General features: G+C 68.1%; 42 protein-coding genes and 1 pseudogene. 18 read left to right on the forward strand and 25 right to left on the reverse strand.

Annotation, left to right across the window (positions count from 1 at the left end; genetic code table 11):
• Positions 1-252 precede the first annotated feature (252 nt).
• The 5 genes from AB0F10_RS17475 to AB0F10_RS17495 all read right to left on the reverse strand — a co-directional run bounded on the left by AB0F10_RS17475 (position 253) and on the right by AB0F10_RS17495 (position 3,515).
• The gene (locus AB0F10_RS17475) at positions 253-477 is read right to left on the reverse strand and encodes a hypothetical protein (protein ID WP_360625315.1); all 225 of its coding nucleotides are present in this window, start codon (positions 475-477) and stop codon (positions 253-255) included.
• Between the two features lie 221 nt (positions 478-698).
• Complete coding sequence (locus AB0F10_RS17480) at positions 699-1,091, reverse strand: hypothetical protein (RefSeq protein WP_360625318.1); 393 nt, start codon at positions 1,089-1,091, stop codon at positions 699-701.
• Between the two features lie 13 nt (positions 1,092-1,104).
• A complete protein-coding gene (locus AB0F10_RS17485; RefSeq protein WP_360625321.1) occupies positions 1,105-1,440 on the reverse strand; it encodes a hypothetical protein in 336 nt (111 codons plus the stop codon).
• Positions 1,441-1,613: 173 nt separating this feature from the next.
• Positions 1,614-2,438: a transposase family protein gene (locus AB0F10_RS17490; RefSeq protein ID WP_360625324.1), complete on the reverse strand. Its 825-nt coding sequence runs from the start codon at positions 2,436-2,438 to the stop codon at positions 1,614-1,616.
• Positions 2,439-2,681: 243 nt separating this feature from the next.
• On the reverse strand, positions 2,682-3,515 hold the full coding sequence (locus AB0F10_RS17495; protein ID WP_360625327.1) for a hypothetical protein: 834 nt from the start codon (positions 3,513-3,515) through the stop codon (positions 2,682-2,684).
• A 93-nt stretch (positions 3,516-3,608) separates the two neighbouring features.
• On the opposite strand from AB0F10_RS17495, the gene AB0F10_RS17500 reads away from it, so the two are divergent.
• Together AB0F10_RS17500 and AB0F10_RS17505 are read left to right on the forward strand one after the other, a co-directional pair.
• Entirely contained in the window at positions 3,609-4,691 is a 1,083-nt protein-coding gene (locus tag AB0F10_RS17500) for a hypothetical protein (protein ID WP_360625330.1), read from the forward strand.
• A gap of 1,096 nt (positions 4,692-5,787) precedes the next feature.
• Positions 5,788-6,240, forward strand: coding sequence for a hypothetical protein (locus tag AB0F10_RS17505; RefSeq protein WP_360625438.1), 453 nt, complete (start codon positions 5,788-5,790; stop codon positions 6,238-6,240).
• 246 nt (positions 6,241-6,486) lie between these two features.
• Here AB0F10_RS17505 and AB0F10_RS17510 read toward each other — a convergent pair whose 3' ends face one another.
• Complete coding sequence (locus tag AB0F10_RS17510; protein WP_360625333.1) at positions 6,487-7,572, reverse strand: IS110 family transposase; 1,086 nt, start codon at positions 7,570-7,572, stop codon at positions 6,487-6,489.
• A 166-nt stretch (positions 7,573-7,738) separates the two neighbouring features.
• On the opposite strand from AB0F10_RS17510, the pseudogene AB0F10_RS17515 reads away from it, so the two are divergent.
• Positions 7,739-7,944 (forward strand): annotated as a pseudogene (locus AB0F10_RS17515) (IS630 family transposase); the annotation flags it as partial.
• Positions 7,945-8,328: 384 nt separating this feature from the next.
• On the opposite strand, the gene AB0F10_RS17520 reads toward AB0F10_RS17515, so the two are convergent.
• Both AB0F10_RS17520 and AB0F10_RS17525 read right to left on the reverse strand, forming a co-directional pair.
• The gene (locus AB0F10_RS17520; RefSeq protein WP_360625336.1) at positions 8,329-15,447 is read right to left on the reverse strand and encodes an RHS repeat-associated core domain-containing protein; all 7,119 of its coding nucleotides are present in this window, start codon (positions 15,445-15,447) and stop codon (positions 8,329-8,331) included.
• Between the two features lie 188 nt (positions 15,448-15,635).
• Positions 15,636-18,773 carry a hypothetical protein gene (locus tag AB0F10_RS17525; RefSeq protein WP_360625339.1) on the reverse strand — a complete coding sequence of 1,046 codons (3,138 nt, stop codon included), beginning with the start codon at positions 18,771-18,773 and terminating at the stop codon, positions 15,636-15,638.
• 365 nt (positions 18,774-19,138) lie between these two features.
• On the opposite strand from AB0F10_RS17525, the gene AB0F10_RS17530 reads away from it, so the two are divergent.
• The gene (locus AB0F10_RS17530) at positions 19,139-20,329 is read left to right on the forward strand and encodes an Ig-like domain-containing protein (RefSeq protein ID WP_360625342.1); all 1,191 of its coding nucleotides are present in this window, start codon (positions 19,139-19,141) and stop codon (positions 20,327-20,329) included.
• On the opposite strand, the gene AB0F10_RS17535 is transcribed toward AB0F10_RS17530, so the two are convergent.
• Positions 20,326-20,589 carry a DUF3375 family protein gene (locus AB0F10_RS17535; RefSeq protein WP_360625345.1) on the reverse strand — a complete coding sequence of 88 codons (264 nt, stop codon included), beginning with the start codon at positions 20,587-20,589 and terminating at the stop codon, positions 20,326-20,328. The two genes, AB0F10_RS17530 and AB0F10_RS17535, sit on opposite strands and share 4 nt — an antisense overlap.
• 694 nt (positions 20,590-21,283) lie before the next feature.
• Here AB0F10_RS17535 and AB0F10_RS17540 point away from each other — a divergent pair.
• A complete protein-coding gene (locus tag AB0F10_RS17540; protein ID WP_360625348.1) occupies positions 21,284-21,469 on the forward strand; it encodes a hypothetical protein in 186 nt (61 codons plus the stop codon).
• 58 nt (positions 21,470-21,527) lie between these two features.
• Here AB0F10_RS17540 and AB0F10_RS17545 read toward each other — a convergent pair whose 3' ends face one another.
• The 3 genes from AB0F10_RS17545 to AB0F10_RS17555 form a co-directional block, all read right to left on the reverse strand.
• Positions 21,528-22,280: an A24 family peptidase gene (locus AB0F10_RS17545; RefSeq protein ID WP_360625351.1), complete on the reverse strand. Its 753-nt coding sequence runs from the start codon at positions 22,278-22,280 to the stop codon at positions 21,528-21,530.
• Between the two features lie 16 nt (positions 22,281-22,296).
• The gene (locus tag AB0F10_RS17550; RefSeq protein WP_360625354.1) at positions 22,297-22,737 is read right to left on the reverse strand and encodes a winged helix-turn-helix transcriptional regulator; all 441 of its coding nucleotides are present in this window, start codon (positions 22,735-22,737) and stop codon (positions 22,297-22,299) included.
• A gap of 242 nt (positions 22,738-22,979) precedes the next feature.
• Entirely contained in the window at positions 22,980-23,252 is a 273-nt protein-coding gene (locus AB0F10_RS17555; protein WP_360625357.1) for a hypothetical protein, read from the reverse strand.
• Between the two features lie 289 nt (positions 23,253-23,541).
• On the opposite strand from AB0F10_RS17555, the gene AB0F10_RS17560 reads away from it, so the two are divergent.
• From AB0F10_RS17560 to AB0F10_RS17620, 13 genes are all read left to right on the forward strand, one after another.
• Positions 23,542-24,192, forward strand: coding sequence for a hypothetical protein (locus AB0F10_RS17560; protein ID WP_360625360.1), 651 nt, complete (start codon positions 23,542-23,544; stop codon positions 24,190-24,192).
• On the forward strand, positions 24,186-25,055 hold the full coding sequence (locus AB0F10_RS17565; protein WP_360625363.1) for a hypothetical protein: 870 nt from the start codon (positions 24,186-24,188) through the stop codon (positions 25,053-25,055). The genes AB0F10_RS17560 and AB0F10_RS17565 overlap by 7 nt, the downstream gene beginning before the upstream one ends.
• A gap of 50 nt (positions 25,056-25,105) precedes the next feature.
• Complete coding sequence (locus AB0F10_RS17570) at positions 25,106-25,744, forward strand: SAF domain-containing protein (protein ID WP_360625366.1); 639 nt, start codon at positions 25,106-25,108, stop codon at positions 25,742-25,744.
• A gap of 7 nt (positions 25,745-25,751) precedes the next feature.
• Positions 25,752-26,552: a hypothetical protein gene (locus AB0F10_RS17575; protein WP_360625369.1), complete on the forward strand. Its 801-nt coding sequence runs from the start codon at positions 25,752-25,754 to the stop codon at positions 26,550-26,552.
• Positions 26,549-27,838 carry an ATPase, T2SS/T4P/T4SS family gene (locus tag AB0F10_RS17580; protein ID WP_360625372.1) on the forward strand — a complete coding sequence of 430 codons (1,290 nt, stop codon included), beginning with the start codon at positions 26,549-26,551 and terminating at the stop codon, positions 27,836-27,838. The genes AB0F10_RS17575 and AB0F10_RS17580 overlap by 4 nt, the downstream gene beginning before the upstream one ends.
• Before the next feature lie 4 nt (positions 27,839-27,842).
• A complete protein-coding gene (locus AB0F10_RS17585) occupies positions 27,843-28,697 on the forward strand; it encodes a type II secretion protein F (protein ID WP_360625375.1) in 855 nt (284 codons plus the stop codon).
• Between the two features lie 7 nt (positions 28,698-28,704).
• Positions 28,705-29,577 (forward strand): type II secretion system F family protein, encoded by an 873-nt coding sequence (locus AB0F10_RS17590; RefSeq protein ID WP_360625378.1) that lies wholly within the window; start codon positions 28,705-28,707, stop codon positions 29,575-29,577.
• Positions 29,578-29,611: 34 nt separating this feature from the next.
• On the forward strand, positions 29,612-29,818 hold the full coding sequence (locus AB0F10_RS17595; RefSeq protein WP_360625381.1) for a hypothetical protein: 207 nt from the start codon (positions 29,612-29,614) through the stop codon (positions 29,816-29,818).
• 30 nt (positions 29,819-29,848) lie between these two features.
• Positions 29,849-30,268, forward strand: coding sequence for a TadE/TadG family type IV pilus assembly protein (locus tag AB0F10_RS17600; protein WP_360625384.1), 420 nt, complete (start codon positions 29,849-29,851; stop codon positions 30,266-30,268).
• Complete coding sequence (locus AB0F10_RS17605; protein WP_360625387.1) at positions 30,265-30,783, forward strand: hypothetical protein; 519 nt, start codon at positions 30,265-30,267, stop codon at positions 30,781-30,783. Before AB0F10_RS17600 ends, AB0F10_RS17605 begins: the two co-directional genes overlap by 4 nt.
• Entirely contained in the window at positions 30,776-31,237 is a 462-nt protein-coding gene (locus tag AB0F10_RS17610; protein WP_360625390.1) for a hypothetical protein, read from the forward strand. Before AB0F10_RS17605 ends, AB0F10_RS17610 begins: the two co-directional genes overlap by 8 nt.
• Before the next feature lie 34 nt (positions 31,238-31,271).
• On the forward strand, positions 31,272-34,745 hold the full coding sequence (locus tag AB0F10_RS17615; protein ID WP_360625393.1) for a BTAD domain-containing putative transcriptional regulator: 3,474 nt from the start codon (positions 31,272-31,274) through the stop codon (positions 34,743-34,745).
• A gap of 844 nt (positions 34,746-35,589) precedes the next feature.
• Positions 35,590-36,345, forward strand: a complete 756-nt coding sequence (locus AB0F10_RS17620; RefSeq protein WP_360625396.1) for a hypothetical protein — start codon at positions 35,590-35,592, stop codon at positions 36,343-36,345.
• Positions 36,346-36,734: 389 nt separating this feature from the next.
• On the opposite strand, the gene AB0F10_RS17625 is transcribed toward AB0F10_RS17620, so the two are convergent.
• The 13 genes from AB0F10_RS17625 to AB0F10_RS17685 form a co-directional block, all read right to left on the reverse strand.
• Entirely contained in the window at positions 36,735-38,339 is a 1,605-nt protein-coding gene (locus tag AB0F10_RS17625) for a VWA domain-containing protein (RefSeq protein ID WP_360625399.1), read from the reverse strand.
• A 27-nt stretch (positions 38,340-38,366) separates the two neighbouring features.
• Complete coding sequence (locus tag AB0F10_RS17630; protein ID WP_360625402.1) at positions 38,367-39,467, reverse strand: AAA family ATPase; 1,101 nt, start codon at positions 39,465-39,467, stop codon at positions 38,367-38,369.
• A gap of 674 nt (positions 39,468-40,141) precedes the next feature.
• Positions 40,142-40,495 (reverse strand): hypothetical protein, encoded by a 354-nt coding sequence (locus tag AB0F10_RS17635; protein WP_360625405.1) that lies wholly within the window; start codon positions 40,493-40,495, stop codon positions 40,142-40,144.
• Positions 40,492-40,881 carry a hypothetical protein gene (locus AB0F10_RS17640; RefSeq protein ID WP_360625408.1) on the reverse strand — a complete coding sequence of 130 codons (390 nt, stop codon included), beginning with the start codon at positions 40,879-40,881 and terminating at the stop codon, positions 40,492-40,494. Before AB0F10_RS17640 ends, AB0F10_RS17635 begins: the two co-directional genes overlap by 4 nt.
• An 8-nt stretch (positions 40,882-40,889) precedes the next feature.
• Positions 40,890-41,474, reverse strand: a complete 585-nt coding sequence (locus tag AB0F10_RS17645) for a hypothetical protein (protein WP_360625411.1) — start codon at positions 41,472-41,474, stop codon at positions 40,890-40,892.
• Positions 41,475-41,619: 145 nt separating this feature from the next.
• A complete protein-coding gene (locus AB0F10_RS17650; protein ID WP_360625414.1) occupies positions 41,620-42,156 on the reverse strand; it encodes a hypothetical protein in 537 nt (178 codons plus the stop codon).
• Positions 42,116-42,907, reverse strand: a complete 792-nt coding sequence (locus tag AB0F10_RS17655) for a hypothetical protein (protein WP_360625417.1) — start codon at positions 42,905-42,907, stop codon at positions 42,116-42,118. The genes AB0F10_RS17650 and AB0F10_RS17655 overlap by 41 nt, the downstream gene beginning before the upstream one ends.
• 194 nt (positions 42,908-43,101) lie before the next feature.
• Positions 43,102-44,157 carry a DUF4314 domain-containing protein gene (locus tag AB0F10_RS17660; protein ID WP_360625420.1) on the reverse strand — a complete coding sequence of 352 codons (1,056 nt, stop codon included), beginning with the start codon at positions 44,155-44,157 and terminating at the stop codon, positions 43,102-43,104.
• Between the two features lie 387 nt (positions 44,158-44,544).
• Positions 44,545-45,075 carry a DUF4314 domain-containing protein gene (locus AB0F10_RS17665; protein WP_360625423.1) on the reverse strand — a complete coding sequence of 177 codons (531 nt, stop codon included), beginning with the start codon at positions 45,073-45,075 and terminating at the stop codon, positions 44,545-44,547.
• Entirely contained in the window at positions 45,072-45,293 is a 222-nt protein-coding gene (locus AB0F10_RS17670) for a hypothetical protein (RefSeq protein ID WP_360625426.1), read from the reverse strand. The genes AB0F10_RS17665 and AB0F10_RS17670 overlap by 4 nt, the downstream gene beginning before the upstream one ends.
• Before the next feature lie 141 nt (positions 45,294-45,434).
• Positions 45,435-46,406 (reverse strand): hypothetical protein, encoded by a 972-nt coding sequence (locus tag AB0F10_RS17675; RefSeq protein WP_360625429.1) that lies wholly within the window; start codon positions 46,404-46,406, stop codon positions 45,435-45,437.
• Complete coding sequence (locus AB0F10_RS17680; RefSeq protein ID WP_360625432.1) at positions 46,403-47,482, reverse strand: hypothetical protein; 1,080 nt, start codon at positions 47,480-47,482, stop codon at positions 46,403-46,405. The genes AB0F10_RS17675 and AB0F10_RS17680 overlap by 4 nt, the downstream gene beginning before the upstream one ends.
• Before the next feature lie 204 nt (positions 47,483-47,686).
• The gene (locus AB0F10_RS17685; RefSeq protein ID WP_360625435.1) at positions 47,687-47,977 is read right to left on the reverse strand and encodes a hypothetical protein; all 291 of its coding nucleotides are present in this window, start codon (positions 47,975-47,977) and stop codon (positions 47,687-47,689) included.
• Positions 47,978-48,274: the final 297 nt, after the last annotated feature.

Consider the following 48,274-nt stretch of genomic DNA (forward strand, 5'->3'; position numbering starts at 1 on the left):
GATGTTGTGTCCACAACGCACAGACGATCATGCGGTGGCCGTCCCAATTCCTGCGGGATCCGAGGTCACCTCACGAACGGCGGCTGCCGTACTAGGGCTCATGCATAACCATGCAAGCGGAGTCGGTTGAAGGCGTGACCGTAGTGAGCCGGTGAGCAGTCAAAGATGTGTTGGCTGCGGCGTGACATACCGGGCCTTTCTCACCGTAAGTGTGCGTGTACACCTACCGGGGTTCTTGGTAGGCGCCAACCATCATGGCTTGGCTGGCCCACCGCCGGCCACCTCGTCGAGTTGTTGGCGTAACTCGGCGGCCTCCTCGGCTCGGCCAAGACCGTCGAGCACGTCCGTCAGGGTCCGGTATGCCGAGAAGAGCTGTCCGGCGAACATTTGCGGAAACTGCCGCACGAGTGGCTCATAGAGCTCCACCGCCTCGGTGACCGCTTCCAGGGCCTGGGTGTAGTTGACCTTCACCTTCACGCACACCCACCCGTAAGCCCACAACGACATGGCGAGGTCGGGCAGGGATCCCCGCCCCGTCGGCCAAGAGCTCGGCGGGGAGATGCGCGGTTCCACTCGTACGCGGGCGCGCTTCGCGTGTTGCATACGGTCAGAAGCAGCCGACAATCGGCAAACCCCTCTTCGACCCGACGGCCTGAGCCGTACAGACCGGCCTCACTACCGGAGGAGCTATTGGGTCGTCACCGGTACTGACGCAGCTGAGCGGCTCGTACCCCGTCGCGTACCTCGGAAGGGAGGTCGACCACCGCGATCGTGACGCCGAGATCCCGCAACGCGTAGGCCGCCCACGACTTCGACGTCGGCAGAAACGGCTTGGCCGCGAGGGGATCGGCGAGACACAGATACAGCCGGGGCCTCGGTTCTATCTTCGTCGCGATCCACGTCAGCTTCAGCGTGTCGGCAAGAACCTTGTGCTTCTGCGCGACCTTCGGCGGCCCTTGGTGGGCCCAGCACTCCACCAGCACTGTGCGTTCGGCGTCAACCCCGTCGACCTCGACACGCGTGCCGTCGGCCACGTCGATACGGGTGGGCTCGAGCGCGACTCCGAGCTGAAGGCCGAGAAGATCGAGCATGACCCGTTCGGCGTCACGCTGCTCGCGAGAGTGCCCCGGGCGCGGAAACCAACGCCGGGTCACCGGTCATGGCGATCGGCTCCGGCGCGGCATCACCCTCGTGCCCCACCGGCCCATCCGTCTTCGCCGGGATCAGCGTGATGGCGTTGCCTGTCAGCTCGTTCACGAGCTTCTGATCAGGCCCCGAGTAGCGACGGACGACGCCCTCACGTTCCAGCGCCCGGCAGATCTGGTTGACCTGCTGCCTCGGATAGACCTGGGCGAGAGCGGAGAGCCGGTCATCGTCCAGCGGACGCCCACCACGGCGCAGCGCTTCCAGGATCCGATGGCGATTCGAGGCGACTGACATCCAGTAAGTATCAGTCTGGCTATGGCCAGAACCTATTTCCCCGCGCCGCGGGGCTCTCCGCCCACCGGGCACGCCCAAACGCGGTGCAGGCCGAAGCTTGCACCGCGCTTTGTCAGCGGCATGAGAGTGAGGCTTTCCGAGTAACGGCCGTTGACGTTGGGTGATGGTCTTCTTCAGGTGGTCCGGCCGTGCTCGATGTGCAGGATTACCAGGGCTGCTGCAGTGATCCGGCTGATGGTCCAGGGGCAGAGGCTGACGTTGCGGAGAGCTTTGAAGGTGGTCTTGAGCAGGGAGTTCCCGCGTTCGCCGATGGCGCGGACGGCGTTGTGGGCTCGGTTGAACTGCTGCTCGATGGTGGTGCAGGACCGGTTTTTCGGTTTCTTGAACGCGACGGTGATGGTGGCCTGTTCGCCTTCGTAGCCCAGGTCGCCGAGCACACGTAGGTCGTCGTCGGTCCACGTGGTCAGTAGCGGCAGGATTTCGCTGTGGCGGCGCAGGGCGGTGGTGTCGTGTTCGCGGCCGGGTCGCACGGGTGAGGTCCAGAGCGGCCAGCCGTCCGGTGCGGTGATGACCTGCACGTTCCCGCCGTGGTTGTCGTGCTTTCCCGACCACCAGAGATCCACTCCTGGGGTCGGTCCCGGGGTGCGGCACCGGTCAGTCTCGATCAGCGTGCCGTCGATGTTGACGTGGGCGTAGCCGGCCATTTTCGCGGCGAGCAGGACCGATGACAGTCCGGGAGCCTGGCCGGCGAGCACGGTGAGACCCTCGTGCAGGTAGGCGTATCCGGTCGACCGGCTGACCTTGTTGTCGGCGGCCAACTGGGTGATCCGGGTGCCGTCGAGCAGCCAGCGCAGCACCAGGATCGCCTGCCGGTAACAGCCCAGCGAACGGGTTCCGGTCCTGGTCGCGAGGCGTCGTCGTTCGGCGTTCAGCAGACCGGACAGGAACAACACGGTGTGGCCGGACACGGGCAGGACAGCGGTGTATGTGACACTCATGGCGGCGCAGGACCCCTTGGTGTGAAGTGTTCCGTGAGAAGTCCACTTCCTACCGGGGTTCTGCGCTTTTTCGTTGCACCACAACAGGTTTGGGCGTGTCCACACGCGATAGGAAGACCGCCACCCAGAGCGCTCAGGCCGTTACTCGGAAAGCCTCATTTAACTCGATCTTGGATCGTCGCTCGCGGCTCATAAACGACCGCCGGGTCGTTTCGGTCGCCTCGAAAAAGTGTTGCCAGGCACCTATCGGAGCCGGCGGGAAATGAGATCTCGGGTCTTGTCGGAGAGCTGCTTCGCAACGAAATCATTGAGGCGCTCGGGATCGGGTTCTACCCGGCGGGCCTCCTCGCGGTCCTCCCAGGTGTTGTAGTCCCCTGGGACACCGGCCGTGATTACGCCGATGCCGTGTGCCCGAGCGGCCTCGGCAACGTCAGCTACGTCCTCCTCAAGTTGCTCAGCCTGGTCGGTGGGCACGTGGAGAAGCACGTACGAGTGGGTAGCCGAGCGGCGGTGCGCAAGCGCTTCGTATACGGCCTGGACGTTGATCGCGTTGGCCGCCTTGATCTCGAAGGTGGCGACCTCCAGATACTTCCCGGGCACGTAGGCGAAGGTGCGTACTTCGACGCTGACGATGTCCGGGCGCGACCATGTACCGCCGGTCGCTCGCCGGCCTTGCAGCGCAGTGATCTCCACCGCGAGCGGATCTCGACGGTGGTCCTTGGCCCAGTCAGTCGCGATGACCCGCCGCATTGGATCATAGAGGGCGAGTTCGTTCTTGATTACCGCCTCGACCGTGGCGGCCGTCGTCGCCGGATCAGCGTTGGCTTCAACCACGACGGCGACGGTTCGTTCCTCGGCTGGCTGCTCCGCCGGGACACGCCGCACCACGCCGCCGCGGCCGCGGCCTCGCACGATCAAGGCGAGATCCACGAGTGCGTCGCGGGCCTGAAAATATCGATCAGTGTCCCAGCCAAGCTTCTTCTGCAGGATCGGATTGCTCATAGACGTCCCGTCTGCCGGGATCGCCATGAATAACGCCTGCTGATCGCCATGAAGCGTGGTGGGATCCACTGTCATGGCGTGATGGTACAAGCGCCGCTGAGGCGGCGTGTATAGCTCCGACGCTGGCCAGCGACGATCGGTTTGGCCTTGCCGGTACCGTCAGGAGCCGTGATCACGCAGTACTTTCCACCGGCGGTCGGGCACCTGACCGAAGCCGGTCGTGCGAGCAACGAACTCGTCGCGGCGTGGAACGGACTTCTGGATGCGGGCTTGTTCGACACCGGCGTCATCACGGATTCGGACGAGGGCGGCAGCGGCGCAGGCACGATCGTCGCCTATGCCGACTTTCCCAGCGGCGCACGCGAGCAGCTCACCGCGGTCTTCCGGCGCTACGTCGATGAGCTGTGGGCCTGTCTCGATGCGCTCGTCACCGAATCAGTAGCAATCTTCACCATCCACCATCGTCTCCGATCACCCAGCAGCCCCCGTTTCTTCCCTGTGGCCGACTCGGAGGAAGGGTTCGGCGCCCTGCTGGAGCAGGCATGTCTGGACGGTGTGCTGGAACCCCAGTTCTCCCTGATCCGTGCCTCTCAACCCTTTCGCCGCGAGCCGGAAGACCTACATCTCGATGAGCTCCGCGCCGGCTTGAGATACCTCGTCGGCTGGTCGAACGGGCTCGACCAGGGGTCGCTCGTCGGCGCGTGGGCCACGGCCGTCGATCCCGAGATCTACGTCGAACCACCCTCCAGCGCTGTCTTCGTTCACCCGAGCCCGCCGGGTGAACTCGTCGACGAGCGGGTCGTGGCCAGGTATGCGATCGACGGCATGCCGCCGGGCGCCACGCTGTCGGGACGCGCCGGAACCTATATCGACGTCGCGTTCCCGGATGGATTTCTGCCTGCCGGACCTGAGGACACGCTCAACGAGCGGCTACGCCGTACCACTCACGCGGTGCGGACCTTCGCCGTCGCATTCGCCAACATCGTCAAGGGAACACCGGGTTCCAAACGGTTACCACACAGTGCCAGCACGACACCGGACACGACGTGGATCGAGGCACACCGTTCATTGCGGCGCTGGAGTGCGGACGAGTTGCAGGCCGTGGCGGACTCCGAACTCGGTCTGGCCGTTGTCCGGGACGCGGAAGCCCTCACCTTGATCATTGCCACACCGCAGGGAACCTTCGAGCGGATCATCCCGGATGCGAGTCCGCTACCTCAGCGCGCACCTCGCGGTACCGCGGCAGAGTGAACCGATAAACCACGCCACGCGGTGGGAGGTTCTCATGACGCCGGGACTGTTCAAGCAATGCGGGTGCCGCGACGCCGGCACCCGGCGACGGCTGCGCACGCGTTGTCCCCGTATCGGCGAGCGCGGGCACGGCACCTGGTACTACCGCTGCTACATCGGAGATCTGCTCGACAAGCCGGTCCAGGTTAGTCACGGCGGCTACCGCACCCAGGGCGAGGCCCGGCAGGCCCGCACCGCACATTGCAGGCCGAGTCCCGGAAGCAGTACGCCGGGCACACCTGGACCATCGCCCGGTGGCTGATCTACTGGCTGACCACCCGCACCTCGATCAGGCCGACCACCCACGCCATTTACACCCGCCACGTCCGCCAGTTCCTGATCCCCGCGATCGGACACCTGCGCCTGACGGAACTCACCAGCCGGCACCTGACGGCGATGTTCGCCGAGCTCGCCGCCGGCACCACCCCCCCCGCCGGGCTGCCCCGCTCGCCGGCCACCCTGCAACGCATCCGGGCAACCCTGCGCGCCGCCTACAACGCCGCGATCTTAGAAGGCATGATCACCGATAATCCGGCCCGTCGGGTCGAGATGCCCGCCGGCGCGACCCCCAGGCGGTGGTCTGGACCGAAGGGGCGCGTCGAGGACTGGCACACCGACGGTGTCCGCCCCGGCGTCGCGGTCTGGACCCCGGCGCAGCTGACCGAGTTCCTCGAGTTCGCCCCCGACGATCCGCTCTACCCGCTGTGGTGGCTCATCGCCCTACACGGCCTACGCCGCGGTGAGGCCGCCGGGCTGCGCTGGTACGACGTCGACCTCGACGCCCGGCAGCTGACCATCACCAACCAGCGCACCACCGTCGGCTACCAGGTCATCGAAGGCCCACCCAAATCCGCGGCCAGCCGCCGCACCATCGCGCTGGACCAGCGCACCGTCACCGTGCTGCGCGCGCACCTGCGCCACCGACGCGCCCAGTACCTGCTCACCGGCCGGACCTGGCGGGCCTCCGGATACGTGTTCACCCGCTCGGACGGACGGTCTGCCGTTCCACCCGAACTACTTCACGAAACGCCTTCGCTTACTGACCGACCTGTGCGGCCTGCCCCCGGTCCGGCTGCACGACCTGCGCCACGGGGCGGCCAGCCTCGCGCACACCGCCGGCACCAACCTCAAGACCGTCCAGGACCAGCTCGAGCACGCCAGCATCGTGCTGACCGCCGACACCTACACCAGCGTGCTGCCCGCCGCCCAGCACAAGGCCGCCGAAGCCACCGCCCGACTCATCCTCACCACCGCCCGCAACGCCCGCGCAAAGATGACCGCCAAGAACCGGCGCCGCCGGCCCGGACCGCGCCGAGGCCCACCCAGACGTCCACCACACCACCCCGCGCTAACACCCCGACCGGCGTCGAAACCGCAGGTCATCCATGAAGGAGCAGGGCCGGTCAAGTGCTCCGTGGCTGGATGGCTTGTGCTCTTTGCCCTGGTTCCGGGCTGTAGAAGCCCGTGCGGGGGTAGGGCTGCGGGAGTGAAACTCCGCTGGCCGAGTTGAATGCGGTGAGGGGCGCCGCAGGCGCCGGTTGTCGTGGTGGCCGCGTTCACCGTGGTTCCGGGATATCAGTTCCGGAGGGCAGGCCAAGGGCTCGGCTGCCGGTCATCCATCCGCCCGCCAGTTGTTCCGGGGGCATGGTGATCTACGGCCGTGGCCGGGTGGGATCAATCAGAGTCGCGACCACGCCGCCGGTGGGCGGGGGTCAGACCTGCGCACGATCTCGCATCCGGTCACGTTCGAGCCTGCTCACGCCGCAGCCTTGACCTGCGGGGCGAGGGCGCGGATGTGCCCGTCACGCAGGCCGTAGTAGACCAGGGTGAGCAGCTTACGGGCCACCGCGACGGTGGCAACGTTCCGGCCTCGGCGTTCAGCGATTCGGGCCCGGTTGCATATCAGCCAGCCGGCCGTGGCGGGGATCTTCTGCGCGGCTTCGATCGCGGCCCACCGGACCAGACCACTGCCCTGCTTGGTGATCGGCCCGCGCCGCACGGTGGTGTCGGACTCGCGGTGTTTCGGAGTCAGCCCGGCCCACGACACCAGATGAGCGGCGTCGTGGAAACGGCCGGCTTCGCCGATCTCCGCGACGAACACCCCGGCCAGCACCGGGCCGACCCCGGGCACCGCCTGGACCGCGAGATATCCCCGGTCGTGGCAGAGCCGGGCCCGCAGCTGCCCGGACACGACATCGATTTCGAACCCGAACGCGTCGATCAACCGCAGATACGCGTGCACCCGCGCCCGGTACGGGCCGTCCAGCCCGGCCGCCTCGAGCAGTTGCCGGCCACCGACACCGAACAGATCGCTGACCTGGATGTGCAGACCTTGCTTGGCCAGCACCGCGTGCACACCGGCTTTGAGCCCGGACCTCAACGCGACCAGCTTGGCTCGGTGCCGAACCAGCTCCCGTAGGTCCCGCACCGCCGGCGGCGCGACATAGGCCTCCGGGAGCCGGTTCATCCGCAGCAGATCCGCCAAATCGGCGGCGTCACACTGATCGTTCTTCACCCGCCGATACGCGAATCCCTTCACCCCGAGCGGGTGAGCCAGATGCACCCGGGCACCGGCGTCCTGCAACACGTCGACGGCCCAGTACCAGCCGTAGGTGGCCTCCAGGACCACCTCCGGGTGTTCCCCGGCCTTGCCGATCTCCGCCACCAACCGCAGCGGATCGTTATCGATCCGCACACACCCGAGCTGGTCACCGGCCTCGGACAGACGCACGATCACCGACCGGCGCCGGTGCAGATCGATACCCACGACCTGCCTACCGTCGTACTCTTCCTGCATGGCGGGGCCTCCTTCACCGTGAGGATTAGTGAGCACCCCGAGCATCTCGCCGGGAGTCACGAGGAGCGAGGCCCTGCTCCTTCATGCCATCAGAGAGCTGTGACGAAGCAACGCGACACCCAAATGCACCCGAAACGGTCCAAGCGACAACGAGTGACCAACAAGCGACCAGCCTCCACAACGGACAATCACGTCCGGGGAAACCGCAGGTCACCCCGTCGAACGGATCTGGGTCGCGCTGAAACGACAACTCGCGAACACCTTCACCGCGTCCATCACCGACCGGATGCCCTAAACACATGCGTTCTTCCAACACCGCACCAACGCCCAGAACCTAACCACCGCGGCACCCTGGACCTCGCCCTGGCTACCCGAGGTTACGGGAAGGAACTCTGGCCAAGGGCTTACGCTACTTGACTGCCGCCTTCAACAGGATTTGCACCTTCGCGGGAAATTGCGGATCATCTACCATTACCGAACAATGCACGGAGCCATGAATTCCGATGAACTGAAGTCGGACGTGCTCGTTCGGGTCATGCAAAACTAACCACCCCGACGGACATGACAATGATGCTTCGAAAAGCAGTTCGGGCAACGTCGCATTGGGTACCGACTTCCATACCTCACACTCGACAGGGCCATCAACACCGGCCTGCACTCCAAAGATGAGGGAATTGCCCTCTATATGCCAGTTACTTGTTTCTGGGTCCCAGTCCGAGACATCGTCGTCACTTCTCGCATCTCGCAAGATTATAGATCCGTGTTCGACCTTCGCCAGAAATGCAACTACGGGGCCACTGGCTACCATTCCTTTTTGCTCCTCTCTTGTGAAAGCTGCGAGACGACACCACCCTGCCGTCTGGCGCAGGGTAGGCAGTGAGGATACGCCGTCTGAGGGCTCCCGATATCAACGAGACTCGTCGGTGGCTGGTGATCTGGGATCCAATCCCCGTCCTTGGTGCCAGGGGTGGTGGCCGGGCAGGTATGGCAACCGTGATTGTTTCCTGCTTCGTTGACCAACTCTCGAACACCCGGCGCTTCGATGTCGCCCCTCACTAGGGCTACTCCCGTACGGGCGTTTGGGCCAGCACCCAACGTAAGGTCAGCCTTCTGGCATGCCGTTGCGTTGTGAACAAGAATCGGCGTTCTGCCAGCGAGTACATAGTACGTGTGGAGTACGTCAACCTCGAGGTTGTATACGGTGACTGTTTCCTGGTAGCTGTAGTCGGCGCTGTCCAGGGTGACGTGGCGTCCGTCCGGAGTTAGCAGGTGCGCGCCGGGGATGAGCGTGTCTGCGCGGGTCCAGGACCGTGTGTCGTCGTTCCAGACGGGGTGGCCGTCGGTAGCCGTGACGTGTGCGTCGGCCGTTCCGTCGTTGTCTACGTCGAGGCCCAAATCGATGAGCGCCTTGGCGCCGTCGCCCTTGATGAGGGCCACGACCGGGAACGTTCCCGCCTCGCCCGTCTCGGGGTCTGCGGAGACAACCTGATCGTCGAGGGTGACGTCTTCGATTGGCTTGCGATTACCGTTCGTAAGAAGGACCAACGTGCCTGGGGCGAAGCTGTTGGGGCAGCCCTTCGTTTTGACGCCGCCGACGATGGTTGCCGCGTCGAGTCCTGCGAGGGCAGCATGTCCGACCCCGCCGGCGACGTCGCCTTCCTTGTAGTCGTTGTAGATGGCTTGGCCTTGGCCGACAAGGTCAATGACGGCAAGGGGCCTGGCGAGTGCGCCTTCGACAGCTCCGACCGCAAGTGATTCGGCGAAGTCGGTGCCGCTGTGGATGTCGCCGTTGAGGGCGTCGGTGGTTGCTTTTCCGGCGGCTCCGGCAGCGGCCATGCAGACGAGGGCGCCGCCGCCGATGGTGGCGCCGGTGCATACGGAATAGGCGGCGACGCCGACGGCGACCCCGGCGATGGTGTTCTTGTTCTCGACTACCCAGTCCCAGCCGCGACTGTAGAAGGGCTTGTGTTTGGTCGGCTGGGCGGTGGAGCCGTTGTTGCCCTTGGTGCATCCGTTGCCGTTACTACCGCCGGTGTTGCCGCCACCGCCGGTGTTGCCGCCACCGCCGGTGTCGCCGCCACCTGTATTGCCGCCACCGCCGGTGTTGCCGCCGTTGCCGGTGCCGCCGGTGTCGCTGGTTCCGGGGCCGTTGTAGCCGGGGCGTTCGTCCGGGGGCAGCATCAGCCCGGTGGGGTCGGCGTAGGAGATCGGGTTGTTGGCGGCGTAGGCGTAGCCGGACAGCTGTTGCGGGTCGCCGGGTTCGAGGACCGGGTCGAGGCTGATGAACATGCCAGTGCTGGCGTCGTAGGAACGGGCCCCGATGTTGACGAAGCCGGTGGTGTCGTCGGCGGGCTTGTTGAGGAAGGTGCGGTTGTCGTGCCAGTCGGCGCTGGCGCCGCGGGTTTCACCGAAGGGGGTGAAGGCACGCCAGGTGGGGTTCTGGGCGGTGTAGTCGAGGACGAGCTCGACGGTGCCGTGCGGGTCGGCGATGTCGAAGCCGTAGGCGTTGCCGCTGCCGGTGCGGTGCGCGCTGCCGCCGCCGGGAAGGCTGTAGTAGCGGACGCCGGTGACGGTGCTGGTGGCGGTCTTGAGCTTCAGTTGGCCGTCGGGCAGGTACAGCGTCCAGGTGTCGGGGTCGTGCTGGGACAGCAGTTGCCCGTCTGCGCCGTAGGTGTAGGCGCTGGTGCCCTTGGTGGTGGACGCGACGGAGGCGAGTTCGCCGGTGTCGGTCCAGTTCAGGCTCTGGTCGCCGAACTCGGTGCCGGTGCGGGTCTTGAGGTTGCCGAGGCTGTCGTAGCCGTAGCCGGTGGCGGTGGTGGTGGTCAGGGTCCCGCCGCCGGTTTGCGGGGTGACGGTGGTCGTGGTCGCCGAGCTGAGGATCAGTGGTCGGTCGGTGTCGGTGTGGGTGTAGTCGGTGCTGGCCTCGGCGTCGATGTCGGTGACGGCATGCTGGGTCTGGTTGGTGCGCCGGCCGATCGCGTCGTAGGTCCAGGTCGTCCAGTAGGCGGCCTTCGCGTCGAGCGGATCCCCGACCGTCGTGTGGCTGTCTTTGGTGGGTGTGGCCGCACAGGCGTCGATGGCGGTCCAGGCCGCGGCGAGTCGCTGCACACGGTCGTATTGGTAGCAGCGGGTTTCGCCGGTATCGGTGGCACCGAGGCGGGTCTGGGTTTCGGAGGCGATGTTGCCCAGGACGTCGTAGTCGTAGGTCTTGGTTTCGATGTTTCGTTGGGTGGCGGTGGAGGCCCGCTGCACGGCGCGCTTGATGACGCGGTCGGTGTGGTCGTCGTAGGTGTTGGTGATGTAGGCGACGTTGCTTCCGGAGCCGATGGTGGCCTGCTCGACGCGTCCGTAGGCGTCGTAGGAGGTTTCGTTCTCCAGGCCGGTCAGGGCGGCGGGCAGGTCGAGGAATCCGTTGTAGGTGCTGGTGAGGGTCTGTGACGGCAGTCCTGCTGCGGGGATGGCGGGGTAGGTGTCGCGGATCTTGAGGCCGGTGAGGGAGCCGTAGGTGTGGCTGTAGGTGTAGGTGCCGGCCAGTGCCCCTTCGGCGGCGGGGATGGTGGCGGTCTCCCCCAGAGATTCACCGAAGATGTTGAATCCGGTCGACTCGTTGACGTACGCGGAACCGCTCACCCCGGCGACGTAGGTGGTGCTCTTGGCGAGTTTGCCGATGCCGTAGGTGAGGGTGGCGCTGTCGTAGTCCCAGTGCGCCGTCTTCGTCGCGTCGCTGCGGTCAGCGAACGGGGCGGACCACTGATCGGTCTTGCGGTTGATCGCGTCATACGCGTACGAGATGGTGTGGCCGGCCTTGTCGGTGGTCTCGGTGACGTTGCCGACGCTGTCGTAGGCGCTGGTGCTGTCACCGGCGACAGGGTCGGTCTTAGCGACCGTCTGCCCGATCAGGTCGTAGGTGTTGGTCCAGGTGTTGCCGGCGTTGTCGGTGACGGTGTCCTGCAGGCCGTGTCCGTCGAATCCATACTTGGTCTTGGTGACCGTGCCGCCACTGACCGTGTAGGTGCCGGTGAACGTGTTCCCCGGGGCGGTTACGGCCGGGACGCCGGTGTACTGCTGCAGCTCGGTGGTGCGTCCGATCGGGTCGGTGACGGTGGCCTGGATGATGCCGCCTGCAGAGGCAGCCGGGAAGGCTTTGGTGTGATCGCCGGCCTGGGCGGGGAAGGTGGTGACGCGGTCGCCGTTGTACACGGTGTGGGTGGTGGAGACGACCACACCGTTGTTGGTCGATTCGTCGGCGATGACCCGGCCGAGGCCGTCGTAGAAGTAGGTGTCACCGCTGGGCACGGCGGCCTGCAGGGAGCTCGCCGTGACGATTGTCGTGTTGGGGGTGGTGGTGTTGTCCCACCACCTGTTGTTGCGGGCCTGCACCCAGCCGCGGGAGTCGTAGAAGGTATCGGTGACGACCCGTCCGCCCTGCGGGGTCGGGGTCTGGGTCTGCCGTGGCCGCATAAGGGAGTCGTAGAGCAGGGTGGACACGATGAACCCGCCGGTGGAGTTCATCTTCCTCGTGGTTACCGAGGTGACGCCGGTCTGCGACACGTCGTACAGGAAACTGGAGTTGGGTGTCGCCGTGATCGCGCGCGAATCGGTCCAGACTCCGGTGAGCCGGCCCACGGTGTCGTACTCGACGGTGGCGGTTCTTTGGTTGGCGTCGGTGCTCGTCCGCACCAGACCGCGGGCCGGGTCCAGGGTTTGGGTAGCGGACTGGGTGAGCGGGTTGGTGACCTTGACGGCGGTGACCAGGCCGTACGCGTCGTCGGTGTAGGCGGTCGTGGTGGTGTGCAGGTTGCCGTCGGTGGCGGAGGTGATCCGCCCGTAGCTGTCCGTGGTGGTTTTGCCCTGCAGTGCCCACACGAACGCACCGGCCTTGTAGCCGGTGGCCTGCTCGATCATGGTGGACCGGCCGATGGTGGGGACCGTCGTCAGTGACGTGGCGCCGTCGTAGTAGGTGCGGTTGGCCGCCTTGACCTGGTCGGGCCGGTTGACGTTGGCCGGCGCGGCGAGGTTGTTGCCGGAGGCGGGCAGGGTGGTGGGGTTGCCGGCGGTGTAGCCGGAGCAGGCTACCGAGTCGGTTTCGGTGAGGTTGGCCAGCCCGACGAGGTTCTTGGCGGTGTTGACCGGTGCGTAGCCGGTCACCGTGCACGAGTCGTAGGCCGCGTTGGCCGGGACGGTGTGCATGTAGGTGGCCTTGGCCAGGCCGAAGGTGTTGCTGGTGGTCGAGTCGTCGTAGCTGGTCTCGTTCGCCGTGATCCGCCAGCTGGTGGTGGAGCCTGAGGTGATCCGCTGCCGGGTCCAGGTCTTGGCCGGGGCGACGACCTTGGCCTCCAGATCGGGCAGCCCAGTACGGGGGCGGCTGGCCACGGGGGCGGACACCCAGTACGAGGAGATGGTGCTGGAGTCGATGACTCCGGCGTCGCCCTGGTAGGTGGTGTCCTCCAGGACCTTGCCTTGCAGCTCGTCGAGGTCTTCGTGCTCGCCACCCTGGGAATCGGGGACGGTCACGACCGCGGTCGAGTTGTTCTTGCTCATTCCCTGGTAGTAGCGGGTGAGGTGCTTGGTCTTCGGGTCGTTGACGCCGTCGCCGTCGGTCGTGGTGACGGTTGCGTAGCCGTGGAACTGCCCGTAGCTGCGGTACTTCTTCTTGACGACCTCGTTGACGTCGTAGTGCCAGGCCAGGGCGCCGTAGCCGTAGGAGGAGACCTTCGCGACGGCGCCGCCGGTGGCGTCGTACTCGGCCACCCGGGTGACTGCGTACCGGTTGAACCAGTCGTTGACGGTGGCAGAGCCGCCGGGGGTCCACCGGACCGGGAAACACGACTTGATGTTGGTGGCCGGGGTGGGTTTGTTCGAGGTCGTACACGGGTTGGTCAGCCCGTAGTCGATGCCGATCACTTCGCCGGACTCGGTGGTGATCGCGCTGATCCGGTTGCGGTACAGCAGCGGCAGCACCACGGTGGTGGTGTCGACCCGGTTCTGCAGGGCCGTCGCGGTGAATCCGATGCTCGGCATCGTGATCGCGCTGGTGGAGCGCCCGGCACGCTGGTCGGAGCCGGTGCGGGTGATCTTCGACAGCCACAGCGTGGGTGCGGCGGTGTCCCCGGTCCTGGCCGACGGAATGGTCTCGGTCAGCACATGGCTGTCGACCGTCTGGTAGCCGGGGGTGGCGGCGGTGGTGTTGTACTGCTGCGTCGTGATCGACGTAAGCCGCACGGTGGAGAAGAACGCCGGGCCTTGGGCGGTGCATTTGGCGCCGGAGTCGCAGATCAGGTCGAACGGCACGTCCGGGAAGTTCGAGGCCGTGCTGGCGGTCAGCGAGGTGCAGGTGCCGGTGAAGCACCGCGGCCCGGTCGCGAAGAGCACCTTGTTCGGGACCAGGCCGTACGCCTGCCCGGCAACGAACCCGTAGTTGATTTCCCTCAGGTAGGTGTCCCGGACGTACGACGCCATGGTCGCGCCGAGGTTCTGCCCGTAGTAGTTGGTGTGCTTGCCGTAGTAGTACGACATCGCGTTGCCGCGCACGTCGGTGACGTAGTCGAGGTTCCACCGAAGACCCATGGAACACACCGATCCGGCCCAGGTCGCCGCGCTGCGGTGGTAGCAGGGGTCGGCGGAGTGGGCGGAGAACACCGGGACGGTCTGCACCGAGTTGGTCACCGTCTTCCCGCTGGCCCAGCCGGGTAGGTGGTTGAGGCCGAAGGAGTAGGTGCTGCCGTCGCGGGTGACGACCTTCCAGTAGTCGTTGTCGTAGGTGCCGTTGGCCAGCGACGAGTCGGTCGTCCGCGTGATCACCGCGCCGCTGTCGTTGCGCTCCCGCCACTTGCCGGTCGCGGCATCCTGCACGAGCTCGGCGCTGCCGCCGTTGAGCGACATGGTCACGATCGGCCCGTCGTAGCACAGGTCCGAGGTCTTGGACGGCGCGGGGGAGCCACCCGGGTCGTCGCTGCAACTGGCGTAGGTCCACTCGATGTAGGAGGACGGGGTGGACCAGCCGTCGCCGGCCCAGCCGGCCTGCGCCTGCGAGGAGGAGGTCTTGCCGTCGACGCTGGCCGAGTCATAACTCAGCGACAGGTCCGGCTGCAGCTGTGTGCGCGCGGGCGGGACTGCGATCGGGTACGAGTAGTTGAACGACCCGGACGAGCCGCCCTGCGTCCAGCTACCCGTCGGTGACAGGCTGGTGGCCTGATAGGAGCCGCCGGGGGCGCCGCCGTCTGCGGACGACGTCGCCGCGGACGCCATGGTGGCGGCGGTGGCGGTGTCGGAGGTCGACAGCGCCAAGACCTGGCTGGTCGCTGCGGTCAGCGCGACGGTTCCGGTGACGGTGCTCTTGGCGGTGTTGTTCTTCGACACCACGCCGGTCTGCTGCTGGCAGGCCGGCACGGTCGGAGTGGTGAGCGCACACGCCGGCAGGGTCACCAGGTGAAGCCGGGAGCCGAAGTTGCCGCCCTCGGCGTTGACGAAGCCGCTGTAGTCGACGGTCACCGCAGCCCTGCGACTGGTCTTCGCCTTCAGGGTGAAGATCGTGCCGTGGATCCCGGCCTTGGCTGCGACGTCGTGCGCGACGGTAGCGACCGAGACCGACCCGGTGCCGGTCTTTCCGACGGCCTGCACGCTGATCGGGGTGCCGGTCGCCTTGGTCGCGGCTCCGGACGAGGAGCTACCCGTCGGCACCGGCGGCGTGACGTCTACGACTTTCGCCGCCGGCCACGTCTGGCGGTCGGCCTTGTACGGGGTCGCCGCCGCGTCGCTCAACGCGTGGCGTTTGGCAGCCAGCGCGTGCACGTTCTTGGCCGCCTTCACCGCCGTGACCTTCGGCGGCGTCAGATCGACGTCACCGGTCACCGGCCGGGCGGACCCCTCCCCCGCCGATGCGAGCAACAGCGCCGTGACCACGGCGCCAACGAACGACATCCGGTGCAGGCTGCCACCCACCACATGTGACATCGCACCCCGACGTGACCTCATCACACACACCCCGCGACTATCCGTAGGCCCCCACGGATCGCCGCAGAGCCCAGGCCGTTTGGATCAGAACCTCGAAGAAAGAAAGAAGAAGCAGCATTCCGGCCGGCCGGGACTACCCGGCCGGCCGAACCGAATCACCAGGTCAGCTGCTGGCGCGTCTGCTCGATCAGCGCCGTCCCCGCGGAGTTACTCAGGTGCGCGAGGGCTACACCGATCCCATTGATCACCCGCACGTCAGCGACAGCGTCCGCATTGACGTCGACAGCCTGGACCGTGCAGACCGCGGAAATCGACAGCGTCGACGAAACCTGCACCGACGAACCGACCGTCATAACCGCCGATCCGTCGTCGTTGTCCTGGTAAGTCAGCTCGCTCCACCGCCACACTCCGGCGATGCCTGGCCGCCACAAGAACAGCTCCAGGCCGTTGGCGGTCTGCGCTGACGCGATCCGCCACTCCGACCAACTCGTGCCGGCCACCGGTGGGGTGAGCAGGTCCGTCGAGTCGGCCGCGGCGTGCAGGATCTGACCCATCTGATAGCCGGCGGCGCTGACCCCGTCGCTGGGGATGACCTCGAGTACCGGGCCGACCGCGGAGGTGGCGATACCGATCAGGTCCGGCACCACTCCGGCGGCGACCGACGCGTCAGCCGGGTGGCCGACCATGTTGCCGCCGTTGACCACCCTGGTCGGGACGCCGAGCTCGATATCCGGATTCGTAATGTTGTCGCTGGTGAACTTGTTCACGTCTTCCGGATCGTCTGGCAGCAGTGTCCCGTCGGCGTTGCCCGGGATGATGACTCCCGTCCCGGCCTCGGTTGAGGAGCCGTCGCTGTTGGTCACCGCCTGCGGGTAATAGACCAGGACGTCCTGGACCGACGCACCGCGGAAGTGCCCGACCAACGCCTGACTTCCCGCGAAGTCCGCCGAGGTGCCGACGGTGGTCAGGCCGTTGCCGTTGGTACCCACATTCTTCGCGCTGGTCGCGAGCACCCCGGCGGAGCCGGTCCCGACGGCGGTCCACAGGCCTGTCTTCGGCGTACCGGTGGCGGTCCCGACGACCGTCATGTCCGGGATCCCGTCGGTGCTCAGGTCGCCGTCAGCCGCCACCGCAGGCGCCGCCGCGGGGAACGAGGAGTCGTTAGGGTACGTGCTCACGTTTCCGCCGGCGGACACCGCAGTGACCTTCAGGGAATTCTGGACACGTGTCGGGGTGACGGCGATGGTCACGGCGCCACTGCTGTCCGCCCTCGCCGGCTGCTGCGCCACCCCGTTGAGCAACACCTGATAGGTCACGCCGGTGCCGGCCACATCGAAGTGCGCGACCTGTCCGATCGTGTGGTCGGTCTCGACCGCGGTGACTTCGGTCTGGCCCGGACGACTGGCATCGAAGCTGAACGAACAGGACGAGCCCAGGGCACTTTCCGCAATGCCGTCCCACACCCGAGCCCGCCACGTGAAGACCTGCTGGACGCCCGCCGCAGCGTTTTCCAGAGTCGCCTTCGGCACAGTCACGACGGCCTGGGTGTACTTACCGAGCGTGGAGCTGTAATGCGAAGGGATGTAAGTATCCGAGGTTCTGCCGTCGTTGCTCTGCCAGAACCGGGTGCCGTTCTTGTACATCTCGAACCCGACGCCCACGTTCTGGTGATCCACGTCCGACGGAACCACCTGCAACTTCACGTTCGCGTCACCGACGATCGCGCCGCCGGCACAGGCAGTTGCGGGCGACGTCGTCATACTCGACGCCGGCGGCGCCACCGGGGTGTGGTTGTAGAGCGTGGTCAACGATCCGTAGTCACCCGAGGTGTTGACCTTCGGGGAGAACTTCTTCCAGCTGTCCCTGTCCGACTCATCCGCGTACAGCCCGACGGTCACACTGGAAGCCTTGTCCGTCTTGACCACAGTGTTGATCAACGCCGTCGTGTCGAAACTGAGGTTGCCCGAAGGACAGCTGGCGCTGTTCCCCTTCGCAGCGGACACCGAATCGACGAAACTGCCCTTGGCCGGCTGGTTGTTCCACGTGGTCGAGGAGCTGATCGCCTTGGTGCGGTACAGGTTGACCGCCGTCTTCGTGCAGGAGCCCGACCACGTCTCGGCGAGCTGCAGCTCCGAGCTGGAGATCGTCGCACCGTTCAGCGTGGAATACGGCACCGACAACGTGACGAACGACCGCGCCTTGAAGTACGGCGAAAGCCAACCCTCGTAGCCGACCTTAAGCTCGCTGGCCTTCCAATAGCTGGTGGTCGGGTAGTTCGACGCCACGTGCGTCCATGACGTCGATGAACCCGAGGCGGACTTCTTCGGCGCTGTAAAGCCGGGATCGATGTAGAGCGGATACACCGTGTCCACCGAGGTCAGCAGAGCGCTGTCCGGCACGAGCGTCAGGCTCACGTCATCCACCGTGACCTGCACGGGGGCGACCCGTGCGTCAACGCCCGCGCTCCTGGCCGTCGAGGTGGCGGGCTCGCCGCTCGAAGCGTCCACGAGCCTGCCGGTGGAGTCCGTGCTGGTCGCCCGCCCAGCCGAGACGCCGGAATCCCACATCGTCGGAGCCGGCGCCGACACAATGAGCGTCCCGCTGCTGTTACGACCCTCAAGGTTGCCGGCCGCGTCCGCACTGAGCTGAAGGTTCTTCGTCTGCGTCCCCCACCGCAACGATCGCAGCTGCGGATTCGCCGCCGCCTTGGCGCTATGCACCACGAAGACCTCGGTGAACGAGCCGTACTCGTCACCCGTGACAGTGAGATCGATCCCGGGCCAGATGTTGGCGTAGGTGGCCGTGGCCCCACTGATCGTCGGGTTCGGCAGCGACATCGGCAGCGACGTCGGCGGCGGCATCAGCAGCGACAAGGCCAGCGACGACTCCCCCGAGTACATCGTCACCAACGGCCCGCTACCACCACCGGAAAGCCGCAGACCACCAGGGATCACCGCCGGCGACCACGAGCCGTCCGCATTCGGCCGTAGCTCCGGGTTCAGCGACCGCCATTGTCCGGCGACGTTCTTGCGCACCGGCGCCAGCGCCTGCGTCAACGCCAACTGGCCGTTCGGACGCGCCTCCAGCGAATCGGTCTCGGTAGTGTAGGCCGCAACCTCCACGGGTTTACCGGTCGCGGCGGCCTCCCGCAAGGCCCCCTCGACCGTGCCGGCGTCGTCGTCACCGGACACCTTCGACGCGACGGCCGCCGGATCGGAGGTCGGGACCGCAGCGGAAGCACTACTCGCCGGCACCACCAGTACCGATGTCAGCAGCGCCACCTCAGCCAGCACCGAAAGTCGGCGTAGCCGCCGTCTGCGGTTGGGGCCACTGTGCGCCCCAAAGCGACGTCCAGGCACAACAGGAGACACACCCATCACCCCGCGTAAGTTGATCAACGGGCGGAGACTATACGGAGCGACGGCGCTAGAACAATAGCGATAGATTTATACCTTCACATGCATCACATCGATCGGTCCGAAGCGATGCTTGCACTCCATTAATGTCTACCTTGGACTTCATGCCTGCGCGATCTAGCCCGATATGAACCTCTGCGACGTCCCGGTCTAACTCTCACCGACTTGAAGTCGAGGGCTGCAAGATCTACAACCGCGAGACGAAACCGGCTAGGCTGCCCGCACTCGATCATGGGGGTTCGGTGCACACACCATCACGTCACCGCCGTACGCGCACGGCGCTGACCGCTGCCATCGCCGGATCACTGCTTCTCGGTGCGTCGTCCCCGGCAGTAGCCGTCACGTCCACACCGGATCTCGCCCCACCGGTTATCAGCAACACCGGGATCACGGACGGCCAGCTCGCTCGTACCGTGTTCAGCTTCTATCCGACGGTGACCGACGACGTCGGCGTCGTGAGACTGGAAGCGCTTCTCAACGGCGACCCGACCGCTGGTACATGCGCGATCACGACCGTGACCCGGCCCTTCTGCCGGGTCTTCCTCAGCGGGCTGGCCAATGACATTGACGCGACCGTCACCGTACGGGCCTACGACGCCGCGGAAAATCACGCCGAGGCGACCACCCAGATCCACGTAGACAACGTGGCACCCGCCCTGGTCTTCACGCCACCGCCAGAGTCGTCGATGCGCAGCGGCTCCGTGACCATCACGCTGCATGACGTGCCGGCCGACGTCAAGGCAGTCCAGGTCGTCAGTGTCCCCGGCGACCTCTTGGCCAGACTCACTGGCGCGCCATGGGAATACACCTGGCAGGCAGCCGAGGGCGTCAGCAGCCCGTGCTTCACGATCTGGGACCTGGCCGGCAACTCCCGCCAGCTGTGTACCCACTACACCGTGGACGACACCGGCCCGACGGCCACCATCACGCCCGGCAACCGGGCGCTGGTGCGCGGCACGCGATTCACCACCACCGTCAAAGCATCGGATCCCTCCGGGATCGCACGGTCCTACCTCGCCGGCGCGGACGGCGCAGGCACGACGGGCTCCTACACGAACGCAACGCTCAAGGCAGGCAAGGACGGAACCCGCACCATCACCTGGGTACTGCTCGACACACTCGGCAACCAGACCACCGCGACCCGCACAGTGATCATCGACAACACCACCCCCACGCTGACGATCACCAAAGCGCCCAAGAACAAGGCGAAGCTGACCAAAAAAGCCACGCTCACCGCGACGGCAAGCGACCGCAACGGCATCGCCCGGGTACAGCTCCTCGTCAACGGCAAGGTGGCCGGCACCGACACCAAAGCCGGGTACTCGTTCACCCTGAACCCGAAGACGTACGGCAAGAAGTTCACCGTCCAGATGCGCGCCTACGACAAGGCCGGCAACGTCAAATACAGCACCAAGCGCACCTACCACCGCTAACGCCCCCACCGACACCACAGGCGCTCGTTACCTCTGCAGTCGGTCACGAGCAATGCTCGAACGTCATCGAGCCGCCGCAGCCGAGCCGGTTTGGCATCCATCGCAAAGCGCCGCGCCGCCTCGAGGATCGTACGGATGCGCGATTCGCTGAACATCGACCCGCTCCCGGACAGCCGGTGAACGTAGTCGATCACCTCCTGTGCATGTGACGTCAGCGAGTACTCCTCCGCGTTGTCGTCGTTGGCCGCCAGACCAGCCACTGCTCGGCCACCCACCGACGGCACAACTCTCGCGCCGCGCCGTCCGGGACGTTCTCACCCGCGACCGCAACTCGGCTAGGCAGATCGATACCTGAGCATGGAACCGCTCGGCGGGAATCACGTCCTGGTCGCGGCTGAAGGACGCAATGAAGATGGACAACACGACCGGCGCTCACTTCCTCTTGGCGAGCAGCGTCAACGTCGGCTTAGCGAACTTCCTGGGGCGCGCAAAAGTCGGCCGGCGCGTCGTGACGCGCCCCACGTCGATAAGCGGGACGGCAACGTGGTTAGGTGCCGCAACCCACGCACGTGCACCACGGGCCTTCGCTCCCGTCCGAGGGAGCCGCCGCGCTACCCAGCCATCCCCGGGTGAGGCGTCACATCTCCTCGATAGGTCCGCATTGAGGCGGCCTGGCCGTCAAGCAGGCCGCCTTGCCATCAGGACTGCGGCGGTCCGCGGTCCGACCCTTCGCCGGTGCCCGATACGACCTGTAACGCCGGGCCGCATCTCGATGCTGCGTCCGGTGGGGCGGGCCGGTCAATCGCTCACTCGAGTGTCTGCCCGGACGGTCGCGGCATGAGGCGTGCAGCGGAACGGCGACACGCCCAGATGCAGTTTCGGGCGCGGCTCTCGTACTAATGTACGAAGATCGTCGGGGTGGGGTGCGAAAATCAAGAGCGCAGGGGTGCTTCGATGCGCGAGCAGACCGTGGAGCTGGCTTGGGTGTTCCGGCCGTTTGAGGGTCGGCCGGCCAACGTCCAGGCACTGGCGGGTATACCGGTACACGCGGCGGGGCCGATGAAGATGGACGGGGCTGAAGTGGTGCTGCGGGACGGCTCCCGGGTGCAGGCGATGCGAGCGGGGCTGTCGGCCGAGTGAGGCACTTGGTTGTTCCAGCCAGGCCTCTCAAAAGGGGAGAGGCCGGCGAGTCGGCGGATCAGCTCCCGGTCAGGAACTGGGCGATTACGGCGCCCGCGATGAGGAACGGGCCGAACGGCAGCTGCGCTTTCCTGGAGCCACCGCGCAGGAGAAGGGCGAGAGCGAACGGCGGGGCGAGCAGGTAGGGCAACGCGGTTCCCAGCACTACCGCGGTCCAGCCGTTTACTCCGAGCGCGAAGCCCAGGATCGTTGCGAGCCGGACGTCGCCCAGACCGATCTGGCTCGGCAGCGCCAAGGCGGCCAACAGATAGAACGCACCTACGGCGAGGCCGGCCATCATGGCGGTAAGCAGCAACTGCGGCTGCGCGGAAAGCAGGGCCGCAGTGCCGACGCAGACGCAGACAATGGCTGCCAGGCCCATGACCAAGCGGACGGGTAGCCGCATGACGGCCAGATCGATGAGTGACAGCAGCACTCCCGCCTGGATGATGGCCAGCCAGCACGTCAAAATCAGGAGGTGTTCCCCGGTGAACGCAGCGGCTCGCCAGGTCAGGGCGCCGCTCATCGCGCCGGCCAGGAGGCTGGTGATCCACCATGGTTGCGGGCAGTTCCGGCACGCCGATCCTCCGCGCAGCCAGCCTCGCCGGCCCGGCGCGAACGCCTGCCCGCAGGAGAGGCACTCGGCTCGTGGCGATTCCAGCGGCGCGACGGACAGGCGGTAGGCGACACGGGGCCACCACGCCGCCGCGGCGGTGATTGCCGCGACCGCTCCGATCAGCAGACCGGCGTGACCGAGGCCGCCGTCCTGCACACCTAGAGACTCCATCTCATCGACTCAATGTCTCGCCGTCGGCTGGCTCCTCCTCCTTGGCCGGTTGCTCGCCGTCGGTGGACTCCTCGCTCGACTCGGACGTCTTGTGGTCCGGGTCTTGACCGTCAAACGGGTCTTGGCCGTCAAGAAGCGGGTCGAGGCGTGGTGCGATCTGCATGAGGACCCGGATCTGCGCGAGACGAACGCGTCCCGCTTCCGTGATGGCGTAGACGTTGTGACCATTGTCGCCCGGACCTGGCAGGATCATCTTGCGGCGGACCAGACGGTGCCGGGCACGGGTCATCTCGGACTCGCTGAGGTGCTGGCCACTCCAGGCGGCCATGTTGCGGTGCAGCTCGCTGTAGCGAAGAGGTTTGCCCTCCAGGCAGAACAGGGCTGCGGCGTCCCATAGGTTGCGGACCAGGCTCTCGATCCTGGCGAGGTCGTTGTACTCCATTCGTCTCCAGCCCGTTGCAGCCCCCGTGAGGCCCCGACGACACACGGTTGTCAAGCGAATTGTCGCTATCCATCAGCGCAAGACGTCCAACATCGATGAGTACTAGCCTTCTCGTCAAGGCCTTCTAGAGCGAGTCGGATTTCTTACCGTTGCATCCGACTATGTGCGGAATACCGGATCGTTCGGGCAATACGGTGCGTCATCTGTTCGGCTAAAGGCGCTGTGGGGATTTCTGTGTTTCATCAAGGTTTCTGGCACAGGTCGGCGACGCTGGCAGCGACGTCACGCCCGACGTCCGTCAGTGACAGCAGCGGCTCGCCTACCCCATCGAACTTCGAGCCCTCCGCCAATGCGGTAGGTACGCCCGCCCCGGCCAGTACCTGAATCGCGAGGTGCAGCGCGTCCTGCCCGCCAGGGGCCGACGGGGCAACTACCGGCTGCCGCCCGCGATGCAACAAATCAAGGACGTTCACCACGTACGGCGTCTTCCCCAGGTCCACAGCGTCGGGCAGCACGCTCTGCTCCGCTCGGCCGTCCATCGCTGACCGGCCTCCATCAATGGCGGAGATCGGTGGACGTCATTGCCGTTAGTGGAGTCTACGAGCCGCGCTTGACGGCGACCGCCCACAACCCACAACCAAATCCGGTGTAGGCACCAGGGCCCTCTACGCGGTTACCTAAGGCCACGCACAACTCGTTCGTGCGACGTGTACGCGCTACTTGTTCGTCCTAACTGTTCGTAGCGGGCAACGTTTTCGCTGCTGTAGGACAGACAGGTCGCGCCAGACCCGGGGGAGGTTGCAGGTGCAGACCTTGACGCGCAACACAAAGTTGGACGCCGCCGACGGCGGCGTGCTGTCGCGGGCACGTGGGCGGCGTGACAGTGGGGGCCGAGCGGCCGGTGTTCGCCAGCGTCGTCGGTGGCTTGCCGCGTTCGCGGCGGGACTTGCGTTGACGCTGGCGAACGCCGGCTGCGACGACTCGAAGCCCCGTGGCGGCGATTCATCGGCCCCGCCGCTGTCGGCCCCGCCGCAGAGCACTCGCAGTACGGCGGAAGAACAGGCACTCACCGCCTACAAGGGAATGTGGCAGGCGTACGCCCAGGCGGGCCTGACGGCAGATCCCGACGACCCGGACCTGGCTCGTTACGCGGCGGGCACGGCACTGGAAACGCTGCAGCGCGGCCTGACGGGCTATCACGACAAAAGCCAGGTCCTCAAGGGGGAACTGGTGACCAATCCGCAGGTATCAGGCGCTTCGCCTGACGCCGATCCCAAGTCGGTGGCCATCACCGACTGCCTAGATGCCACAAATTTTCTTGTGTACAAGAGCTCCGGCGAGCTGGCCAACGACACCCCTGGTGGGCGCCGATCCACGAGGGCAACCGTGACCAACGTCGGCGCCGAGGGCTGGAAAGTGACCAGTTTCGGAGTACAGGCGGTTAATACATGCTGAAGAAGATCAGGAACGCGGCAATCACTCTGTTGGCTGTCTCGTTCGTCGCCCTCCCATCCGCTGCTGCACTTGCCGACGACGGCGTCGGTGGGGTGGACTGCGAGCAGAACCCGAAGTCAGCCGAGTGCAATGTGGACGTCCACACTCCGGCGAATGGCCCCCACGGCGGCAACGGCGGCAACGGCGGCAACGGCGGTTCCGACGATGCATCGGACGGCGACTCCGACGACGGCTTGGACCCCGGCTGCCACTACGAGCAGGCGGACCCGCAGCCCGCACCGCCGGCGGACGCCGGTAAGGGCGCCTGGTACGTGCAGATCTGCCTCATCGGTGACGGCAAGGGCGGCCCGTCACAGTCGCCGCCGATGTGGATGCAGACCGCCCCGCAGGTCGATCCCGCGGCGTTGGCGCGTACTGCTCGAGCGAGGCTGCAACTGCCTGCGCCCGCGATCCGCACCAACCCGGATGCCTCGAAGGCCACCGTGTTGTCCTACGTCCCGGTGTGGCTGTGGGTCGACGGCTCGTCGTGGAGTTCGCGGTCGGCGACCGCGGCCGTGCCGGGCTTGTCGGTGACCGCGACCGCCACACCGACGAAGGTGCTCTGGCGGCCGGGTGACGGCAAACGGTCGATCATCTGTGGTCAGGGCACCGCGTGGACGACGGGCACCGATCCGAAGAAGGCGTCACCGACGTGCGGCCACACCTACGACCGGCCTGCCACGCGCACGCTGACCTCGACGATCACCTGGACGGTCATCTGGGCCGGAGGCGGGCAATCCGGCACGGTGCCGAACCTGACCACGACGTCGCAGACGACGGTGCACGTCGCCGAGGCCCCCGCGATCAACGGCGGTACCCAGTGAGCGCGATGTCCGTTTCCGCATTGCCCACCGCACCCGGCAGAGCCGGTGTCGTGACGGCCAACGGAGCGGCGCCGCCGGCGCGCGGGCCGGCGCTCCGGCGCCACGTCAGCCCGCTGCGCATCCTGCTCGCGGTAGTGCTGATCCTCAGCTTCGCACTGGCCGGTGCCGTTGTCGCCGACCGGATCGACACTCGCCTGCCGGTCATGGCCACCGTCCGCGCGATCGACGCGGGCCAGGTCATCACCGAGGCCGACCTTGCCGTGGTGCGGGTCGCCGCGGAGAGCACGGTGACCACCGTGCCCGAGACCGACCGTGGCAGCGTGGTGGGAAGGACTGCGGCGGTCCCGCTCGTCGCGGGGGCTCTGTTGTCCCCGGCACAACTCGGCGCGGCGGCGTGGCCACCGAAGGGCCAGTCGGTGGTGGCCGTAGGCGTCAAGCCGGGCCGGCTGCCGTCAGGGGTCACGCCTGGCAGTCATGTCCTGATCCTGATCGTGCCCACCGCGACGGCTGCGGGAACCGGAAGTACGCCGCCGGTGGTGCAGGCCGAGGCCACGGTGTGGTCGCTCGAAGAGGCGAAGGATCAGTCCGGCGACACCGCCGTGTCGCTGCTGATCGCCGCAGCGGACGGGCGGCGTCTGGCCTCCGTGGTCGGCGACGTGACGCTGGTCCAGCTCGGTGTGGGGCGGTGAGCGGGGCATGCTGATCGCCGTCGGTTCCGGCAAGGGCGCCCCGGGCGCCACGACCCTCGGGTTGGGCCTGGCCGCGTTGTGGCCGCGGCCTGATGCCGCGCTGGTGGAGTGTGATCCCGCCGGCGGTGACCTGTGGGCCCGCTTCGGTCACCACCCTGAACCTGGCCTGTCCGCGCTGGCGGCGGCAGCCACCTGGCAGGGCCCGATCCCGGGATTCTTCCGCCGGCGGCTGAGCGTGGGCGCCGACGTGGTGCTGGCGATCCCGGGCGACGGCGCCGCCGCGTCGGTGCTCACCCTGGCCGACCGCGGGCTCGAAGCGCTGCGGCAAGCCGCAGCCACAGCGACCGTGATCCTCGACGTCGGCCGGCTGGACCACCGCAGCCCGGCGGTGGCGCTGGCTGCTGCCGCCGATCATGTGCTGCTGCTGGCCGCACCCAGCCTGGCGCAGCAGACGCAGGTGGGTGCTCGGTTGCCGTGGCTGTCTCACGCCTTGTCCGGAAAGCTATGGCTGGTCGGCGTAGGCGACGGTGGACACGGCACCGCGGAGCTGTCCCGTGACCTGGGGCTGCCGGTCATCGGGACCGTGCCTTACAGCAGGTGGGGTGCCAGCGTGCTGTCCGGTCAGCTGCGCATTCCCAACTGGCAGCGCCTGAAGCTGGCACGAGCTGTGCGCTGCATCGCCGCGGCACTGTGCGCGCTCGAACCCGAACCCACAGAGCAAGTCGTATGGCGGGCGACGGGCCGCTCCGCAGTGCCGCCGGTCATCACCTCGCCGACATTCGCCGGTCGTCGACGGGAGGCGTCATGACCAACCTGACGTTTTGGAGGGACTCGCCGCATCAGGAGGTCATCGCCGCGCTGCGCGCCGAGGTCTCCCGGCGCCTGACCGGTACCGATATGTCGGCGGCCGAACGCGACGCGCAGGTCAGCCGGCTGGTGATGCGGGCGCTCGACCAGCACGCCCGCGACAGCCTCGCCGGAGGGCGAATGCCGCTGGATCCGCCGGACGAGAAGTATGTTGCCGCGCAGCTGCGCGAGTCGTTCTCCGCGTTGGGTCCGTTCGAGTCGCTGCTGCGCGACCCGCGGGTGACCAACGTGTTCGTCAACGGCCCGGTGGTGTGGGTGGTGCACGCCGATGGCAGCAAGCACCAGCTGCCGCCGCTGTTCACCTCCCGCCAGGAGATGATCGAACGGATACGTGACATCGCCGCCCGCTCCGGCGTGGATGAGCGGCGCTTCGACCGCGGCATGCCCCGGGTCAGTGTCCGCCTGCCCGACGGGTCGCGGATGTTCGCCACGCTGCTGGCCCGGGAGCCGTCGGTGTCGATCCGCCGGTACGCGCTGCTGCACACCTCGCTCGACGAGTTGGCCACCAAGCACCAGCTGATGGACCCGGTGGTACGGGATCTGATCACGGCGATGGTCCGCGCCCGCAAGAACATGATCATCTGTGGTGGTCCCTACACCGGCAAGACGACGTTCCTGCGGGCCGCGGCGAAGGCGATCGGGCCGGGCGAGCGGATCATCACGATCGAGGACACCGACGAGTTGGCCCTCGACCAGGACCCGGACCACCCGGACTGTGTCGCGTTGCAGGCCCGCGAGCCGAACATGGAGAACGAGGGCGGCGTGGATCTCGCCGAGCTGGTCCGATACGCGCTGCGGATGTCCCCGGACCGGGTGTTCCTCGGCGAGGCCCGTGGCGGGGAGGTCGTTCCGCTGCTGAACTGCATGTCGCAGGGCACCGACGGGTCGATGGCGACCATCCACACCTCGAGCAGCAGGCAAGCCTTCACGAAGTTGATGGTGTACGCCGCGCAGTCAGAGGAACGGCTGCCGTTCGACGCGACCGCCCCGCTGGTCGGAGTGGCGGTCGACTTCGTGGTCCACCTGGCCTGGGCGGCGAACAATCACCACCGGGTGGTGTCCAGCATCCGTGAGGTGCTGCACGCCGAGGGCTCCGAGGTGATCTCGAACGAGATCTGGCGGCCCGGCCGCGACGGTGCGGCCGTACCGGCCGCGCCGATCCGCGCAGAGACCGTCGACGAGCTGACGGCGGCCGGGTTCAACCCGGATCTGCTGCGGGGCTGGTGATCCGATGCGTGCACTGTTCGCGTTGCTGGGCGCCGGGGTCGCCCTGGCATTGCTGCTGCTGGTCTCCGGGCTGAGGGCAGGCCCCAGACGGCCCCGGGACCGGCGCGTCCGCGGGGAGAATCTGGGGATCTCGGCCGTGCGGCTGGCCGGTGTGCTCGCCGTCGCCGCCGTGGTGGGTGTGGCTACCCAATGGCCGGTCGCCGCGGTCCTTGCCGGGATCGCCGCCTACACGCTGCCGGCGGTCCTCGGCCCGGACCGCGCCCACAAACGCGACCTCGCCCGGGTGGAGGCGGTCGCCGCGTGGGCGGAGAACCTGTCCGGGACGCTGCGTTCGGCTGCCGGCCTGGAACAGACCATCGTCGAGACCGCCGCCGTCGCCCCGGCGGAGATCCGCAACGAGCTCGTCGCGTTGGGCGCCGCGCCACGCGCCGGGATCCGGTTGCCGCAGGCGCTTCGCAGGTTTGCCCGGGACATGGCGGACCCGACCGCGGACCTGGTCGCCAACGTGCTGTTGCAAGCCGCAGAGCACGAAGCCCGCGATATCTCCGGCAGCCTCTCCGGTGTCGGCCGCGCAGCGCGCCGGCAGGCGTCTGCACGGTTGCGGATCGCCACCGGCCGGGCCCGGACCCGCACCTCGGTACGGATCATCATCACCGTCGTGATGGGCAGCGCGGTCGGCCTAGCGATGTTCGCCAGTGACTTCCTCAGCCCGTACGACAGCGCGCTGGGGCAGCTGATCCTCGCCGTGCTCGGCGCCGGATTCGCCGGTTGCCTGACATGGATGATGCGCATCGGCCGAGTACCGGACATGCCACGCATCCTCACCGGCGAGGACGACCCGGCCGTAGCGGGCAGGTGACGCCGCGATGACCCAGCTGATCGTCATCGGTGCCCTGCTCGGCGCCGCCGTGGCCTGGATGATCACCAGCTTGGCGCCGCGGCGGCTGTCCGTGGCCGAGGCGCTCGACGCGGTACGGCGCCCGCCCGCACCGCCGTTGGCCGGCGTGCAACGCGCCCAACACGCTCTCGCGGCACCGCTGTACCAGCTGCGGCTGCCCCGGGCGCAAACCCTGCGTGACCTGGCAGTCCTGGAACGCGACCCGACCACGTTCCTGGTCACCCAGCTCGGGTTGGCGGCGCTGGGACTGTTCGCGCCCACCGCCACCGTGGCCGCGCTCAACCTCATGGGCGCGGGCATCGGCTGGGGTGTCCCGCTGGGACTCAGCGTGCTGCTGGCCGCCGGCGGCTATCTCGTCACCGAACTGTCGGTGCGCGAGGACGCCGAAGAACGGCGGCTGCTGATGCGCTACACCCTCGCCGCCCTGCTGGACGTCATCCCCACCTCTCTGGCCGCAGGCGCCGGGATCGAGCAGGCGATGACCAGCACCTCCCGCAACGCCTGCGGCTGGGCCGCCCAGCGCATCCGCGACGCCCTCGCCTGCGCCCGCGACAACCACCAGCCCATCGCCCAGGCGATGCAGGAACTGGGCGAACAGACCGGCGTCGTCGAGCTCGAACAGCTCGCCGGGAGCCTGCACCTGGCGGCCGGTGAAGGCAGCCGCATCCGCGAGGCCCTCATCCAGCGCGGCGAAAGCCTCTCCGACCGGCTCACCGCCGACCTCGAGGCCAAAGCCGAGTCCGCGACCGAACGCATGTCGGTGCCGCTGATGGCCTTGACCAGCCTCTTCCTACTCGCCCTCATCTACCCGGCCATGGCCGCGTTCCAATCCGGATCGTAGCCAGCCCCATCCATCTCAGGGAGGACCCGTTTCCATGGGCCGCACACTGCGGGCGCTGACCGCCCGTCTCACCGTCACCCTCCACCAGCGAGCCACCCAGCTGCGGGCCGAACCCGACCGCGGCAGCCACGCCGTCGAGTACGCCATCGGCATCGGTCTCGGCGCGGCCATCATCCTGGCTCTCTACGCCTCGTACAGGACCGGCGTCGCCGGGGTCGTCAGAAGCTGGGTCTTCCAATAGCCGCACGGCATCGACGGGAGGGGTCTACCTATGCGCCGCAGCCGTCAACCGGGCGCTGCCAGGACGCGGCTCGGTTCCTGGCAGCCCCGCTGGCACGACGACCGCGGATCCACCGCGGTCGAGTTCGCCATCGGCGCCCCGGTGATCGTCGGGCTGCTCCTGCTGGTCGTCCAGGCGTTCTTCTACGGCATGGGCAGCCTGGCGGCCCACGCCGCCGCGGATCACGCCGTGCAGACCGCCCGGATGGACGGCGGCAGCGCCGGCGCCGGCCAGAGCGACGCCACCGCACTGCTCGGCCAGCTCGGCGGCTGGTTCGTCGACAACCCGAACGTGACGGCGCAACGCGGCGCCCAAATCACCACGGTCACCATCCGCGGCACAGCGCGCGGCCTGCCCATCCCGATCACCGTCACCGTGCAGGCACCGACCGAACGGGTCACCAAACCATGACCACCACGCCCCTGACCACCCGCATCCCGCGAAGGCTGCGCCACGCCGCCGCCGAAGCCGCGCAGCGGCTACACGGTGACCGAGGCACCGTCACGGTGGAACTGGCCATCGGGATACCCATGCTGGTCCTGGTCGTCCTGCTCGTCGCCGCGACGTACGCGATGGGCCGCGCGAACCTGGACGTCAACGCCGCCGCCGCCGCGGGCGCCCGGGCCGGATCGCTGGCGCGCAACGCGCACGCGGCGACCAGCGTCGCCACCGACGCCGCCAGGGCCAACCTCGCCGGCCGCTGCGCCCGCCTGGCGATCGACGTCGCCACCGGCGGGTTCCGACGCGGCGGGCAGGTCCGGGTCACGGTCTCCTGCACGGTCACGACGCGGGGCCTCACCGGGATCGGGCTGCCCGGCAGCACCACGTTCACAGCCAGCGCGACCAGCCCCATCGACGTATATCGGTACATAGCTCTCGGAGCGGTCGGCGGCACACCGCCTTCGGAGGAGGCCGACCATGTCTGACCCCATGCCGTCGCCGGTCACGCCAGCCCAACGCCGGCGAAAGGTGCTGCTGCGCGACGATACCGGCGCGGTGACCATCCAGGTGCTGTACATCGCGGTGATCGGCCTGCTGTTCGCCGCCGCCCTCTACGGCGGCGCCACCGTCCTGGCTGCCCGGTCGCACGGCTACAGCCTCGCCCAGTCCGCCGCCCGCGCCGGCGCACAGCAGGTCGACCTCACGCACTACCGCAGCACCGGCCAGGTACGCCTGGACCCGGCCCGCGCCGCGCAGGCCGCCAAGCAGTACCTGCGTTCGGCGGGCGCCACCGGAACGGTCGACAAGGTCACCCTGGCCGAGATCACCGTGACCGCCACCAGTACGCAGGCCACCCCGGCGCTGCGCCCGTTCGGGTACACCGCCGTCACCGTGACCTCCACGGCCTCGGCTACCGCCACGGTCACCGAGCCCGGCTGACCCCGGTCAGACACACGACACATGGAGGGCAGCGATGCTGCTGATGCACCGGCTGGGCCGGTTCGCTGTCCGCGCCGGCAGCGGACTCGTCCTGCTCGCTGTGGTCGCCGGAATCCCCGCAGGCCTGACGGTCTTCATCGGCTGGCCGCTCCCCCACGACCTGCCGGCCAGCTGGAACGAGATCGCGGCGATCGTCACCGGCGGATTCCCCGATACCGCCGTGGTCGGCCTGCTCGCGGTCGCGCTGTGGCTGGTCTGGGCGGCGTTCGTCCACGCCCTCACCGTCGAGGTGGCCGCCACCCGCCGAGGACAGCCGGCCCGCCGGATCCGGCTGATCTCCCCGATGCAGGCCCTGGCCGCACTGCTCGTCGCCGGTCTGGCCGCCGGCCCTGCCACCGCCGCGTCCGTTGCCGTCACCACTCCTATACCAGCCGTCACGGGCCCAGCACCGGCTGTCGCCCCCTACGCCATAGGATCGGCAAGTCCTCAGACCGGCCAGGCGGTTACCGCCGTTGCCGCCTGGCCCTCCGACCCGAACAGCACCACCGCTACCAACCTCACGCCCCGCGCAGTGTCGACTGCGCCGGTAACGTCGGCGGCAGGCCCGAGCAGTCTCGGCGGCGTGCCAGCCGGCCAGCCTCGGTTCGCGCTGGCCGCGCGCACCGGCCCGTTGACCATCACCACCGCGGGCAGCCAATACACCGTGATCGTCCAACACGGCGACACCCTGTGGGACCTCGCGCAGGCGTGGCTCGCAGACGCGCACCGGTGGCCCGAGATCTACAAGCTCAACACCGACCGGTACGACGAACACGGCCGCATGCGCGGCGGCGACCACATCGAGCGGGCCTGGCGTCTGGTCCTCCCCGCCGACGCGACGCCGCCCGCCGATGCGAAGCCCCGCACCTTCATCGCCCCAGCCACGCCGCGGAAGCCGGCGAACCCGCCGGCGGACACCGCCCCGACCGCGCCGCCGGCCGCCACGTCGCCGACGCCGGCCCCGTCAGCGACCTCCGGATCGACTGCGGCGCGAGGTGGCAGTGGTGTCGTGGGCAACCAATCTGGACCTGCGAGACCGTCAACCACCGCCGCTGTGCCGTCGGCCAGCGCAGCGCCGTCGGCCAGCAGTACGGCCACCTCCCGCGAGCCCGCGAGCCCGGGGCCAGATGCCGAACCAGCGCGCTCGGGCCGGTCGTCACCGTCCGGCGTTTCCCTTACCGGGGACAGTTGGGTCGACCTCGGGCTGGCGCTCGCGATCGCCGCAGCCGCCACCACGGTGTGGCGGCTGCGGCGGCGCCGCTACACACCCCGGCCGGTCTCCCCGGAACTTCGCCTCGACGACCCCGACCTCATCGCGATGCCGCCGACGGTCAACGAAATCCGCCGCCGCCTGCATGCCGATGAAGAGCCGGACGACAGCGACAACGCGACCACCTCCACGTTCACCTTCACCGGCACCGACACGTCGCACGCTGCCTCCGCCGATGACGACCTCGGCGGCGCGGACGAATCCATCCGTGCGGCCACCGATGACATCGACGAGTCCCAGCAGGACGAGCCGGCCCTGGAAACCGGCGAAGTCAGCGCGACCCGGGCGCCGCAGCAGGTTCGCCCTGTGGTTCCGACACTGGACAGCCCGGCCACGGTTGCATGGCCGTCGTCCGGGCTCGGCTTGACCGGGCCCGGCGCCGAGGCCGCCGCTCGCGGTTTCCTGGCTGCCGCGCTCGCCGATACCGACCCCGGTGCGGCTCCCGGCCAGGTGGTGCTGCCCTCGACCGTGGCGGCGACGCTGCTCGGCGCTGCCGCGGTCACGCTGCCCACCACGCCACGCTTGATCGTCACCGACGACCTCGGCGACGCCCTCGCACTGCTCGAGCAGCAGATCCTGCACCGCAGCCGGCTGGTCTACGCCCACGAGGTCGACACGGTCGCCGCGATGCGCTCCGCCGACGCCTACGAGGAACCGACACCGCCGATGCTGGTGATCGCCGACGCCGGTAGCAGCCACGAACGAACCCGGATCAGCGCCCTACTCGCTCAAGGACAGAGGCTCGACATCCACAGCGTCCTCCTCGGCGACTGGCCGGACGGAAACACCATCACCGTCGACACCGACGGCACCACCAGCACAGGCGACCCCGGGCGACACGGCCGGCACCCCGCCGACATCGGCCGGCTCGCCGTGCTCACCCCCGCCGAGACCATCGCGGTCATCACCACCCTGGCCGAAGCACACACCGGCCTGCCTCAGCCGATCCCGCCGGCCGGACCCCGGCCCGACCCGCTGCACACGGACGCGGAGAACACGCCGACGGACACCGCCGAGCCGGTCCCGACTCTCGACGACACCGCCCGCGTTCTGCTCGCGCTGGCCGAGCTCGGCGACGCCACCGCCGCCGCGATCGCCGCCCACGTCGGCATCCCTTTCCCGACCGTCACCCCGAAACTCGTGGCCAGCGAGCACGCCGGTAACGCCAATACCAGCCGGACAGACACCGGCAAGATCCTGTGGGGGCTCACCGACGCCGGGCGAGTTGCCGCCGGCATCTCCACGATTCCCGACGAGCGGCAGGCCGCGACCAAACAGATGGAACCGGCCGAGACCGAAGCACCTGCTCACGGCCCCTTCGCCGACGTCGACACCGCGCTGCGCTGGCCTGACCCGGACACCCAGTTCACCAGCGAACCGCAACAGCAGCCCGCGACGGACGACACGGACGACACCGCCCAGCAGCGCGGGCACATCGAGGTCACCGTGCTCGGAGAGGCGGGCATCGTCGCGACCAACCCGGACCGGCGTCCCCGCAAGAAGGCCCTCGAACTGCTGGTCTACCTCGCGGTGCACGACGGCAGCGCCACCGCCGAAGCCATCCTCGACGACCTGCTACCCGACGCGCCGGCCAGCAAAGCCCCCGAACGGCTCTACACCTACGTCTCCGACCTGCGCTCGGTCATGCGCCGCATCGGCGGACCCGCCACCTACCTCACCCACCCCCACCGCCGGTACGTGCTCAACCCCGACGCCATCGACGTCGACCTGTGGCACATGCGCGCGGCCCTACGCGACGCCACCCAGGCCTCCGACAAGCTGCAGCGCCTGAGCGCGCTACGCCGCGCAGTCGACGCCTACCGAGGCCCGCTCGCAGACGGCACCGACTACGAATGGGCCGAACCGTACCGGGAGGCCATCCGACAACAGGCCCTCGACGCCCACCTCGCCCTAGCCGACGCCCTCACCGACGACCCGGCGGCACGCGCCCAGGTACTGGAGGCCGCCATAGGACACAGCCCGTACAGCGAACATCTGTATCAGGAAGCGATGCGGGCTCGCGCCCAGCTCGGTCACCTCGACGTAATCCGCGCCCTGCGCCGTTCCCTCGACCGGGCCTTGACCGAGATCGACACGGAAGCCAGCGACGACACCATCACCCTCGCCGAGCAGCTGATCGCCGACCTGCAAAACCCCGGCAGGCGCACCGAAGTCGGGCAGACCACCAGAACCGGCTGACAACACGCCGCCATGAATGCCTGTCGGTGTCACCTGACGTCGGTCCGTTTGGTCGCCCGAAACGAAAAAGGACCGTGTTTCCTGCTCGTGGTCCGGACGTCACAGCGTCCGGACCACGAGCACACCACCGGGACAGGCGTTTCTGGTTAGCGGATGAACCGCAGATCGAGGCGGGCACTCCGGATGCGAACTGCGGCGTGCCAAGGCTCGGCTGGTCGTCCGGGGCTCGACCGAAAGGATGCCGAACGGGCTTTGCGCGCCGTTTCGGCTCCGAAGTGGTGGCACTCCGCCGACGATGTCGGCCGTCGCACGAAGGCCTCGCCGCGAGGCGCTGATGTCCTCAGCCGTCCGAGTCGCTGTCCTCATCCTCGTCGTCGTCGAGCGGAGGGGCCAGGTAGAAGGTTCCACCGTGTCGCCAGATTCTGGCCGATTCCCCAGGGATCCACGATTTCGTCGCAGACGAACTCAAGACGGATGCGGCTGATTCTGTTCGCGAGAACGGAGAACGGGAGCCAGATGTCCGTCACATTCGGCGCCACCTCGCTGGCCGGCCCCACGCGAATGTTCGTGAGAACGAGCGCCATTTGTTGACCATGGAGATGCAGTTGATCAGGTCAGCATCGAGTCAGCCAGTAACTCTCTGTTGATGTCCGCCGAGACGGCCGACGACGGGTGGATGCACGCTCATACCGATGTGAGGGCATCTGATCATGGACAGATCATTGCTTTGTGTTCGGTGACCTGACAGCATTATTCGGTCGATGGCGCCGTGCGAGGGATCGGCATATCGTGAACCTCGACGATGTAGTTTTCGGTCTAGCCTCAAGAGTTGATGGGAGAAACAGTGGCGGCGTCCAGCGATGTACGAGCCCTGCAACAGTCGACGGATGCACTGGAACTCGCCCGCAGGTTCTTCGAACCTCAGCTTAGTCAACTCGGCCTCGGCAGAGACCAGATACAGCAGCATTCTCTGGACGAGCTCAAAATAATCCTACAGGCGATCGATAAAGCGATCGAGCATCCAGACTCGTTCGGAAAATTGCGAATAAGTATCAACGCGCAAGCTGGCGCCGTCATCGTTAAGCATGACTCGTCGGCTCACTTCGAGGTCGGCATTCTGCCCATCCTCCTCGAGCGACGGATGCAGGTCCTCGGCAGAATCAAGGCGCTGGAGGTCGAGCAGGATGTCACTAACCTGGAGGACGAGCTCGCTCGAAGCACCGATGACACCGAGAGGTCGCGCGTTATTGAGGAAGAGCTGGCGGAAAAGAGACGCGAAGAAGTCATCTTACAGCAGCGCTTGACCGATGAGGCTAAGCCGATCAAAGAAGGTCAAGAGGACCTGCTTTTTCAGGTCGAGCTGCAGGCTCGAAAGACAGCGATCCGCCAGAGTTGGTTCGCCCGTGAATCGATTGCCAGCCTCGTCGGCGGCTTTCTTCTACTAGCCCTTGCCGCCACCATGATCGTCGCAATGTTCGCCGGCACCGCAGTCTCGGAGATTGTTTCAAACGCGTTCTTGGTGATATTGGGGTATTTCTTCGGGCAGGCCGTGCGAGAACGATCGGACCCTGTTTCGTCATCGAACTCGGCTAGAGAATGACTGTGCTTTGAGGCTTTCGTCAGATGGATGACGAGGGAAACTGACCGCTCACTGTTCTGCCGCAGACAACGCGCGTCCCGCCTCCTGCGCCCGTAACCGTGCGTGAGCGGTGCGCTGTCCGAGGACGGGCGTAGGTACGGATCGCGCAGGAGCATGTCGGCGGCCACAGCGACCACCTCCTTCGTCGCACGCTCGAGCCGCTGCGTCCGGACGAGGTCGAGGGGTTCGATGGGTACGCGGGCGCATACCTGATGCCGTGAGGTAAGGCGGTGCCCGTACTGGTACTGCGGTCCCCACCCCGCCAGGCCGAGGCAGTCAGGTCCGGCGCCGCAACAGCCGGTGACGGGTGGTCTCCGAGTGCGACGGCTTTGCTCGGATCGGCGGTGCGATCAGGTGTTCTCGATGGCGGTGACGGCGGCATCAGCGATCCGGGCGACGGCGTCGACGGGGTCGGCGACGGTGATCGTGGTGGTGTGCTCGAAGGTGTGGCTGGTGAGGCCTTTGGGTTGTAGCCACAGCACGGCGCAGCCGGCCCGGTGCAGGGTCGTGATGAGTTTCTGTCCGGCGTCGCGATCGTCGAGCAGACCGTCGGAGACGACGGCGAGCAGGCGCAGGGTGCGGCCTTGACGCAGGTCGAGGAGCTGGTCGGCGAGTTTCACGGCTTCGCCGAAGGTGGAGGTGCTGAAGCCGTCGGCCGGCATGTGCAGCACTTGCTGTGGCCGGGCGTGCGGCGGTATCAGCATGGTGGTGCGATCGCCGAACCCGATGGTGGCGGTGACTGCCTCACGTCGGCGGGCGGCATGCGCGAAAATCCACGCCGCGGACGACAGCTCGGCCGCGTAGGCGCCCATGGAGAAAGACAAGTCGACCAGGATGGGCATGTGCAGGGTCGGCTTCGGCGGTGGCAGCTGGGTGCGGTGCTGCCACGGTTGCGCAGTCGGAGTTTGTCCGGCCGCGATCTGGGCGTCAGCAGCGATCGCGTGCCGGGTCCGCAGCCGGCCGGGCGGGAGCAGTGCGCCGCGCAGGCCGGGTTCGGGGTTGCGGGTCCGCGCTCGCTGGATGCGTTCTGCGAGTTGCCGGGCGGCCGCCTGTTGCTCGGCGGTGGGGTCGTTGCGTGCCCAGTCGCTGGGCGGGTTGTGCCGCCGTTTGAGGATCTGTGCACGGTAGTCGCCGGGGGTGAGCCCGACGGTGGCGGCGAGGAAGTCGGTGAGCGTCTGGTCGAGCCGGCCGGCGAACGCGCCCGCATCGGCGACCGGGACGAGCTGGTCCCGGTCCGGGTCGATGCCGAGGATCTCGCACCACCGACGCGCCAGTTTGATCATTGCGTTGGCGTCGGTGTCGTCGACCAGGTGCGACTGCTTCCACACCTCCCGCAGCTGCCGTAGCCGTGGCCGGCCGACGACGGCGGTGACAGCGGCACGGATGCTACGGACGTCTTTGCTGGTCAGGATGCGTGCGTCGACGCGGGCGAGGAGCAGTGCGGCGAGGACGCCGGCGTGCCATAGGTCGTCGACCGGGGCGATGCCGGGGTGCACCACGGCGTTGATCGTGTGGCGGAGCCAGCGCCGGTCGCCGCGGCGGCGGCCGCGTTGGCGGCCTTCGGCGCGGGACTCCTCGAGCAGTTCGCCGACCTCCGTGAGGATCGGCGGGGTGCCGGGCGGGGCTTCCCACCAGCTGTGCGCTGCGTGGGCGGCGCCGTGCACGAGTAGCCCGTACCCGGTGGGCACGAGCTTCTTGTGGCCGGCTCGGCGCGGGTCGGCGACGTCGGGGGTGCCGGCGATGTAGCGGGCGTCGATCTCGATGCGCCGCAGGGCGGGGTAGAAGCATTCGGGGGCCCCGCCGCCGGCGCCGGGGGCGATGTGCACGTGCAGGTCGGTGCGGCCGGTCAGTGTCGGGACGTGTTTGGTCCAGGCGTCGGACCAGGGCTGCCAGTCCGGGTCCGGCGGCGCCGTTTTCGTGGTGTTGGTGCGGCGGTGCGGGTTCGATGGCGACATCGGGAGTTCCTCCTTGACGGTGAGGGGTCAGCGTTTGCCGAGGGCGAGTGCGGTGATCGGTTTTCCGGTGTGCCGCGACAGGGCGGCCGTCACGGCCTCGCGGGTGTCGTCGGGGGCGATGCTGGCCAGGTTCGACAGGGCGGTGGCCTGGCCGAGGGTGTCCTTGACCTTGACGAAGCCGAGCAGCTCGCGCAGCTGCGGCGCCCAGCCGATGCGACCGGCGGTCAGTTCGATGTTGAGGTCGATCGCCGCGGCGACCACGCTTTTCGGGACTTTCAGCTCGATGGCCAGGTCCCAGTCGGTGGTGACCTCGATTTGCACGGTGAACCGGGAGGCCAGGGCTTCGGTGAGGATGGCGCCGTGCACGCCGGGGTTGTGGCCGCCGCACACGTAGAAGCCGTCGGCGGCGTCGACGATCTCGGTGCCGTGCGTGGTGGTGACGGTGACCTTGCCGCGGCCGTCCATCGCCGGGTACAGCACTGCGAGCACGCGGGGCGGGATGAGGGTGGCGTCGTCGACCAGCAGCACCCGGCCCTCGCGCATCGCGACGACCAGCGGGCCGTAGATGAAGTCGTAGCCGCCGCCGGGCAGCGGTGCGTAGGAGCCGAGGAAGTCGTCGACGATCGTGTCGCCGGTCCCGGCGACCGTGAGCAGGTCGGGAAAGGCGGCTTCCAGCATCGCGGTCTTGCCGGTGCCCGGCGGCCCGGACAGCAGCGCCGGGACCTTCTGCGTGCGCAGTTTGCGTAGCACGTCGATGTCCCAGCCGCCGCCGAGCCGGCGCGGGTAGTACAGCTGTCCGCTGGGCCGGGTGACCGGCGCCGGTCGCCCGGCGCGGCTACGCCCGCCGCCTGCTCGGCCGCCGTCGGTGGTGGGCGGTATGGCGCCGGCGGCGTCGATGCCGGTCTGGGTGATCTGGAAGCGGTGCGGGCTGGTGTGGTGGGTGGCGTGTCCGGCGGCTGCCATCTTCTTGCCGACTTCGAACACGGCGCCGGTCGACGGCGCGTCGATGGCTTTGGTGATCTCGCCGACCTTGAGCAGTTCGTCGGGGTGATCGCGCAGGTGGAGGGCGACTTTGCGGTACAGGTATCCGGAGCCGCCGGTAGCGGGGCTGGGGGTGGGTGCAGTCATGGCTGGCCTTCGCGAATATGGACAGGCCTGTACACCCGTCTCCGGGTGCACAGGCCTGTGGGCCGTACAACGGAGACGGGTGGACCGTCCTCACGCCGATCCCCTGTTGGGATCGCTGGTCAGGGACGCCGCACCCGACGTGGCGCCTTACGATGGTGCCGATCGGTGGCCGGTTCCCCGCTTCAGAGCAGGGTCCGGCGGGACAGCTCAAGACGTCACGTCGGTGCGGGCGGCCGAGGTGGCGCCGGGCCGGCCACTTCGAGGGTTCGTGCCGTCACAAACGCTGGTAGAACTGGTGGGCCCGGGGCGTCATGCAACGCGGATGGGGCAGCTCTCCAAATCGGATGAGAGCCAGTGCACCCAGAAGATCAAGCCGCCGGCGTACACGGCGCATCCGTGTGCCTTTCGGATCTTTTCGTCTCGTGCTCGGATCTCGTCGCGGTATGCGGGCAGGTCGTCCGTGTTCGCCACGTCATCGGACGTCAGCTCGCTGGCCAACGATGATCGTTGAACAGGGCGTCCACGGCATCCGACAGGTAGGTGTAGCAGAGGATCTCACCCAGGGCGGGATCGTTCGGATAGTTGGCACCGAAGTGCCAGTGCTGGTGGTGGAAGGATGTGGCTTCTCTGTGTTGCTCCGGTGACCGGCCGATCTGCGGGAATAGTTACTGGATTCACGATTGCTCGCCTTCCGTGCAGGGATGGATAAGGTCGGGTTTCGGCGGTGCTTCGACTTCGGTGAAACCGAATAGTCGCTCGATGACCTGCAGCGACTGGGTGCGATACTGGTCGGCGAAGCCGCGGCAGACCGCCGGTTTGACACCGTCGGGAGCCATGCCGGGCAGGGTGCTGTGGCAGACGATGTAGCTTTCCGCCGCTCGCGCTTGCTCGACGAGATCCCGTAGCCGGCCCCGCCGCAGGTGCATATGGTTGCCGGGCCGGAACACGCACGTGTCACACATCCGAGCCAGCAGCCGGGTCCGCATGGTTTCCGGGTCGCCGACCGACAGGTCGTCCGGCCCGGTCATCGCGGCGGTCCCGGCTCGGCTGCGTCCGGGTCGAGCCAGAAATGCCAGGCTCGGAGCAGCCGGTCCAGGTGGGCGAGCTGCTGGGAACGCACGGCGATCAGGGCGTCGAACCGGACCCCGGCACCGTGGAGTTCGTCCAGCCTGCTCAGCGGTGGGGTCGGAGGGCCGGGCTCGGCGGTGATCGCCTGCCGGGCGGTGGTCGTGTGTCGGGTGATGGTGTCGATGACGCGGATCAGCTCGTTCTCGGTGACACCGACAGCGTCGGCGGTGCTCCCGATCCCCATGGCGAGCTCGGCGGCGAGCCCGTCCAGTTGCATGGCTCTGTCGAGCTGCTCCCGGGTGACATGACGGCCGGTGTATTTGGCAATGGTTTGTTCCAGGTCCATGGCCACGGTCACCGCCCGTCCGAAGCCGGGGCGGCGGGCAGGGCCGCCCAGGCATGGCCGGTCCAGATCCGCCACTGCCCGGAGGTTGTCCGCTCGGTGATCGCCTGTTCGATGTCGTCCCTGGACGGTGGCGCGGCAATCGGTCGCAGTACCCGCGTTGTCCCCGTGTCGTCGACCAGGCGTAGCAGGGTGTTACCCATGCCGGCCTCGACTGCGACTGCGGCGGCCATGAACATCTCGTCGGCGAGGGCCTCGAGTAGCCGCTGCTCGGTGATGTGCCGGCCGTGATAGCGGCTGGCGGCCACGTACGCCGTCCACGCTGCGGCGCCAGCGGGGTCGTTCAGCAGCAGGTCGGTGCCGTCGCCGGTGGCGTCGTCACCGACCGTGCCGATGCGGTGTTCGTCGAGCAGCAGCGCCGCGACGTATGCCACGCCGCTGTGTGCCAGCCATTGCCGTAGGAGCCGCAGCCGGAACCGGTCGTGGGCAACCTGCATCCCCGGTGTGTGGATCAGCGGGGTGAATTGCTGCTGCTCGCCCGGGACCTGATCGATGGTGAGCGACTTCGGCAGAGGCAACTCGTAGTCGTCGGGCATGGCCCTTCCTTTCAGGAGAATAGCGAAGATCCGCGACCGGGGGTCGCGGATCTGGTGGTGGGGATAGGGATATGCGCGGCCGGCGGTTACGCGGTGGCCTCGCCCTGGGGTGATGGCCGGGGCTGCCGCGAGTCGCCGGGCCTGCTCAGGGGCGGGGGAACGGGTCGTAGTCGATGAAGCCCTGTCCGAACGGGCCGTTGATGACGTTGAGCTCGTCGCGCCGGACGTGATCCGGATCGGCGCCGGTGGCCTGCGCGTGGGCGTACCAGGCGGTCATCAGCGCGTCGCGGGCCTGGTCGGCGGTGTCGCCGATTCCGGCCCAAGCGTAGTGCCGTGTGTCGGTGGTGGCGACGTAGACGAGGGCCGGCTTCGCGAGCGCGGCCCGGGCGACCTCGGGCCAGGTGTAGCAGGTCCGGCCGTTGGCCGGAACCGGGTCGAGTCCGGCGGCGGCGAGGGTGTCGGCGTCGGGAGCGTCGAAGTGCTGCACGATCGCGTGGCCCAGGGCGACGAGCCCGGACTGGCGGTCGATGTAGATCGTGGCGTCGAACAGCTCGACGCCGGCCTGTTGGTCGGTGAGCGGCTCGCCTCGGTAGAGGTCGCCGGGGCCCAGCCAGCGGGTGATCCAGCCGGATTCCGCGGTCTCATCGTCGTCGGCGGACAGGTCGGCGGTCGGGTTGGTCATGGTGGTTCTCCGTTCTCTCGAAGCGGTCAGTCGCGGTCGGATCGGCGCCGGGCTTACTGCGCACGGCGGGCTCGGCCGTCTGCCGGCACAGGTTGGTGACCCGGTCGAGCACGGCGGTGTCGAAGGCGTCGCGGTAGACATCGATCGCTTCGCCGCGCCGGCTGTCGCCGAGCGCCGACCAGGTGGAGTCGGCCGGCCCTGTTGCGGCCGTGTACAGGTCGGCTTCGATGGGGCCGTCCGCTCGCTGGCCGGACAGGTCCAACCTCGGCAGCAGGTCCAGCACCGCGGGGTCACCGTCGTCGATGCCGGCGAGGACCCGGCCGGCGATGGCGCGGACATCTCCGGTGGCCCGGCCGCCGATGGTGTCCTGTTCCCACCAGTCGACGGCGCTGCGGCCGGCCTCGGTGGCGGCGGCGCGGAGCCGCCGCAGGGTCGCGTCCCAGCAGACGTCAGCGTCGGCAGGTTGTTGATCGTGGTGAGGGCGGACGATGCCGCAGGCGCCGGGGTGCCCGCCGGTTTGCGGTGTCGCGAAGTTGGGCAGCGTCGCACGCTGCCGCGGCCGGTCTTTCATGTGGTGGCTCCTGTTCTCGTGGAAGGTCAGCGGAGTCAGGCGCGCGAAAGGTCCGACCGTCTGTCGCCGGACCAGACCTGCCAGAAGGTGCCGGCATGGCCGGGCGGCAAGGCAGCGGCGAGCGAGCGCTCGGCCGCCCTGTTGCGCGTGATAGCGGTATGCGAATCGGTAGGCGAGCATGCCCTGCCAGTCGAAAGATTTCCGGGGAGAACAGCTCGGTCAGTCCGCCGTTGCCGTCGTTCTGGATCATGCTGATGATCAGCCCGTTGAGGATGAGCTGGGCGGTGACTGCTTCCCCGTTGTGGGTCCGCCGCTCGACGGCGTGACCTGCAGCCGGCCGTGCGGCACCTGCAGGCCGGGTGTGTGCCGCAAGGTCACCATGCCTGCTCCGCGCCGGCGGCCGGTAGGTCACCGATGATGCGGTCGCAGTTGGCGGGGTCGACCGCGTCCCAGGACAGGTTCATGGATCTGACCGACCACCGGCCGTCGACCCGGGCGGTGGTCCGTTCGATCGCCTGCGGGTCGCCCTGCATGATCCGCTGGTCGACGACGAGCACGTCACCGTCGAAGTAGGTCCGCCCCCACACCTGGTCCAGTTCGCGGTCCTGCTCGGCCGGGCTCAACCCGCTGTCCCGGTCGGCCTCGCGGTCGGCGGCACGGTCGGCGACGATCTGCTCCACGACGGTGCGGTCGCAGGCGAACACCGCCCACCCGTTCCAGAAGCCTTCCAGGACTCCAACAAACCCGACGCGGTATCGGTCCGGTCCCTCATCGTCGGTCAGGTACCACTCGCCGGAGAACACCCCATACCTGCCGACCCGCAGCGTGTCCGGGTGCAGGTAAGACAGGTCGCGGCCGTCACCGGTCGGACTGGCCGCCCGGCTGCACTGCAGCGCCAGATGGTAGAGCAGCGCGTTGTCGTAACCGTTGCGGTAGCTGTCGGCCACCGCGTCGACCTGATCGCCTGACAGCGGCGACCATTGCTCCACTTCCGGGACGACCGTCAGGGCCGCCACATCGTGTATGGATACGTCCTCGACGAATGCGGAGCGAACAGGCTCGTACAGCGGCAGTCTGTCGAGCGACTCCAGGTCATCATCGGCGAAGGCCCGCATGACGGTCCGGGCGACCGCCTTCACGTTGCGCGATGCGCGCTCACCGAGGTTGTCCTGGCACCACTGGTCGGCAGCGGCGCGGCCGGCGGTGGCACCGGCGGCGTACGCCGCGCTGTGGACCTCATCCCATAAAAGTCCGGTACCGGCGGCAGACACCCAGCTGGAGGTCAGGCGGATGAGCCCCGCGTCGGCGGCCAGGACCTGCCGGGTACCGGTGTCCCAGTCCACCACCAGTGTCTGCTGCACGGGGTCGTAGCTGTGGACGGTGCCTTGCGGGCCGTGCCCGAAGGCGCTGGCGATGTCGCCGTCGATCACGGCGCCAACGCGTTGACCATTAGTGAAGGGCTTCATCATGTTTCTCCCATCAGGTTGTTGTTGCGAACCCCCGTCGCGGTCGGGGCACGGCAGAACGACGAGTGCGGGTGGCCGCTCCGAGCGGCCACCCGCGTGTGTGCTGTCGCTGGTACGTCGGCCCGCCGGTGCGGTCCGGGCCACAAAAGCCGGCACGGTGTTGCATGACGCAGCCCGTGTGGCACTACCGATCCGCGGTGCCGGCTGGGGTTCGCCCGCATGTCTCGCTTGGTCCGCGCGGTCACAAGGCGGGGCCGGGCCGGGGCCGTGCTCCGGCCGGATCTGTCGCTGTGACCGCCTTTGCCGTTGGCAGGGCGGAATCTCCGTGCCGGCAGCGGAATGCCGGCGAGGTCAGTCCGGACGGCTGCCGTCAGCGGCGTCAGGAGCGCCGGGTGGAGGGCCGAGGAGCAGCCGTTGCCCACGACCGAGGCCCAGGCCGACACCGTGGGCCATGAAGCAGCCGTCGCACATGTAGGCCCATGGGCCTTGCCGGGTGGCGCCGTCGTAGCGCGCCGCAACCACCGTGTTGCGCACGGCACGGTGGATGTCACAGGGCGGCAAGGCGGTGAGGTAGGTGACCGCATCGCCGTCGGCGGCCGGTCCCGCGGGTTGGCCGGCGTCTCGTGCCTGGCTGCTCGCAGGCTCCGGGCGGTCGTCTCCGTGTTGGCTCGCGGTGATGGCGGCGGGATCGGTGGCGAGCGCGATGCGGTCGCCGTCGTCCAGCAGCATCGACAGGGTGGAGCCGTCGTCCCAGGCGATGGCGACGGTGTTCGCCTGCTGGTCGTGGCGACGGACGGTGCCGGTGGTGCCGGGCCGCAGCCGGGTGTGTGGGTCGCTGGTGTGGATCAGGACGATGCGCTGGCCAGGAAGGTAGACGGTCACCGCTGGTGCTCCCCGCCGGTCGGCGGTGCCGTCGCGGCGGTGTCCGCCCCGCTGGGCAGCAGGTCAGCGGCGGTGGCAAGCCGCTTCCGGTCGTACAACGGGGTGTCGGCCGCATCCGCGTCGCTGACCTCGCCGGAGCCCGGGGTGTTGCGCCGCATGTCGGTGGTGGCGTTCGCCGGCACGAGCACGGCCGTCAGGAAGTTTGTGCGTGGTGTCATCGCGGATCGGTCCCTTCGTGGAAGAAGTGCTGGTGATCCGGCTGCCCGGGGGCGCAGGCGCGCACGGGCGAGCCGGGAAGGTTCGACGCGTCGGTGGCCGGGCTCTACGGGGTGGGGCCTGCTGTCGCAGGGTTGGCGGTCTCACGGGGTTTCGGTGATGAGGCGGAGCCGGGCGCGTTCGACAGCCAGCAGCCGGAGGGCGGGGGCGTGCCAGGTGTCGTCGCCGATCGGGGCGAGGGTTTTCCCGTCGGCCAAGGCCCGCAGGGCGGGGATCTGTTCGGCGTAGGGGTGGCCGAGTTTCTCCAGGTCGGTGCAGGCTCGGTCCATGGCGTCGCGCATCGTCTTGGGCCAGCGGCCGGGTTGTCCCCACCGCTCGCGGGGGCGGTTGTGCATGGAGCCTTCACACAGGTGGTAGCCGAGCCAGACGACCGGCGGGTGCAGGCCGGCGGCTTCGGCGAGTAGGCCGACTTTGTCGTAGTCCCAGGCGCGTCCGCCGCGTCGCTGGCGGTGGCCGGCGACCTTTGGCTTTCGCAGGGTGCGCCAGTAGTCGGGGTGGACCCCGGTGGAGGCGACGAGGTCTTTCTCGTTGCGGAAGCCGCCGTCGGCGAGTGCCTGGGGTAGCCGGTCGGCGATCAGGTGCGCCAGCTCGCGGCGCACGGTCGGGACTGCCGGGTCGTCGGCGGGGGCCAGCCACCGCCGTCTGTTGGCAGGCGTCGCCTCTGCCGGGGCGGGCACCGCCTCGGGTAGGGCGGCGCTGTCGGCGAGGTAGCCGAGTAGCAGGGCGGCGAACTCGCTGAGTAGGTGTTCGAAGCCGCGGCTGCGGTCGCTGTAGTCGGCGATCGGCAGCCATCGACCGCCGCCGCGGTGGCCGACCCGGTGGGCGGCCTCGTGCACCAGCACCAGCAGGGTGCGGTGCCGGTCGGCGAGGGCGTCGCGGTGGATGGCCACGTCGCCGCTGCGCGGGTTGTAGAAGCCGTCCGCGCACGGCGATTCCTCGCTCTGCGAGTACACCCGGACCCGGTCGAACGCGAACGCCCCGATCGCGCGGCTGACCAGGTCACGGGCGCCGGCGAGGATGTCTCGTTCTGCCGGGGTGAGGGTGCGGTCGGTCACCCAGGTGGTCTTGTCCCGGTTGCGCTGATAGTGCCGGTCCGGGCGACCTCGACGCCGAGCAGGTCCATGAACGCCCGCTGCAGGTGGAGCGGCAGGCCGCTGGCTTTGACTTCGGTGTAGCCGTTGTCGATCAGGTCGAGCGCGGCCGTCTCGTTGCCGGAGGTCGTGTAGAAGGTTTGCGCGGGTAGGTGGTGGCGCGCCCAGCTGCGCCAGGCGGCCCGCGGTCGGGCCTCTACCGTGCTGAAGAACTGTTCCGGTTCCCGCAGGGTGCCGCCGGCCAGGACGTGGGTGGCGAATCGGGCAATGATCCGCGGGTCTTCGCTGGTGGCGAGCATGGCGCGGACCGCGGTGCGCAGGGCGCCGGCTTCGATGACGGTGCGGTCGCGGTTCTGCAGGCCTTTGGCGTCCAGCGGCAGGTCGTAGGAGGCCAGCAGGTCGGGTTGGATGTTGACCAGGACCCCGCCGATCCAGACCCTGCCGACCGGCCCGTCGAGCACGCATGACCCCGGTACGGACGGTGGGCGGTAGCCGGGTTCAGACAGCGCACGGAACCGGCCGATGGCTTCTTCGGCGAGCACCCCCGTGCAGGCGACGGTGAAGACGGTGCCCTTGGTGCGGCCTATGCGGTACAGGTGGTAGACGAGCATTTCCGTGCCCTGCGCCGATCGAGACGGGACCAGCCCGTTGAGCAGGTGCCGGCGTTCGACGGTCGGGGTGAAGCCATAGCCGACGGTCTCGCAGCGGACCTGTCCGATCTCAGGGCTGCGCGCCAGCACCAGCGCTGCGAGTTTCTTGCCCTCGCCGAACTGGCCGATCTGGTTGCCGGCCTTGGTCGAGTGGCCGAGAACGAGACCTTCCTCGGGAATGCCGGGACCGTCGTCGGCGATGGTCAGGACCCCGCCGGCCCACGACACGCGGGCCAGGGGGTCTTCGTCGAGGGCGTTGGCGATCAGTTCACACAACGCCCGCACCGGCGTCCACGACTTCACGTAATCAGGCGAAATGGGATAGGCGAGGGTGTCGGCTACCCTGTCAGGGCTGCCGGTGGGCATGGCTGCGACATCGTGGTCGACCACGGTGATCTCCTTGAAATGAGGGGTTCGAAGCTCTCGCTTCACGACGCAACGGCGCGCCGGCTGAAGCCGAGAGCTGGCGCGGGCGCTGGAAGGCCTGCGCGGATCGGTGCGCTGGTGGGCCGGGGTGGTGGAAGCCGGTGATGGCCAGCGCTCTTCGCCCGGCCGTTGCCTGGGACTTGTCAGGCGCGCACGCTTGGCTCAGTCTCAGCCGGATGCGTCGGTGCGCCGATGGTTGCCGGCCGGCTCGGCGCAGGGGTGCAGTTCGATCGCTGTCTGCGGGGGGATCCAGGCGGTGATCTGCTCGCCGACCGCTTTGTGGCCGTGCTCGCGGATCGCGGTAGCTGACCGTGTGGTGGCCGGGCGGAAGAACCAGCCAGGTCTCGTCCGTGCGACGACCCTGGAGCCGAACTCGCGGCGTGCCTCCTCGGCACTGAGCGGGTCACCGGTAGCCGTCCAGGTCCACCGGCACAGCAGGACCTCGTGTCCGCTGCTCATCGGCGCTCTCTTCGGTGGCGAGCGTCAAAGGCGTTGAGTTTGCTGATGTCGAGTAGCACGCTGTTCGCCTTGATCTGAGTAGGGCGGCGCCGGACTCGGGGCGGTTTTGGCGAGCGTTGGATGTGCGCGAGCAAGTCGTTCGCCGGGCTCCGGATGGGGGTATTGGCCGCCGCTCTGGGCAAAAAGAGTGGCGGAGGGCCATTTTCAGAGGTGGCGAATAGCTGCCACCGGCTCCCGGCGCGCGGGGGAGCTTCGCTGGCTCCAATAACGGCTGGCGGTCCGGTGGCTTGGCGCGTC

Origin of the sequence: Actinoplanes sp. NPDC026623 (genome assembly GCF_040638275.1) — a bacterium.
Taxonomy (GTDB): domain Bacteria; phylum Actinomycetota; class Actinomycetes; order Mycobacteriales; family Micromonosporaceae; genus Actinoplanes.

What these genes read in the sequence shown, in the direction of transcription:
- AB0F10_RS17480 (WP_360625318.1), bottom strand. Translation starts at nt 1,091, where the DNA reads ATGCTCGATCTTCTCGGCCTTCAGCTCGGAGTCGCGCTCGAGCCCACC.
- AB0F10_RS17485 (WP_360625321.1), bottom strand. Translation starts at nt 1,440, where the DNA reads ATGTCAGTCGCCTCGAATCGCCATCGGATCCTGGAAGCGCTGCGCCGT.
- AB0F10_RS17490 (WP_360625324.1), bottom strand. Translation starts at nt 2,438, where the DNA reads ATGAGTGTCACATACACCGCTGTCCTGCCCGTGTCCGGCCACACCGTG.
- AB0F10_RS17495 (WP_360625327.1), bottom strand. Translation starts at nt 3,515, where the DNA reads ATGACAGTGGATCCCACCACGCTTCATGGCGATCAGCAGGCGTTATTC.
- AB0F10_RS17510 (WP_360625333.1), bottom strand. Translation starts at nt 7,572, where the DNA reads ATGCTCGGGGTGCTCACTAATCCTCACGGTGAAGGAGGCCCCGCCATG.
- AB0F10_RS17520 (WP_360625336.1), bottom strand. Translation starts at nt 15,447, where the DNA reads ATGTCGTTCGTTGGCGCCGTGGTCACGGCGCTGTTGCTCGCATCGGCG.
- AB0F10_RS17540 (WP_360625348.1), top strand. Translation starts at nt 21,284, where the DNA reads ATGCGCGAGCAGACCGTGGAGCTGGCTTGGGTGTTCCGGCCGTTTGAG.
- AB0F10_RS17550 (WP_360625354.1), bottom strand. Translation starts at nt 22,737, where the DNA reads ATGGAGTACAACGACCTCGCCAGGATCGAGAGCCTGGTCCGCAACCTA.
- AB0F10_RS17565 (WP_360625363.1), top strand. Translation starts at nt 24,186, where the DNA reads ATGCTGAAGAAGATCAGGAACGCGGCAATCACTCTGTTGGCTGTCTCG.
- AB0F10_RS17575 (WP_360625369.1), top strand. Translation starts at nt 25,752, where the DNA reads ATGCTGATCGCCGTCGGTTCCGGCAAGGGCGCCCCGGGCGCCACGACC.
- AB0F10_RS17580 (WP_360625372.1), top strand. Translation starts at nt 26,549, where the DNA reads ATGACCAACCTGACGTTTTGGAGGGACTCGCCGCATCAGGAGGTCATC.
- AB0F10_RS17585 (WP_360625375.1), top strand. Translation starts at nt 27,843, where the DNA reads ATGCGTGCACTGTTCGCGTTGCTGGGCGCCGGGGTCGCCCTGGCATTG.
- AB0F10_RS17590 (WP_360625378.1), top strand. Translation starts at nt 28,705, where the DNA reads ATGACCCAGCTGATCGTCATCGGTGCCCTGCTCGGCGCCGCCGTGGCC.
- AB0F10_RS17595 (WP_360625381.1), top strand. Translation starts at nt 29,612, where the DNA reads ATGGGCCGCACACTGCGGGCGCTGACCGCCCGTCTCACCGTCACCCTC.
- AB0F10_RS17600 (WP_360625384.1), top strand. Translation starts at nt 29,849, where the DNA reads ATGCGCCGCAGCCGTCAACCGGGCGCTGCCAGGACGCGGCTCGGTTCC.
- AB0F10_RS17605 (WP_360625387.1), top strand. Translation starts at nt 30,265, where the DNA reads ATGACCACCACGCCCCTGACCACCCGCATCCCGCGAAGGCTGCGCCAC.
- AB0F10_RS17610 (WP_360625390.1), top strand. Translation starts at nt 30,776, where the DNA reads ATGTCTGACCCCATGCCGTCGCCGGTCACGCCAGCCCAACGCCGGCGA.
- AB0F10_RS17615 (WP_360625393.1), top strand. Translation starts at nt 31,272, where the DNA reads ATGCTGCTGATGCACCGGCTGGGCCGGTTCGCTGTCCGCGCCGGCAGC.
- AB0F10_RS17625 (WP_360625399.1), bottom strand. Translation starts at nt 38,339, where the DNA reads ATGTCGCCATCGAACCCGCACCGCCGCACCAACACCACGAAAACGGCG.
- AB0F10_RS17630 (WP_360625402.1), bottom strand. Translation starts at nt 39,467, where the DNA reads ATGACTGCACCCACCCCCAGCCCCGCTACCGGCGGCTCCGGATACCTG.
- AB0F10_RS17635 (WP_360625405.1), bottom strand. Translation starts at nt 40,495, where the DNA reads ATGACCGGGCCGGACGACCTGTCGGTCGGCGACCCGGAAACCATGCGG.
- AB0F10_RS17640 (WP_360625408.1), bottom strand. Translation starts at nt 40,881, where the DNA reads ATGGACCTGGAACAAACCATTGCCAAATACACCGGCCGTCATGTCACC.
- AB0F10_RS17645 (WP_360625411.1), bottom strand. Translation starts at nt 41,474, where the DNA reads ATGCCCGACGACTACGAGTTGCCTCTGCCGAAGTCGCTCACCATCGAT.
- AB0F10_RS17650 (WP_360625414.1), bottom strand. Translation starts at nt 42,156, where the DNA reads ATGACCAACCCGACCGCCGACCTGTCCGCCGACGACGATGAGACCGCG.
- AB0F10_RS17655 (WP_360625417.1), bottom strand. Translation starts at nt 42,907, where the DNA reads ATGCTCGCCTACCGATTCGCATACCGCTATCACGCGCAACAGGGCGGC.
- AB0F10_RS17670 (WP_360625426.1), bottom strand. Translation starts at nt 45,293, where the DNA reads ATGACACCACGCACAAACTTCCTGACGGCCGTGCTCGTGCCGGCGAAC.
- AB0F10_RS17685 (WP_360625435.1), bottom strand. Translation starts at nt 47,977, where the DNA reads ATGAGCAGCGGACACGAGGTCCTGCTGTGCCGGTGGACCTGGACGGCT.